This is a genomic window from Rhodococcus sp. G6(2025) (assembly GCF_058628105.1).
Genome location: NZ_CP179752.1, coordinates 57672 through 115342 on the forward strand (window position 1 = coordinate 57672; position 57671 = coordinate 115342).

Here is a 57671-nt window from a genome sequence, read left to right on the forward strand (position 1 = left end):
CCGCCGTCGGTGACCAGCCCGAAACTGCCCGTCGTGAACCGGCAGGATAGCGCCGCCCGTTTGCTTTTGAAGCGGGGGAATCCGGTGGCGCCTTTGCGTTTCCCGGACCGGGCATCGGACCAGTTCGACAGGGCGACAGCGCAGTTCGCGATCCCGGAACTGTATGCCTCTTTCGAGTTCTCCGGCCACCACGGCTGCCCGGACTCGGGGTTGACGGCGACGGCGTTCTTGACGGTGTTCCAGAGTTTGCGCAGGCTGTACGCGGACCACGACATCGGCGGGGTCAGCTCCGCCTCGGGAACATCGTAGGACCATTCCGCAGCGCGTTGGTCGAGGTTCGCCTTGACCTGCGACAGCGCCCAGTTGTAGGCGAAGCGCTGCGCCCCGCAATGCGACCGTAACGCCTCGACCTGTACCGGGGTGGGGTCGAGGACGTACACGAACGCCCGGATCACCGTCCGAGACGGATCCGGTGCAGCGATGTCGGCAGTCCGGTCCGCGAGTACCGCAGTGGCCGTCGATGGGCGGTCCGTCGCGGCGGTATCGGCAGCGGCAACACGGCGACGGGCACTGCGCTGCGCGTACCGGCGGGCCCACTGCGATGTCATCACGTCGGTAATCTCCCTCACAGATCATCAGCCACCTTGCCGTCGTTGAAACATCAGCAGGGTACGACAGGGCACCGACAACACCGCCTCCCTAAACCGAACCTGAACCTGGCCAACCGTTCCGATGCCCAGCACGATCGTCGTCGCGTTCGGATCGGCACACAGCTCACGAAGTTTGGTGCTTTTCCCGTTCAAGCCGGAATCCGACCTCGGTGACTGTCCTCGACACACTCAGACCACGTTTACCGCACCCGGTCACCATCCCCGACCCGCCTACCGCTTCAAGCCGGACTTCCCGAGCAAAGGCGCAGCCAACTGGTCGAGGACTTCCTCACCCCCGACATCGGAAGCGACGACGAGGTGAGCCGGTCGCTGGCCGAGCTGTTCCTGGACTACGGCGAAGGCTACATCGGCGCCGGACCGCTGTGCTGGAGCCCGGGCGAGGTGATGCTCCTGCTTACAGGTTTGCTTTCCCGCAAAGCAGTCCTCGACGCCGACCAACGCAACGCACTGCCATTCGTGTTGCGCCGATGGCTGACCTTCGCGTTGACCCAACAGTGGATCGACCGCCAGTGGATCAGTCTCGTCGTTGATGCTGTCGACACCTTTTTACTCGGAGCTCCATGACGCGTTCGGCGATGAAACTGCGTGGGGCCCCGGAAAACAGTTGGTCGCAGCGCTTTCCGAGCGAGGCGTCGACCTCACCGACCGCCACGCCGTCGACGACGCGATTCGGCAACTCAACGCCGAACAACTCGCCCACCGATTACGGCGATGAACCGTCAGCTGTGAGCACACCCGATTCACACGTCCTGGGGAATGTTTTCCTGCGACGCGCTGCCCAGCGAATGTGCGCTCGTTGAGAAGGCGACGTAACCCCACGGTGCGATGCTAGTCGGGCTATCTATCGGTGCTAGAGAAACTAGGTAGCAAAGTAACACTATTCCAGCTATCTCGACTCGCTATGCGAGAGTTGATTGCTCGCTCACCTACGGCTGCTAGGAGTGAAGGCGTAGCTAGCGGTTAAGTGACCGTTGCGCTAACGCCCCAGCGGAAGTAGCACTTCTCCCGCACCGAGATAGGTACGCTAGGCTAGCTAGCGTAGTGCGGCTAGCCGAAAATGGTGCTTGGTTGATGCGGGGCCAGATCCGCTCGGGCGGCATGTCGAGCTGTGAAGACTCGAAGCCGGCCTGCTCCGTTTCGCTGGGTTCCGCCGCGCCCAGGTAGATGCGATCTGGTCGAGGGATGCGTTTCGCGTGACGGTGCCTCGCGCATCGTCGTGGTGACAACCCCCTGACCTGCTGAAATATCTAAGCTAGCTCCGATAGCATCGACGGGATCTACTTTGGTAGCAGGAAGGGAAGCGCAACTATCCAGGCTATCTGGAGTAGCAACTCCAGCCTTCATAGCGCGGATAGTTCTGCTACCGAGACGATCGCAGCTAATCGTTGTAGTGCAGCAGGTCTCGCAATCGGCGCTATCCGAGAGATGTCAGCAACGATATTTACCTGAGCTAGACGTCGTATGAGCGCTACAGTAGCGCCGCGTTCTATAGACGCTTGCACGTCTATGATGGCTCGCCTGTCTATCCTGCCCATCCTTACTAGGATGGCTACGCAGTCTAGGGGTCGTAGGGTCGCTTGCAGAGTTATGAGTGCGAACAGAACTACGAGCGCGATGCTTGCTAGAGAAGTGCAACTATAGATCGTTGCTGCCATCGCTATACCCGCAGTCGTATCTAACGTCGATATGAAACCTAGTGCAGCAACTGTTGCGAACAAAGCGATTACAGAGACCGTAGATAGGATCGCAACTATAGAGGCCATAGCTATGTCTGCGTCAGCAGCGCCGATCGCTACGAAAGCCAAGCTAGAGAAATTATTTAAGCTATGCACGCTAGATCACCTAGCAAAGAGCGCTAGCGTTGCTCGGCGTGTCGAGCTAGCTCAGAAGCCAAGCCTGGCTATGCTCCCTACGCGAGCGTGCGGAGTTGCACTAACGCTCATCGCGCGCATCTGGAAGTCTCCTGGCCTCGACGGAACGGAAACCAAGTCATGACACGCAAATGCGCGATCTGCAATCAGAAGGGGGGAGTGGGCAAGACTGCCACGACCCTCGGTCTCGCGAGCGCAATAAGCAACGCCGGCGGACACGTCCTCATTGTCGACGTCGACCCCCAGGGCAACGCCACCAACGGCGTGGGCGTCAGCATCACCGACGAGATGCTGACAACCTACGACCTGATGAGCCGAACCGAGTCGGGCACGGCGATCGACGCGGTCATTGCCACCCCATGGGACGGCGTCGATCTGATCCCGGCCGACCAGACGCTCGCGAACATCGAGTCGGATGGGGCCAACGACCTCATCTTCCGCCTCGACATCGCCTTCGAGGGCCTCGACCTCTCCGCCTACGACGCAGTCCTCTTCGACTGCCCACCGTCGCTCGGCAAACTCCTCTTCGCCGTCTTCTGTGCAGTGGACGGGGTCATCGCAGTGACCGAGCCCACCATCGACAGCGTTCAAGGCGTCACCAAGCTCTTCGAAACCGTCGAGAACGTCCAGCGACGCCCCAACCCGAACCTGGCGATCGACAAGATCGTCCTCAGCCGACAGCGGGGGACAGGCGAACACCGATTCCGGGAGAGCGAACTGCGCGAGGTCTACGGCGACCTCGTCGCGCGCACCACCATCCCGGAATACGCCACGCGGCAGGACGCACACAGCGCGCGTACCCCGATCCACAAGTTCACGGGCGGGAAATCGCTGTCATTGCAGCTTGCCTACACCGACCTTCTCAACGAACTACCCATCAAGACCGCAGGAGCGACCGTATGAGCGTCCAACGTGAACCCGCTATCCGCAGGCCGGCGCATCCCGCTGCAGATCTTCCTGAGCGCCCTCGGGTCGTCAAAGACCCCACCCCGGCCACCGTCGATGAGCAGCCGACGCAACTTCCGGCCGAATCGACCATCAGGTCTGTCGCCGACGTGCCCATCTCGCCGGTCTTGTCTCCTGCGCCCGAGGCGGCATCGCCTGTTGAGAAGCTCAGCGAACAACATAACGTGCGGTTGCGGCCCTCGACCAAGGCGCGCCTGACGCGCGGTGTGGACAAGCTGCGCTACGAGACCGGGGATCGGAGCATCACCATCTCGTCGGTCACCGACGCCGCGCTCATCGAATACCTGACCAAAAACGGCTGCTAGCACCGATAGCGACACTAGCTAGCAGGGTTAGGTGGGCGCTCGTGGTAGGCCCACCGCAACGCACTGGCCGCACCAACATAAGGAGGCCCCCGCCGATTGCGCCGGCGGGGGCCTCGTGGACCGGGACCCCGTGGAAGGAAACCCCGATCATGAACGACCTTAGTATCCGAGCAGCACGAATCCAGCTCCGCGCCCTGATTGCCGCCCTAATCGTTGCGATCGCTATTGCGGTCGGCATCACCACCGGAGCGTTCGTACTCTCATTCGCCGTGCAACGCGACCTCGCATTGCAGGCCGGAATACCGCACTACCTCACCTGGATCTTCCCCGCCATCGTTGACGGCGCAATCCTCGGCGCAACGATCGCCATCGTTGCGCTAAGCAAAATCAACGGCAGCGCAACGGGGAAGCATTTCTTCCTCTGGCTCGCGGTGGTCGTCGTCTTCATCAGCGTCTTCGGCAACGCCTACCACGCCTACCGCGCCGGGGAAGCAGCTGCGCGCAGAGTTGCAGCGGGCATCGACCTGGGATACACCCCACTGACTCCAACCGGCGCCTCCCTCATTGCAGTCATTCCGCCACTTTTGGTCTTGGCTTTCACCCACGGCGTCGGAATCCTCATCAAAGCCATCGGCACCGCCCACACCGAGTACACCGCGGTCGTCCGAGACACCCGCGACCGCGAACAGCGGGACGGTGAGGACATCACGACCGATTACCCGACGATGGCGGCTGAGTCGATGCCGGCATCCGAACGGAACGTCGGCCATATTGCGGCCCTCGTTGCCCCGAGCATTGCGCCGGATCCCGATGTTGCACGCGACTTCGACGTTGCACAGGACCCGAACGTTGCGTCGCGCATTGCTCAGGCCGTTGCGCAGGACGGCAACGTTGCGCAGGACCGCAACGTTGCACAGGACCCGAACGTTGCGTCGCGCATTGCTCAGGCCGTTGCGCAGTTCGCCGACGCTGCAACGGCAGACGACTCCTCGGCACCCGACGACAGCCGTGAAGCCGCCGCGCCCGGACCCGAGAATCACACTGGCGTTGCGGATGCCGCGCAACCAACCGAGGCGAACCCAGATGACGTCACCGACGTTGCGACCCTCACCGAGGAGCACGTTGCGCCCAGCGCACTGGACAAGCGCAATGCCGATGCCCTGATGGTCGGCAATGCGCAGGAGGACTCGCAAGAGCCATTCGTGTTGCCGGACGAGGCCCAGACCATCGAGAACCTCCTCGACTTCATCGACACGTGCGCCGACTTCGAGCCTGTAGTGAAAGAGACGGCCCGACTGCGAATCATCGAACAGCACAGTTACGCGGAAATCGCCACGCTCACGCGGGCCAAGGCCGCAAGCACCGCAATGCGCCGATTCGACAAGGTTGCGCAACGCGCGGTCGACGCCGGGTTTCGGACGCCCCCGTTGCCGGAGCTCGAGGAGATGGCGGACGGACGCAATGCGGCAACGCTCGATCCGCAGTACACATTGGTCGGGGCACCGTGATCACCCGCCCTGGCAACGCGGCGACGGCCAGTTCGTACTCTCCTCGGCTCGACCGGGGAGACGACCCGACCAACAGAACGAGGCGTGCCCCACCCAGCAAATTCCGAACCTCCGCAACAGCCAGCGCCTCTGACCGCAACACAGCCCGACGTTGCAGACCTACCAGATGAGGTTGGCAACGCAACGCCTGGTTGCGGAAACGCAACGCCGACAGTGTGAGGTTTGCAACGCGGGCGCCCGATTCGGATGCAACAGGCAATCGGGCGTGTGGACCGCAATGCGGATGCAACACCATCATCACAACGCAGGCGATCATCTGCGCATTGCAGGTGGGCGGGCGCTGCGTTGCATTCTGGAGGCCGGTGACCCATACAGTTCACTCGAGAAGAGTGGATGAGGGAGCGGTTGTGGAGTGGTTCGTGTCGTTTTTGGATCTGGAGACGCAGCGGACATCGGTGCGCGCAGGGGAAGCGTCCGATCGCGATGACGCCATGGCTCAGGTCATCGCCGCTGGGCGCGACCTGGCTTGCCGTGTCGACGGATCGGTGGTCAATAAGTCTGCCCACATCCGCATCGGAACCGAGCTGGCGGTGGTGACCGGGTTCGACAATCCACGCCTGGACGACGAAAACCTGCGCTGCCGTGTCGAGACTGCCATCGCCGCGAAGGAACAACACCCCCGCGCGATGCAGCAACGTGTATCCGGCGAGCTGCAGCCCGCCGCAGGCGCACATACCCCGCTACTCGATCCCGAAGCGGGCGAGTAGATGGGTGGTGATCGATCCCGACGGGTAACCGCGATCGATCGCGCCGCGAAAGTCGAGTGCGGGTCCCGCCAAATGCCATCGCGGCGGCTCAAGTCGTTCGACGGTGCCGCGGGGCACATCAAGTGCGGGTATCGACGCGGGTGCGTTCCGTGGCTGAACGGTTGGCGAACCCATATCGTGCGTCTCTTCCGGCAGGGGAGAGCAGGCACAATTTCATGACGGTGACGTAACTGCCCGAGCCTGGTCGGTTGTCCACTTTTCGCCGGCGACCAGATGGCCAGCCGCGGATCGCCATCATGTGCGGTGGTGGCTGCGCACAGGGCTCAGATCGGACCGGTGCGGCACTATCGATCGTGCGCCGAAAAGGCCGCGACCGTAGCCGCACGGCGACGATAGCTAACGTCGCTATGCTAGCTAGCGTCATAGTTGGGGTGCGTGTTGTGCAACGCACGGCACACCGCTGATCTCTCAGATTGTGCGTGGGACCCTGACCGGCGGGGTCGACAACTACGGAACGGCGTCCGTCATCGACCTGGGCGCCGACCCGGCGAGATGGGCCACGCTGCGCTCGAGCAACGGGCGCGGGTGAAGCTTGCTATCGCCGAGGCGGCCGGTGTGGATCCGCACGTCGCCTGGGTCTGAACGCCGTGGGTCACCACCGACGAGGTAGATCGGAGCGGTCGTTGCGGCCGCCTGCGACGGGGAGTCGGCACCGATGCGCAGCGGCTGGGCTGTCAGCAGCGTGCGACCTGGTGGCCCGGAAGCCGGAATCAGGCGCCCGGCGACCCAACGTGCACAACACTGCACAAGGGAGCTAGGATGTGCATATGAGGTCGGTGGAGAGGGTGGATTCGCTCGACGCGCTGCTGGCCAAGCATCACGTCGACCTCTCCGCCCGTGAGATGCTTCGCGAACTCGACGCTGCACTCACCGCGGTACCCGCCGCGTCGGAGACGTTGTCGGCCGGAGAGATCGAGTTCCTCCGCGCGCACGCCGGCGAGGGCGTCGGCGAAGTCCTCGACCAGTGGTCGCCGGTGGCCGAGATCCGCGCTCGCGCGGTGGAGATCGCGCGGCACACCGTGACGGCGCTCGCGGATTCGCTGGACGTCAAGGAGGCAGCGGCGCTGCTCGGCATCGACAGGTCGGTGGTGTCCCGGCGGCTCACCGCGCGCACGCTGTGGGCGTTCGATCTGCACGGGCACCGCCGCATCCCACGATGGCAGTTCGTCGGTGACGATGTCTTGCCGGGACTCAGCGCTGTCGTGGCGGCCATCCCCTCGACCGCCAACCCCGTGTCGGTCGCCGCGCTCATGCACACCCCGCAACCCGACCTCGGCGACCGGACCCCGCTCGAGCATCTCGCTGCCGCGGCGGACCCCGCACCGGTGGCCGCGCTCCTGGAATCCCTCGACACCTGGTGAGCGGTCGGCACCCGAAGACTCCGCGGGCACCGCGGACGCCGCTCACCGTGAATCCGGAGGACATCCTGGCCTACGACGATGTGCTGTGGCGGATCCACCGCACCACCGGTCCACACGTGGTGTCCTGGCGGACTCTGCGCACCTACGGGCCGATCGCGTCCATGCGCTACGACCCGCACCCCGGCCCCGCCGCGGCAGCGACCACCATCGGAGTCCTTTACGCCGCCTGCGATGTCGCCACCGCGCTGGCCGAGGTGTACCAGGCGACACGAACGATCGACACCACGATCGGGGCGCCTGCCCTGACAGGGTGGCGCCCGACCCGTCCCCTGAATTTGCTGAATCTCACCGAAACCTGGCTGGTACGTCACCAAGCCTCGTACGCACTGCTGCACGGACCGCGTACCGTGTGCCGCACCTGGGCACACGACATCCACCTGGCATGGCCGCATCACGACGGTCTGTACGTATCGTCCACCATGACCGGCCGTCCGAACGTCGTCCTGTGGAACCCCGCCGCCGACTCGTTTCCCGCCGACCCCGAGTTCACTCGACCACTCGATCACCCGCGCGTGCGGCCGATCCTCCGCACCGCCGCACGCACCATCGGATACGCATCCACGGTCTAACTCTGTTGCGCCGTCCTCGGATTACCCGTTGTGCAGTCCGCAACCAGTGGTCCACGCAAATATGCATGCAAACTTGCAAAGCGAAGATACGTGCAAGAAGGCATGTAGTGGGTAGTGTGACCTCCGCGGAACTTCACGGGCGGCACTCGGAACAATAAGTGGGTGGGTATGGCGAAGGTGGGGAGTTCCGGCGGCGGTGCCCGCCGACCGACCGGGAGCGGACGCGGACGTGCCGCGGGGGCGGGGAAGCGCGGTCCTGGTGCCGGAGACCTCGGTGGCACGGGAACGCCGAGTCCGGAGTTAACGGCGAAGTTGGAACCGCGAAAGGGACCGACGAAGGTTCCGCTCAACACCCGGGTACTGGCCTCGACGGAGGCCCGGTTGACCTGGCTGGTGAACAATCGCCAATCCACGGTGACCAACGTCGTGGACGTGGCCCTGCAGGAGTTCTTCGATCGCTACAGCGTCCCTCCTGCAGATCATGACGGCCGGATCGCCGAGCAGCAGTCATGAGCGGTCCGTGGGAGCAGATTCCTCTGTTCGGACTGCCCGAGGTGACCCTGACGGCGTCTCCCGCTTCCCCCGATGACGTTGTCCCCGACGACGACTCTGCCTCGGTCGATGCTGGTGACTTCGTCGCAGCCGATCAGGCGGGCTCGGAGCCAGCCGTTGCTGAACACCCTGAATCGTCCGAGCAGTCGGATGTCGCCGAAGCCGACAACGCCCCGACCCCGCCGTCTCCCGAGGTGGACAGCGAAGAGGTGGCCGACGACGCGGTGGACGGCGATGACGAGCCCACCGAAATCGCACCGGCGGAAACAGCTACGTCAGAAGCCGCCACGGCGGAACCTACGACGCCCACTGATGCCCTGGATCTCCCCGCATCGGAGATCGAGCCGACGGCAACAGCCCGTACACCGGTGTGGGAGGGGTTGCCCGCCAGTGAGGAGGCCGATGGTCATGCGTTGATCGTGACCGCGGACGGGACGTACACGCCGTCCGGGCGGGAGTTGCCCGGCCCGGTCGACTCGGTCGAGAAGCTGGACAAACTGATCCGCTGGGCCGCGCTGACACCATTGGGAGCCCCCGCACAGATCTGGATCGTCGGACAGGGTGCGTGCGAGCTGCTCGGGTGGATCATCGACCCGGGCAGCGAAGACGACGTCGACGACATGGAAGCCCTCCGCAACCGCGCCGCCCAAGAACTGACCGCCGTCCTCCACGCCACCCTCACCCCACTGCTGAACGCCGGCTGGGAACTCCGCGGCGACCCCGGGCACGTGGTGCACCTGTCCCGCTCGATCGGGAACTTCACCTCCATGGTCGATGTAGTGATCGAACCATACGTGTGGACCTACTGGAACAAGGACTTCGGTTGGCACAACCGGGTCGGCGACATGGGCATCCTCGGCTCACCCACGGCCGGAACGTATCTCCCGGACGACGACCTCCCGGCAGCACGGGAACTCGGCCGCCGGCTGGCCTGGTGCGCCCAGCACCTGGGGGTGCTCCCGGGACCGACGCCGGCGCGGACCGGCGCCGCCCTCGTCGACAAGATCAAGCGTGAACGCACCCGCAGCGGCAAAGGCATCGTCGTCACCACACCCGGCTCGGTCCCACCCCTCGACGGCCCGCCGCGGGGAGATCTCGAACCTGCGGTCGGCTGGACACGCGTCCCCGACGCGCAGGATCTCGACGGGACGAGCCGGTTGGTCTCGATCGACCAACGCGCCGCCTACCTCGCCTCCGCGGGCATGCTCGAATTCGGCTACGGGCAACCCACCCACCTGACCGGGGACGCGGCGGCCACTGCGGCGGTGGGGGACAAGGGTGCACCGTTCGGGCTGTGGCGAATCACCCTGCCCGCTGGACAGACACTGTCGCTGCCCGAGAAGCTACCTCTGCCGCACCCCCACATGCTCGCGGACCAACCGGTGCAGACCTGGGTGACCACGGTCAGCCTCGACGGGCTGTGCTCACCCGTGGCAGACGGAGGAATCGGCGCCGAACTCGACGACCTCGACATCACCGAGGCCTGGGTCTACCCACAGCAGGGCCGGGCGCTGGACAAGTGGGCGAAGATCCTGCGCGAGGCCCGCAAGGCCGCGGTGGACACCGACGATGACGCGACGAAACGGTTCCTCGGCACCTGCTACAAGGGCTACATCGGGCGAATGGTCAACCCGGACATGTGGACTGCGAAGCAGATGCAACATCACCACCAACCGCTCTGGCGCGCGGCGATCATCGCGCACTGCCGGTGGCGCGGCCGCCGCGTCGCGATGCGGATCGCCCGCGAACACAATCGTTGGCCGGTCCGCACCGTCACCGACTCCTGGGTGTACCTCCTCGCTGACGGTGAGGACATCGCCGACGCAAGCGAGGCGCTGGGGAAGATGTCGGTCGAAAAGGACGTCGTCCTCACCGACACCCTCCTGTCCGCCTTCACCTCGGTGGAGGACGTTCACGACGTGAACCTCGCGATCAAGGCGGCGTTCGCCGAGGAAGAAGACGACTGATGGCCCTGCATCTCCCGAAGCCGCGCACCAAGAAGCCGGCACAGGAGGCGGTCGGCCTCGACGGCCTCAAGGTCTCCGTCGCCACCGCCGCCACCAGTGGTGTGGAGAAGTCGAAGCAGGTCAAGAGCGGGGGGCTGGCAGGGCTGACCAGCAAGGTCTCGGTCAAACAGCTGCGCACGGAGCTCGGCAACGAGGGCCTGCGTCAGGCGGCGATCGATGCCGGCCGCACACCGCCGTCGGCTCGTACGTTGCGCCGGTGGGCGCAGCAGGGCCGGATCCCACACCCGGATGTTCTCGAGCGTGCGCAGCGGCGTGCGGCGATCGAACGCCTCGGCGGCGTCGACGCCGTGGCCGCCAAGATCGGCCGGTCCCGCTCCGCGGTCTCCCGGTACCGGTCCGGGGAAACGAACGAGTTGCGTGCCGACGCCAGCAAGAAACTCCGCAACGTCAAGGCGCAGGACATCATGAAACGCGCCGGAGTGTTGCGCCCGGACGGAACCCCGAAAAGAGCGGTCATCCGGGTCAAGGGTGGCGTCATGGTCCGCAACGGTGCCGACGAGGGCTACGACTACCGGGTCCGCACCCTGGATTTCGCGAACTCGGACACCCCGTTCACAAGTGAAGAGTCCCGTGAACTGGCCGCCGCGCTGGCGAATGACGATCACGCCCGCGTCGTCGCGTTGCTCGAGCGGCACGCCACCCTCGACTACCCGGAGAACAAGGGCTTCGACAAGTACAGCGACCAGTTCGGATTCCACTTCGACCACATCGACTCCGTCCACATCGACTGGATCTAAAACGCTGGGAACCCCCCACCAGCCCGCCGCGGCACGGGTCGGGTGGCCCTTGTCGCATCGCACGTGAAAACCCCCCACTCCGACCCATTCTCGCCGGTCAGCGCCCTAAAAGGGAGCGGGGGCACCCCGACACCCCGTTGAGGGGAAACACCGAAATGGGTGAATGTAGGCATCAGTGTCCCTTCCGGTAATCGAGGTACCAATGCCCGCCAGACGTTCGAGAACCCGTCGCACGGTCGCACTGATCGCCACTGCGACCGTCGTCGTCGGCGTCGCTCTTACCGCACCCGAGATCGCCAACGCCGCCCCGACCAACTGTGCGGCGACCTTCAACCTGCTCATCCCCGGCACGTGGGAGACCAACGAGAACGCAGACCCGAACCAACCCGTAGGCATGCTCGCCCCGGTCGCGGCGGCAATCGAGGCACAGAATGGCGCCCGCGCACAGATATATACGCTGCCATACATGGCGCGCGCGTTCGACAACGGCCACACCTACGCCGACAGCAAGACCGACGCGGTCAGCAAGGCCACCGCCGTGTTGAAGTCCTACGCCGACAAGTGTCGGGGCGCGAAGATCACGATCACCGGATACTCCCAGGGTGCAGACGCTGCAGGCGATCTCGCGTCGGCGATCGGAAACGATCAGGGGCCGGTCGATGCGGACCAGGTCCTCGGTGTGGCGCTGATCGCCGATCCCGGTGCCGGCACGAAGGGCGCCGCGACGGTGGGGCCGACGACCTCCGGGGAGGGGATCGCCGGTCCCCGGTCGCAGGGCATGGGCACGCTGTCGGGGCGGGTCGCCTCGATCTGCGATCCGAACGACCTGTACTGCTCGATCCGCAAGGGCGCCAACCCGTTCCTCGGATCGCTCGGGTCGATCCTGTCGAAGACCCCCGGCGACACCGGTGCCAGTACCGGTGGAGGTGACGCGGCGGTCGCCACCGCGCTGACCTCGGATTTCACCGACGCAGACCTGCCCGGTCTCGGATCGACTGTCGACGCGCTCGGAAGGCAACTGTCCGGCAGCGACACCGGCGGCTCGATCGATGTAAACCAGATCGCCGACACCGCGACCTCGCTGAGCAAGACACTCAGCCCACTGGCCGACCTGCTGCAGTCCGGCGCCGCGAACACCGCCGCCACCGCGCGGCTGGCCGCAGCCCCAGTGGGCACACCGGAAAACGCGGCCGCACAGGTCCTCACCACAGCCAGCCACGCGGACCTGGCCGGTGCACTCGACTCGGTGGCCACGATCGCGAACACCGCAGCCAAACTCGCCAATAATGGCGCCACCACCCTGCCCGCCACCGCTGCCGAAATCTCTCAACTCGCGGGCACCGCCGCATCACTCGGTAGCCAAATCGCACCCGTCGCCGCCACCCCGGCAGATGCCCTCTCCTCCGCGTCGAGCGTGCTGTCGGTCCTCAAACCGAAGGTCGTCGTCGACCAGGCACTGAACGTCGTCACCGGCGTCACTGCCCTCGATATTCCGAAGATCCTGCACAACCTGATCGTGCTCCCGCAGAAGATCGCCGCCGGCGATGTCCGCGCCGCCCGCGATACCGCCCGAGAGCTGAACGTGCAGTTCGAGCCGCTGGTGAAGATGGTCGCCGGTGTCGACTTGAAGTGGGTCTCCCAGATCCTCGCGATCATCCCGGACCCGTCCGGGTACACCCAGATCGCAGCGTTGGTCACCAGCATTCTCGGCAACGTCGACGTGATCAAGCTGGCCAACATCGCCGGTCAAGCCCAGGAAATTGCGTGGGCCGCCGCGGACAAGCTCTTTCCCCCGCCCGGGGTACTGCCCGACCCGGTCGGTGCTGCGGCGCAGACCACGGCGTTGATCCCACTCGGCCTCGACCTCGCCTCGGTGGCCGCGAACATGCTCACCGGCACAGCCAGCAAGACCGACCCCGCGCTGCTCGGCAAGCAGACCGATCCCGTGGGGAACGCGATCACCACGCAGGCGCAGACCCTCGACCTCGCAGGACTCGCCGGGTCGGTGTCGACGATGGCGCAGTCGCAGGGGGCCGAGGATCTCGCCGCGGTCGTCGGGGAGGGCCTGACCGCGGCCAGCTTCTTCGCCTCCGGTGCACACCAGAGCTACCAGAACCTGGTCGTCGACAACGCCGGCCGCACCGCCATCCAGTGGGTCTCGGATTGGCTGAACCTGCAGATCGACCGCGCCGTCTGACGATCCGACCGCGTCCGAAGTCGAAGAGGAGCACCGGAAAATTGGCCGCTCGAGTACACCGCCCCACCTCCTGTTGGGTGACCTGCCCGCACTGCGACAAACGCACCTACTTCACACGCAGGGATGCCCGCGCAGCACGCACCCATCACGAAAAGCGTCAGGGCCTGTCGATCTACCCCTGCCCACACCAAGAAGGGGGCGGCGACCGCTTCCACGTCGGACTCCGGCCAGAGAGGTTGGGCCGCGGCGCCATCGACCGCGACACGCTCGCCGACAATCAGCGGACGGCACTCTCCGAAGGCAGGTTCGCAGCCGGAGGTGCGCGGTGACCCTGATGAACGCCAAGGGATCACCCACCACCCCGATCCCACTCGACCCCGGCGCCCGCATCCGCTTCGGCATCGAACCCCGCCGCCCCTACACCGTCCGCGCACTCTCGGAGCACTTCGTCCTCTGCACCCGCCAACGCGACTTCGCCACCACAGGTGAGCTCGTCTACACGGTCATCGACTGGCGGAACGGAATCCGCGGCCCGGTCAACGGGCAAAGCGCGGACGTGAGCACCGATGAGCAATGCCGCGACCTCCTTCACGACCTCGAAACCGACCGGTGGGAAATCAGCCACCACAACCGCGTCCAACTCGACATCCTCGATGCAGGCAAGCCCTGACCGAGCTCACACGAGAGAACTTATCGCGCCACGGATCTGGTCCCGGTCCTCCGGCCCCTGCCCGACGGTCACCGTGAGGCAATAATGCGCAACGTCATTGGGGCGCCCACGGTCAGATGTTCCGTAACACCGCGCTGATGGTGGCTACCGCCGGTTCGGTGCGCTGTCGCGGCAGGAGCTGGAGCGGGTCTGCTACGCCGAGTCAGGGGCTTGGCCGGCGACGTCCGGTTTCGCGGTCGAGCACCGCGCGTATCCGACTTTCAGGTCTTCTGGCGTCGGGAATCGGTGCCGGTTTCGCAGTATTTTCGGATGGACCGACATCTCACGTCGTTCATTATCCAGCGCGTCATACCGGAATTTTCAACCGAACATCTATACCGAACGGGTCGCGGCCGATTCACCAGCCACAGGTTCGCCGTGGAGCGCTGTCCTCGGGTGTTCCGGTACAGCGAAGGCCAAAACGGACCCTGGTAACCGCAGAACGGCACTCAGGGCGTTCCCTTCTCCTCAACATGGTCTGGATCGAATGACAGCGAGGTTGGCGAGTCGATCGAACATTTCGAGTCCGCCTGCCTCAGCTTCGCTGCAGGGCGCCGATCTCCGGTATGCCGGTATCGGCCGGCAGCCGAACACTCAGAAGGGTGTACAGGTGGTTTTAGGTTTGAGGTAGTCGGCCAGCTAAAGCGTTATTGCTGGTAGTTGGGGTGTGGAGCCTGGTTGCCGCCAGCGTCCGAGCCGCAGCGGCGCCTGCAGGTGAGTCCACTCAAGTGGTCAATATCGGTCTTCTCCCGAGACCATGACTTCACACAACGGTAGCCGCCGATGCTCCTCCACCCAGTTGGTTGTGGGTGGCACTGTAGCGGGGCTGTCAATTTCGATCACGATGGAGAGCATCTCTTTTCGTTGCGCTGCCTCCGCCGTAACGACCTGCAGAACTTGCCGTTGTTCCGTGCTGAGTTTGTCAATGAGGGGGTTTACCGAGGTCGCCAGATGGCTTTCGCGGTCGTGCAGGACCCAGTCGATCGAGCCGTCAGGCAGTGCCACGACGACCAGTAGAGCACGGTCCGGATTAGGTGGTTCATCGAGCCCTCGGCTCCGCTCAATTTCCCGGGACAAGGCAGCGCGCCACCTAACGAAGCGGGTCATCCACGCCTGTGGCGGTTCAGTTTCCATCACCCTCTTGGCCCCGACAGTAATGCGTCCTTCCTTCTCAAGCACAGGAACGCCTATGGCAGCCAGCGCCGTGTGCGGATATTTGTTGATCTTGCGGCGCAGCTGCTTGAAGGCGAACTTTTGGAGATCGTTCACGGCATCGATGGCGGACTTGGCCTCCGCGATAGTTGGAAGATATCCGGCATGAATTACCCGATCTCGGACACGGGCTACCCGCTCCTGCCATTCTTTGACGGGCCCATCTTTGTCTTTTTGCCACAGCCCGCCTAGCCGATCTGCCGTGTACCGAGCAGCTCTAGGCTGAGCAGTCGCCCGGACATCCGAAAAGACCTGCGTAGCCGCGTCCTCCGGACGCATCCCATCCTCCCAGAGGAGGTGGCGCAACAAGTCGTCGAGCAGCACCTCTGCGGCGGTCGCCGAAGCGAGTAGCGATGATCGGGCGTCGCCACGGTAGAGCAACGCGGTTTCCGCATCATGGTGCGACTCAAGGAAGCCTGAGAACACTCCGTCATCACGGTCCAGCATCATCGCCACCGAGTCAGTCCCGCCCTGGTCTAATACGGGGGAGGGAAGCAATGGGCGGAAATTGTGAAAGATCGTATAGGGTGCCAGCCCGGCATTGAGAACTGGCTTTTCACCACCGATTCGCCCCCGTCCAAAAGGAACGGTCGCCGGTAGCGTTTCGATCGTCAGGAGTCGGAGCGGCCACTGTGATACGAAACTGTATGCGAGCTGTAAGCGACGGATCTGTCTCACTGCATCCTCAAGGATGCAAGCGAATTGGGTGTCGGGTTGCTGTTGGTGGTCGTAGGTGATGTAACCGACCTCCGCGACCGTAAACGTACGTGCGTGGCTGGCGCCTGGAGACTCATTGACCAGATCTTGCTCCCCGTCGGGGAAGGCGCGCCTCGCCGCAGCGAATGCCGCGTCCTGCGGGGAGTGAACCGCATCGGACTCCTCGATTTGCCAAATGAAAAGCGATAGAACACTTTGCAAGTGCTGGAGCTGGGGTGCCGCGCTTACGAGATCCCTATTGGCAGCGGCGAAGGCATGTTGCTCAAGAGGCGACCGCAGGGTGGGGAACTTGTAGACGCTGCCATGAGGAACTCCCATGTGGTCTTCGAGCGGCAAGAACCAATACACGGCAGGAAAGGTCGGCTCGTCGCTGCCTATCTCTGGAGTCACAGGGGTCAGCCTCTCATGTTGTATTTGCACACACGAGTCGGCGATAGCGTGATGGCATTACCGCAGCCGATACGACCTCGAAATGGTGCAGCCCTCTGTTGATCAACTCGTCTCAGAAGAGCGCTGCACATCCGAGGACCAACCTGCTCACGGTGCACTCGACTCTCGAAACTGACAGGTTCGCCGTGGATGATGCCGGTCTCCGGTGTGCCGGTATAGCGAAGGCCAAACGGACCCGATTACCGCAGAACGGCGCTCAGCCCGTTTCGCCTGCATCGGCCCCGGTCGTGCCCGGTATAGCGATGGCCAAAACGAACCTCGAAAGCTGAGAACGGCGTACAGCCGGGTTTCTGCTAGATGGCGCCTGCTTACTTAGCGCAATGACACACTGATTGGTGACCCACAAGTGCGACTGCCAGCTCTGAACGCGGAGGAGTCAGCGATGCTGGAGGTAGTCGAACGGGGGTACTCGCAATGGGAGTGGCCCATCGTTGCTCTTCGTGCACGGCACGTGGCATGCAGCATGGTGTGGGATGAGCACTTCCTCGACTTCTTCGCTAGCAAGGGCCACCACGCCCTCGCGGTGAGCCTGCGCGGCCACGGCGGAAGTCCCAGCCCGAAGCCGCTTCGCTGGGTGACGATCGCAGACTACGTCGACGACGTGGCCGCGGTCGCCAATGAACTTCCATCGAGACCGGTGGTCATCGGCCACTCCATGGGTGGGTTCATCGTGCAGAAGTACTTGGAATCCCACAGTGCTCCGGCCGGCGTACTGCTGGGGTCCGCTCCTTCGGGCGGGATTTGGCGGTCGACGCTCAGAACGCTGCGGCGGCACCCACGCGCACTCCTCGCAGAATCACTCACACTCAGTCCGTACCGTCTCGTTGACACCCTGGAACTGGCTCGCGACCACATGTTTTCAGCACAGATGCCCGATGCCGATGTGGAGCGATACTTTGCCCTATTGCAGGAGGACAGTCACCGGGCAATGCTCGACATGCTGGTCCTCAATCTGCCAGAACCGAAGCGTGTGACAGCACCGATGCTCGTGCTCGGCGCCGATCAGGACCATGCCTTCTCGCTCAAGGAGGTGCGAGCAACAGCGCGCGCTTACGGCACCAAGGCTGAGATCTTTCCGAACATGCCGCACCACATGCTTCTCGAGCCGGGGTGGGAGAGGGTCGCCGAACGGATCGATGGCTGGCTCCGCCAGTTGCAGTCTGGGGCCCCGAAATCTCCCGAGTGAAACGAGCGGGTGACTCTCAAGGCCGGTCCAACCGTCCCGATCCGAACCTTGCGGAAGGTGGTGTGTGATGAGCCTCTATTACATGTTCCCGTGGGTCCAGCACTTCGACCCGATCTTTCGCTGGCTCATAGAAATGGGTCTGTGGTGACCGACATACAGGTGGACCTGGACACCGCCACCCGTGACGAACTGGTTGTCAGTTTCAGAAGTCGGCTGCACGTGATCGGCGCCGTGCGCTCGGCTGTCGAGAGTGGGCTCTGGTTGGTCGGGGTGGGCTTGCCGCCGCATGGAGGCCACGCTCGGTCCCATCTCTGGGTGTGTGGTGGTCAGGGTGTCGACGATCCGGAGTTGGATCGGGCGCCATGAAGGATCGGCGATGTCGACGAGTTGTGCGGCATCGGAGGCGGTCAGTGCATCGGCCTCGAGGCGGCGGCCGAGTTCGGTGGCGATCTCGTTGCGAAGCGGTCCGGCGGCTGCGGATTTGAGCACCTTGTGGAAGGTCCGGGCATCGAGAGCGGTGAGATCGCGTGCGGCCTCTTGGGCCACGATGCGTTGGTCGGTGTGTTTGAAACGGTTCTTCTTCGCCTCCCGCGCCTGTCGGGTGCGCCGGTTCAGGTCGGCGCCGAGGGCAGTGAGCTGCTCGCCGGTGTAGGGGGTGGGGGAGTGGTCGAGGTGGGCGAAGATGATCCGCTGGTTGATCAGGTCGGCCACCCGCCGCAGTGGTGAGGTGACGTGGGTGTAGGCGCTCAACCGTAATCCGTAATGGCCGTGCACCGTCCGGTCGTAGGTCGCGGCCCGCAGCGTGGACAGCAGGCGCCCACGCAGTTTCGCGAACAGGTCCGGGTCCCCGGCCGCGGCGGCGATCTCATGCATCAGCTCGTCGGTGCTGCCGGCGACCGGGTTGGGCCGGTGATTGCGGAACAGGATCGGCAACCCCTGCTCCACACACCAGAGGGCGACCGCCTCGTTGGTCGTGATCATCAGCTCTTGGACGATGACGTAGGCGACGGTCCGCAGTTCGGCGGCGATCGCCACGATGGCCCCGTCCTCGTTGCTCGCCCATCCACGGGTGAGGTCGTAGAACGCGAGGGCACCGCCGTCGCGGCGGGCGGTCAGCAGGACCTGCGCGGCCGCATCCGCCGCGGCCAACTGGGGGTGCAGCGGATGTGCCGCGTCGGTCAGGATGCCGGGCACCTCGGCGTGATCGACCGCCACACACCGGCCCGACGGAATCTCCCCGCGGCCGACGGTGACGTCGACGAACCGGCCGTCGGTGGTGATAGTGCCGGTGATCCGCAAGCTGGTCCGCTGGGAATCGGCGGTCAGGGTGGCAGCCTGCTCGGCAGTGTCGCCGAGCATCGGAATGGTGCGGCTGCGCAAATACCGCGTCTCTGCGCGCAGGAACGCCTGCTCGTCAGCGACCGACCCCAGTTCCACGACATCGGCGACACCGGCGATATGAACCTCGACCGCCCACCCGCGACCGCCGGCGAGGGGGATGACGGAGAAGGCGTCGTCCCGGTCCTCCGCTGACGCCGAGTCGATCATCAGCAGCGTCGACACGTCGGTGACTGTCGAAGATCTCATGGTCGCCGCACCCCCTTTGGTTCTACAGGCCACCGACGATAACCAATTTCACCAGGCCGCGTCAGCGACGCGCCCCCTGGAACAAAACCTGCGGGTCATTAAAACCGGCTTAAGGTACGGTCTGTTCGCCGCGGTGAACAGCCGACAAAACAGACATGTCTCGATGCCGCGGGCCCACGTATTTGACCCATCCGGGTGGCGTGCCGCCTCGAATCGCACGGTGTGCGTCCTGCGGCAAGTGCTGCGGCTCGAGAAGGTGAGATCGCTATGACTTCGGTTCCTGCCCCCACGCCCGACCCTGCGTAGTGAATCGAAGACTGTTGCCGCATCCGACCTGGGAATCAGTCTGGGCACGATCAACACCCACCTGATCCGGATCCGAGCGAAGTGCGCTGCCGCCGGCCGCCCCGTCGCCGACAAGTCCGGCTTGTCGATCCGGGCGCTGCAGGACGGACTGGTGTCCCTCGCTGAACTCTGACGCGGTTGGGCCCTGCATGCCCCAACGGGGCAGAGCGCTACAGAGGAACGACTTGTCGACCCTGGTTCACACTGTGGGGCCTTGGCCGGGCACTCTCAGCAGGGCTCCGGCGGCCGCGTCGCGACGACCGCGGACGGCGGGCGGCGGACAACAACGTTTCACCTGTTCGTCGTGCGGATTGGCTGGCGTGCGCGTGGTGTTAGCAGGCTCTCGGGTTCTCAGGGTGTCTTGGATTGCCGAGGCACAGGCTGGTCGCTGAGCCGTGCTGCCCGGGCATTCTCGTGGGCGACTATCGCTTCTTGCCAGTCATGATCGGTCAGAGCGGCGTGGTCGCGGGCGACTGGGGGTAGGACGCCGAGCTGCGCGGCGATCTGCGCCCACGACATGCCCGCCGCAAGGGCCTCGGTCACCGCCCTGGCGAGGAGGTCGTCGGTCCGATCGCCGCTGGCGGCAGCCTGGCTGTCAAAGTCCACCGGAAGGTCCAGCCTGGCCCGCTGGATGGGCGCGCATTGTTTGATCCATCCCCGTGACTGTATCGGCGTCCAGAAATCGATGACCAGGTCACCGATCGGTGGTCGGTCGTGTTCCGCGTGCTCACCCGCCTCTACGCTCGGAGTATGGCGCACAGAGGTGTGTTCGATCCGACTGACCGCGAGGTGTTCAACGAGCAGCGTCAACGCTTCGACTGGAGCCTTCTGCAGAACGGCAACGTGCACCGGTATGACACCGCGTTCCAACTTGACAGCGCTTGCGCCCGCCTCACCGATCTCGGCTACCTCGTACACCGCATCGACGCCCATCCATGGACCACCGTCGCGAACATGCACACCGCTTTCGCGAAGGCGATGTCCTTTCCCGCTTACTACGGCCGCAACCTCGACGCGTTCAACGACGTGCTCTCCGACGTCGCCAGGTTCGACTACGGCAGCGATCCCGCAAGCTCTGGGACCGTCCTCGCCATCGCCGGATACGACACTCTCGCAGGAATGGACCGGCGCACCGCCGGCATAGTTCTCGACATCTTCGCGGTCCAAGCGCGTTTAGCCGCTCTCTACGCGCACCCGATGCTATGTCTGGTCGAATCCACGGTCACCGACTATCCCGCGGTCGGTGGCCGCCCGGTCTACTTCGGCAGCGTCTGGGATCTCGGGCCGGATCCGCCTGCGCCGTTTCACGACGGGGATCTTGTCGAAAACGTGTTACAGATCTATGCGGACGAAGCCACCGCCTCCAAGTACGTCGCCGCACTGCACCCAGTCCTTGCCGACACCCTCGCAGCCTTCGGCCACTGGCAGATCCCTAATCCTGTGCTGGCCTCCGAGCGCACCGCAGCGTTTCACGCCAAGCATCGACCGAAACCACCTCCGCCGGGAACTCGACTGTGGGAGATCTTCATCGGTCTCCGAGGCGCCGGGGACCACACCATTCTCGGCGACCAACTCGTGCACGTCCTCTCGGACGCCGGAATGCATTTCGATCAGCTGATAACCAGGTTCTACACGGCCGGAACCGAGGAACGAAGGCAAGCTCTGAGTCGCTATCCCGACCTCCGACATCCAGACGATCCGATAGATGAACGCTGATCGGCCACGTTCCGGAAGCGGCGCCATTACCGGAAGCTGCTGACCTGCCCTTGTCCAGGACCTGGACTGTTCGGCCTAGAACGGTGATCGCAATCCCAGGGCGAACAGTCCGGTGTCGGTGGCGGTCTCGCCTCCTGCGCATCGGCCGGGTCCGCCCTCGCCCTTCGCCCGGGATGTGGTTTCGCTGCGCTCGCTACCCGAGAGCCAGTCACGGCGCGCTCGCGAGACATGCGGGTGGCCGGTCTTTAGAACACCAGGTCATGTGGGTCGTCGAGGAAGGTGACACGACAGAAGTCGATCAGTGCGCGAGCACGTCTGGTCAGCGTGTCCGACAGCCAGGCGAGGACGACTTCACGTTCAGCGGTGGGGTCCTCGATGGGGCGTGCCGCAACCGGCCGCCCCTCGTAGCTGACGTCGATCGGCCACTGCTGAACCCGGATCGAGTAACCGATGCCTCGGGCGACGAGGCTGCGGACGACCTCGATCTTGGAGCTGAAGTGGCGGATCCGGGCTGTGAGCCCCACCGATTCGAGTAGCTGGGCGGCGTTGCGCGCACTGGGAACGTCGAACATGATCGAGGGCTCGTCCGCTAAGTCGGCGAGTTTGATCTCACGCTGCACGGGCGAGCGGATGGTCCTCGGCGAGAATACGGCTTGCTCGTGGGGCGTCAGACGAACGACTGCGGGCGTCTTTGTGCAGGTCGGTGGAGATTGTCGGGTGGGCGTGTCATCCTTCGCGGCATGCCGAATGGACGCAATGCCGACCCTGACGTTGTCGCTGAGAAGATGACGCGTATTCGTGACCCACATGTGAGGCCGCTGAATGCCCTGGCGGATCGGGTCGCCGACTCCGCCGGACTTCCGCATGGGCACATCCCTTATGTCGACCCCGACCAGGGCGGTATCAAAGCCCGGGTGTTGGTATTGCTCGACAACCCGTCCACTAAGGCTGAGGCGGGAACTGGGTCTGGTCTGTTGAGCCTGGACAACAACGATCGCACTGCCCGAAATTGCCGAGAGGCATACGCGCGCCACGGTGTTGCCTGGTCCCAGGTGGTGCACTGGAACGTTGTTCCCTTCCCCGTGGCAGGAGTCAAGAACGGTGGATCGACTGCAGCGGAGAGGGCCAAGGCGGTTCCATGGACCCGCGAGTTCGTCGAACTATGCCCAGACCTCGAGATGGTGTTGCTGCTGGGTGCGGCAGCACGGGATGGCTGGGAACGTGCAGGAATTGGACGAGACGTATACGTCTTCCCGGGCAATATCCCACATTGTTCGGACCGCGGCTTGAACTCAGCCGGAGGAAGGGAGCGGTTCGAAGCAGCGATCCTGAATGTTGCCCGTTCGCTCGCTGGCTGAGCGCGCGACTCACAACCGCCGGGGCCGGTACGGCGAGGCTCCACCGGGCGCGAAGAGTGATGAAGCACCGCGCCTTCCCAACCTTTCGGACCGACGAGCGGCTTAATCGACGGTGGGCGAAGTGCGCCGGTCCTCCGAATGGAGGTCGCCGAGCGCTGTCTCCACCGCCATCTGTGTGGCCTTGGTGATGCCCTTGGCCATGAGCAGATTGCCGCTGGCGCCGATCGCCATTCCGATGCCGAACGGAGCCGCCTTCCCTATGACCAGGAGCCCTTGTCGGGTTCCCCATTTGGTGACGAAGTTGACCCCTAGGACGCGATTCACGGAACGGATGGTGGTTAGAGGGACCGACTTAGTGAGCAGCTTTCCGAGGTGGGCGCCTGTGCGCCCTGCTGCTTTGCCCATAAAGGTCGAGCCCCCGCCGCCTGCAAGGACGGTCAGGACGACTGCCTTTTGGTGTTCGAGGTCAGTGATCTCGATTCCGTGGACGCGTAGCACCGACAGCACATGCGCCGCGGCTGCCGTCATGAACCAGGAGGTGTCAACGCCCACAGACGCCACGACTGCGACAGTGCCGACACCGGGGACCGCGGCAGCCCCACCGGTGGCCGCTCCTGATGCAGTCACGCTGGAAAGGAAGCTGGTCTCCAGTTTTTTGACCAATTGCATGTCAGTTGCGTTCGGGTGCCGGTCTCGAAGCCTGAGGACGCGGCTCTCCACCAACTTGCCCGCCGAGACGAGAGATGAGTCGAAGAGCTTCATCACCCCCGTTGTCTCTTCCTCGGGCCGAGACTCAGTTCCTTCCGAGTCGGGGGTGGACTCCGCAACCATGGTCCCTCGTTCCTTCTTGCTCATTTCGATCCGGGCGACTGAGCGCATTTTCGCAGCATAAGCGGTGTGACTGACAGTCTGAGCGGCGACACTGTACCGCCGTTTGGCATCACCTTCGAATGTCATTCATTCAAACGACATTCGATTGAATGACAGTGAACTGGGCAGCCCGAGGCTGCGATTCAGCAATTCGAGGTGTGATTGATTTGCGGCGACCCCATGCCCGATGTCGTGGCGTACATCCGAACCTGCCAATGTCACAATGATCGCCATGCCGAACAGTCGAGCAACCCCCCGGCTACAGAACTTTCGCCTTGTGCGCGGGTCCTGATGGCCGAGTTCTCACCCGGGTGGTCTCGACTGGTTCCACGGCAGGACGGTCGAGGCGAACCAGAGGGACGAGCGATGGCAGAAGAGAGTGGTGTCGGGGCACGTTCACGGTTGGTCGCCGCGGCGATTGAGCAGTGGCGCAAGGACTTGATCGACGTCGGCAAACGCAACACACTGCTGTATTACCGGGACCTTAAGGCCGGAACACTGGATCTCGGCGATGCCCGTCCCGAGCCACTGACGGCGTTGTTGGCCGGGCGCGCGGTACAGATGTCAGCGTTGTACCCGGACGAGACCAGGCGACTGGAGGTCCTGAAGCGCCTGCGGACGATCCACAAAAAGATCAGGGAGCTCCACGAAGAACGTGGCATCAACGCCGGCTACCTCACCTCGGGCATGGCGACCTGGCACGAGCCGGAAACGCAGCGCGGAGCTGCAAAACCAGCGGCGCCTGTGATTCTGCGGCAGATCGTGATCAAGCCTCGGTCTGCAACCGAGGACGACTTCGAGCTGACGCTCAATGACGAGGTCGAGATCAACCCGGTGTTGTTGCATCGACTGTCCGACGAGTTCGGTATCGACATCGACGGTCAGGATCTGGTCGAGTTGATCCAACCGTCGGCACCTCTTGACACGCAACCGGTATTCGAGCGGCTGTGCAAGCAGGCCGGCCAGATGGCGGGCTTCGCGATCGAGAACCAGATGGTCATCGGGACGTTCACCTACGCCAAGCTTCCGATGGTGAACGACCTGCAAAAAGGTGTGGACCTGCTCGAGGCGCACGACGTTGTTGCCGCGCTGGCTGGCGACCGGGTCGCACAGCAGGCGATCCGTGGTGACGGCGGGGCAGGGATGGACGAGTCTCTGCCCGATCACACGCCGCCGCAGGATGAGTTCCTTGTCGCCGATGCCGACTCGTCCCAGAACTACGCCATCAACGCGGTCGTCGCCGGGAAGAACCTTGTCATCAAAGGACCGCCGGGCACCGGCAAGAGCCAGACCATTACTAACCTGGTGGCGACGCTCATCGCACGTGGATACCGGGTGCTGTTCGTTGCTGAGAAGCGGGCGGCGATCGACGCCGTACTGTCGCGGCTGCAGCGGGTCGACCTCGGCGGTCTGGTGATGGACCTGCACGATGGATCTCCGAACCGCCGCAAGGTCGCCCAGGATCTGGCTGCAACGCTCGACCGTGCAAGCCAGACGCCGCCGACCAACCTCGCTGACCAGCACCGCGATCTGGCAACGAACCGCGAGCGGGTGCTCGCACACACCCGCTGCCTGCATCAACGCCGGGCGCCGTGGGATATCAGCGTTTTCGACCTACAGGCGAGGTTGCTCGGTCTGCCGCGCCAGAACATCGACTTCCGGTTCCGCGGCGCGGATTTGCAGCGAGCAACTGAGACGTTCATCGGCACCGCTAGGGATGAGGTCGTCGAGTACGCCGAGCTCGGCGGACTGACGCGGTCGGAAAGTCCGTGGAACGGCGCGCCGATCACCACGCCCGAGCAGGTGCGCGTGGCCCTCGACTGTGTCACCCAGCTCCGCGGCCACACCCTCCCTCGTGCCGCGAACACGCTGACCGCGATAGTCGGTGAGACCGGTCTTGCGGAACCCCAGACTGTGAGCAACTGGCCCGATCTCTTACGGCTGCTCGACGGTGTGGCCGACATTCTCAAGTCCTTCACCCCCGAGGTGTTCGAACAGGATCTTTCCCCGCTCATCGCCGCCACCGCAAGCCGCGGGTGGCGCAAGCAACACGCGGTCACTCTCGGCTGGGGTGAGCGCCGTCGGCTCCGCAAGCAGGCACGCATCTACTGGCACGCGGGAACTCCCACGACCGCCGATCTGCACACGAAGCTGGTGGCCGTCCAAATGGTCGTTGTGCAGTGGCGTGAGGCCTGCAGAGACGGGCGCGGTCCGCGATTGCCTGCCGATCTTCCCGCAGTACATGGCGCGTTCGAGCAGCTCACAAACAATCTGGCGGCGTTGACGTCCCACCTCAACCAGCCCGTCGACCTCGAGACGCTGAGCATGGTGCAGCTGTCACGTCTGGTCGACGACCTCATCGCGGATCAGGCCACACTGCACCGGCTGCCACGCCGCCACCACCTCGAAACCCGGCTGCACGGCGCGGGCCTGGGCTCATTCCTCGACGAGTGCCGCCGCCTCCGCATCAATGCCGATCACGTCGCTGAGTTACTCGACAGCGCTTGGTTGCAGTCGATCCTCGATGAAATTTCCTTCACAGATCCCACCTATGGCGCCTTCCAGGGCTCGACCATGACTCGCACGGTGACGGCGTTCCAGCAGGCGGATACCCGGCATATCCGCACGACCTCCGCTCGGGTGCAACGCGCCTGCTCCGAGACACTGTTCCGGGTGCTCGATGCGTATCCTGACCAAACGACACTGCTGCGGGCCGAGGCGGGAAAGAAGACTCGGCACCGGTCGATGCGTGAGCTACTTGCCGGAGCCCCCGATGTGCTCATGGCCCTCAAACCCTGCTGGGCGATGTCACCGCTCGTCGTCAGCCAAGTGCTGCCCCTGCAGCAACTCTTCGACGTGGTGATCTTCGATGAGGCAAGCCAGATCCCGCCCGCCGACGCCATTCCCGCCATCGTTCGGGGCAAACGAATCGCTGTCGCCGGAGACGAGCGACAGCTTCCCCCCACCAACTTCTTCGGGGCTGCGTCCACCGACGACGATCAGCCAGAAACTGATTCCGACACCGTCGCCCTCACGTCCGGTTACGAGTCGGTCCTCGACGCGTTGACCGCGATCGTGCCGTTCCGAGGCCTTGCCTGGCACTACCGCAGCCAGGACGAACGTCTCATCGCCTTCAGCAACGCCCACATCTATGACAGGTCGTTGACGACGTTCCCCGGCTCACACACCGAGGGTGTTCTGCAACACGTCCAGGTGCCCTTCAGCGCGGATCCTGTCGCTACGGAGGAGTCCACCGCCGCCGAGGTTGACACGGTCGTCGCGCTGGTTCTCCAGCACGCGCAGGACCGGCCCGACGAATCGTTGGGTGTAATCACGATGGGCCTCAAGCACGCCGACCGCATCGAAGCGGCCCTGCGTGCCAAGCTCGGCGGAAGACCCGAGCTGAACGAGTTCTTCCTCGAAAGCCGGGATGAACGATTCTTTGTCAAGAACCTCGAGCGGGTGCAGGGCGATGAACGAGACGCCATCATCCTGTCCATCGGCTACGGCAAGAGCGCCGACGGACGCATGGTCTACCGCTTTGGGCCGCTCAACAACGACGGCGGCGAGCGACGACTCAATGTCGCCGTCAGCCGTGCCAAACGGCGGATGACGCTGGTCAGTTCGTTCGGTTCGACGGACCTGGACCCGAACCGGTTGCATGCCCGTGGAGCCCAGCTTCTCCGCGAGTACCTCGCCTTCATGGAATCCGGCGGCAAAGATCTCGGCTCCTCGACCCCGGTTCCCCCCGCTCTGAACCCCTTCGAGATCGACGTCCGTGACCGCCTCACCCGCGCCGGCATCCCGTTGACGGCCCAGTATGGGGTGGGCGGCTACCGCATCGACTTCGCCGCCCAACACCCCGAGCAGCGCGGGCGGATGGTGCTGGCCATCGAGGCCGACGGCGCCAGCTACCACTCATCGCACACCGCGCGCGACCGTGACCGTCTGCGGCAAGAACACCTAGAACGGCTGGGTTGGCGCTTCCACCGAATCTGGTCCACGGACTGGTTCCGTGATCCCGACACCGAAGTCGCCAAAGCCCTGACCGCTTACCAGATAGCAGTCAAGGACAGCGACTCCCATCAGCGCCCGCGCCACACCCCGGAACCGGCAACCCCCGAGTCCGAGTCGATGCCCGATCCTTTCCTTAGCGCCAGCAGAACCGGAATCAAACCCGCCATCTACCCAGGCGTCCCGATCACCGAGTACACCCAAAGCGACCTGGTCGCACTCATTAAATGGATCAAGAGCGACGGACTGCTACGCACCGAGGACGCGCTGGTACGCACTGCCATGGAGGAACTGGGATACCGGAGGAAAGGCGGACGCATTACCGTCGCACTCGAGAACGCAATCCGGTCTGCCCGCGACGGATAGATCGTTTCGAGTGGACGCTCACGTCACGTCGTCGAGGTGGACACAGGCGCTGACCTTGGGGGGCGCCACCGGTGTGGCGGTATGCGACAGTGACCCGCTGAAACTGCATTACAGCTGGTGCTTGGCAGCAGTGGGTGCGGAACCGGTCACGCGATTCGAGCACGAATTCGCCGCTGTCCGGCAGATGTTCGCCCAGCGTCGTCTCGGATTCGCTGATGTAGTGCTGCTGTCGATCCCCGATCCGCAGCAACTGGTGATGCAACGCAATGGCGACCGCACTCGCCGGCGCGGTCATTTCGATCTGCATGCCCGACTCTCCGATCCGCTGGCCGAGTGGTACGCAGTCCTAGATCGACTCGACCAGGGCCGCGTCGTCGCCGGCTACCCGTCTGAGCTCGGCATAGCGTCGCTCGCCCCACCTCGGCCAGACCGCCACGACATCGAGTTGCTGGAGAGTTTGGTCGCCGAGCTGCCTGCACTGTGACGCAAGACGTTACTCGGTCGCGAGTTTCTCTTTGTTCGCCGCATAGTCCCCCAGAGATGCGGTTATTGCTTGAGTAACCCCCCTATAGGGACTCGGTGTTGGTGACAGCATGGTCTCGACATACGCGTGCCCGCGGGAAGCGCCGCAGATGAACAGATTTTGCGGACTTACAGCTTCAAAGCAGAACCCGTCTACCGTTTGACCTGGCGGTTCGTACTCCCCGTACGCAGTTTCCCAACGGTCGAGTTGCGCGTTTCCTCTGGCAGTGGCTGCCTCAACGGTGGGGTAAACCTCAACTGATGCGTATACAGATAATTTGCCAGTAGGGTCCTCCATTGGCACTCGGACAGCGGCAAGTTTTTGGACCGCAGATGGATCTTTAATCCCGATGTCGTGTATCTCGCCGGCCTGTAGGGACGCAGGAAGTTTCTGGTCGAAGGGTCCAGTCGCGACGTAGGTTGCCAATTCTCGTGTGTCGACTTGTGGCTCGGGCGGACCTTTCTGGGGATTCACGAGAAAGACCGAGAGTGCAGAGGCCGCGGCAATGAAGACTGCGGTAGGAGGACCCAAGCGCTTGCGCCAATGTGTAGGCAAGACAAGCACTACCGCGGCAGCCATCAGACAGGCGCACGCGAAGAATAGGATCCGCAGTTTGTCGTCTGCTACCGCGAGGGCCAGCACTACCATCACAGCGATTGTCCCGGCGCTTAGGAGTATGGCTAGCAAGATTCGTGGCCACGTCCGCCTAGTGCTCTCAATCGGCAACTGCGTGTTGTAGCTGTTCGACGGTCCATCCTGTGTGTATTCCGGCGGCGAGCCCTCGCGCGGGGCTTGCGCGTAGTTTTGCGGTGGTGTCTCGCGCTGCTGGGATCCAGCTCTTGAGTAGCTCTGACGAGGTGGCTGTTGGTGTGACTGCGAAGGATGAGCTTGGGCCTGAACTGACGGGGAGACGAACTGCACGTCTGTCACCTGCCCACCGGGATCGCGGATGAGGACTTCACCGCCTCCCGCTTGCGCGACCTCGCCGCGTGCGACCTCAATGGCCTCTGAACAGCTGTTGTGCAATGAAGTCGGCAAAACTTGGGGTCGTACACGGACCGCCCATTTTCCGCGACCGACCGGATCGACTATTCGGTTTACTGACATATCGAGTCACATTCATCAGTCCATGCAGGGAGCGACCGGTCTGTTTAGTTTGCTCCAATGCTGGATGCCTGTCATTGATCGTTTGAAAGGGAAAAGAACCCACTCTGTGCAATGGACGGCAGCGACGGTAGCCCGTCCATGACGCAGCGTGGGCCACCGAAACATCACGTGGACTACGTGAAAGACAGCAGCGGAGCGACTAAAGATATCGGCCGTTACTGGGACACCAACTGGTGAGACACCGGAAGGGGATGGTGTCGTCGACGCTAGCGGAGGCCGCTCGGGATGTCGTCGTGCCGTGCATAGAGGCACTGAACTGCGGTGTCTCCGACGCCGACCCTTCCTCCTGGGCCCGAGCCGGATCGCCCGGCAAACTTCGTTCGACGATCACCTACTACAACCCTCGGGAATTGCATCAGACGGCATCGCGCAGAAGAGCCTGCCGGGATTCGCGATCACCGTGAGATTGGGAGAAATTGACCCTGGGGTGCGGTTCATCAGCCCTAGGGTTGGTGCTCGTCCCCGCAGATGCGGACAAGGGTTGTCGACATCCACGAGGGTGTTCCGCCAACCGAAGGGGTGCCCCGGACGATCAAAGAAGAATCCCATGTCCGATCCAGGAATACCCTGGGCAACAATCATCGAGAAACTGCGGTGGGGGCAGATGACCGTGGCCGAAGCGGCCGCAGCGGCGAACACCACCGTCGCGACCGTCGAGGCGGAGCTTGAGACAGCGGCATTCCTCGGAAAGCACGGCCCCGAAGCTGCGCAGATGGCCGAGAAATTCATCGAGATGCGCAAGTTCGTAGACGCTAAGAACGCCGCCCAGGCCGCCAAGAGCGTCCAGAAACTCAGTCAGGGCGCCCGGGCCGTCAATAGAGCCGCCCAGGCGGCCCGACCCTTCGGTGCTGTGAAGAGAGCTCGGGAGGCCCGGCTGCTTCTCGGCCTCAGTGGGCCCGCTCTGGTCCTCCTCGTAGTCGGCATCGCCGCGATCGGCCTGATCGGTGCCGTCTACGTGAACTACGGGAACACCCCGGTCCAGCCCGGCCCGAAGATGTTGAACCGCCCGGCCACCACCCAGGTCGAGGAACCTGCGTCGGGGGATGAGGGCATCGCTCCCGTCGAGCCCGCACCCGACCCGGGGGACCCCGGGCTCGTTCCGGCCGAGCCCGCACCCGACCCGGGGGACCCCGGGCTCGTTCCGGCCGAGCCCGTGTCCGATCCGGCGACGCCCGAACCGGTTCCGGCTCCGGCGCCGCCCGCTCCACCCGCTCTGGCTCCCGCGGATCCGGCTCCCGGGGATCCCGCTCCGGCCGACCCGGCTCCCGCTGATCCCGTACCTGTGGGCGCTCCCGCTCCGGCGGCGCCTGCACCCGCCGCGGCGGACCCCGTAGAGTCAGCCCACGCCCCGGCCATGCCTGCTCCGCCGGTAGAGCCAGCGTCGCCGCCGTCGATACCCGACGCCCATGACGGAAATGCACCCGCGCAATCCGCACCGGCAATGCCCGCACCCCAGGTCGAGGCTGCACCGGCGCCCCAAGCCCCTCCGATCGAAGCTGCGCCCGTGGCCCCGATGCCCGATTCTTCACATAGCGCTCCGCCTGACATCGGCGGATACGGGGCGGATCCCGGAACCTACACGGACCCGGGGGCGACGTACACCGATCCGGGGGCGACGTACACCGATCCGGGGACGACGTACACGGACCCGGGGGCGACGTACACCGATCCGGGGGCGACGTACACCGATCCGGGGGCGACGTACACGGACCCGGGGACGACGTACACCGATCCGGGGGCGACGTACACCGATCCGGGGGCGACGTACACGGACCCGGGGGCGACGTACACGGACCCGGGGACGACGTACACCGATCCGGGGACCTACACCGGAACCGACCAAGGCACATACAGATTGCCGCAAAACTGGTCGGCTGAAGACACTCCATGCGGCGCTTCGGAGTGCGCACCGGAGTACGGAGATAACCCAAAGGCAGCACAGAATTAGCTCTGCAACAGGCCCGATGTGCATATCTACCGGCCCCGCTCGGAGGGGCCGGTAGATTAGTTTCTGGTTCAGTCTGCGACAGCGCTCCTCTGCCTGCCTCCGCGAATGGTGATACCTCCTCTGCGGATCTGGTCGTACTGTGCGAGCATGGCACCCTCGAATTCCAGGACTGCTGCAATCTTCGAAGGTGATCGTCAGGGGATTGGGCACGCCGACCTCCGCGGTGATCGGACCCATCCGCTCCGCGCGGCAAACTTCTCGAAGCTCCTTGGACTCCCACACGTCGGTGACGCGGACACCGCCGCCGGTGTTGGTGACCCAATGGTCCGCCGAGTGGCTGTCGTTGGTAGAGGAACGAGCCCCTGGATAGTTATGCGCTGCTTTGGGTTGTCTCTCATCCGACCGCTACTGAGGCGCTGCTGCGTGAGACAGTGCTGCGCTAGTTCGCGTCTGATTAGGTACAGAAAACGCGACTGCTAGAGAGATCAGCCCGGGCACCACGATTCCTGAGAGCAGAGCGAGACCGACTACAAGCGAATTAGATGACACCGCTGTGCGAGTCAGAATGCCTGCGAAGACCGGACCAAATATCGCAAACCCAATAATTCCTCTCGTCGCCCATCGCATTGACTTGAGGGGGAGGGCAACGTTATCTGTTGGTATCGAGTCCACCATTTGTTTCGTTCTACGAATTGCCACACCGGCGCTCGTTGTGGTTAGCGTCAGGCCCACGACAATGACGAATATTACGACAGTCAAGTGCGGGCGTCCGTCAAACATAACGTCGAGGTAGTCGAGCGTCGTTGCAACAAGTAGAAGCGTCGTTGTTGTGATGGTCGCGATTGTCATCAGGCCACCCAGGAATCGCAGGTTCTTGTCCGCTGTAGCGGACGATATCGTGACATGGGACGAGAGAAGCCAGCCGATCCCGCCGACCAGCGCGGTTCCCCCAACGGCGAGCATTCCACTGGCTGGCATGCCCTGTGTCCACACTCGCATACATGCTTCCGTCACGACTTCGCCATCGCCAGTCTCCGGCCGGCTTCCCGTTATTAGACTGAACAAGTAGCTGTCTAGCCCTAATGCCAGGAGGGCAGCCGAGAACAGGCTGATTGTTTGGGAGTCTTCGATCTCAGGGCTGGGGCGGCCGAATAGCATCACGATGCCGGTGAACAAGAAACCTGCTAGCACCCCTGCCAGGGTCGAGTTGGTGGAGGCGGAGGCAACAATACTCCAGTGAAAGTCATCAGCGCCGCAGGTTTCGTCAAACATAGTTCAGGCTCCGTCTAATCATCTCGGCAATGTCTTTGAGTATTCGGTGGACCGGGTTTTCGCTGGAGATGTTTGACATGGCGAGAGTCCTTCTCTTAAGAGGCACCTCGGTAACAGAGAGACCGGTCGGTTCCTAATTTGATCGTGCTCCTCGCGACTGCGCGTGTCACTGCTGATTCGCGCTACTAACGACTGCGCTTGTTTGGTCGTTGTCACTGCAGTCGCTACAACGGATGAACAAGGGGGTGCTACTAGTAGGGGCACCTCCCGGTGACGAGCGAATCCGGAGGCTGTCTCGGTATCGGCCGTAGAGTTGCCTCATCGCACAAGCTTCGATTACGGCAGCGGCGTTGAAGCGGCAACCGGCTCTGCCCCCGATGCTGGAACGCGCTGAACTGAACCGGGTCCCGATAGCGCTGTCGAGTGAAGAAGCCTGACTCAGGCGAATAACGGGGCCTCGGCTGTTCTGCCTTGGATGGTTATGCGCTACTTCGGGTTGTCTCTCATTCGGTCCCTTCTGAGGCGCTGATTCGTGAGACAACTTCTGTTGGTAGGCGAGCGTCTACGGATAGAAGGACATGCGGATATACGGATTTACGGATCTTGCCCCGACGGGGTGGTCGTCTTGGTGCACTCTGGCGAGCTATCTCTATGTCCGTCGAATCCGGAACTGTCTCGGTACCGACCGTTATCGAGAGCCCGCCTCATGAGACACCGCAAGGGAAGCGCCGCCGATTCGGGATCGTAGGGTCCCTGGATAGGTAGGGTGTGCCGGTGATTGTCGCTGTCGAAGGGCCCAGTGCCGCCGGAAAAACCACGTGGTGCCGCGCAATCGGTGGTCAGTTCGTCGCCGAATACAGCCCGACAGGGCAGGAACCGGACGGATCCGATCTGGCAGAGCAGGCGACCTACTGGGCGCAGGTCTGCCCTGGATAGTTATGCGCTGTTTCGGGTTGTCTCTCATTCGGCCATTTCCAAGACGCGACGGGGCGGAAGACGCCACATCCATGCCAACGTCCGCCGAGAGTGTCGTCGTGGTGGGACACCGCCCCAGTCCCTCGCGCCGCGGTCACGGCTTGACAGAGGGGCCCGAGAGGCAGATCGCTGCGAATATGCCGAGCGGGAACAAGTATCCAAATAGCAGTATAATTCCCCAAGATGGTTGCAGTAGTGATAAAGACTGGGTCGTTGAAATCGCTGCCAATAATGAGGATGCAAACGCTAAAATTAGAATCGACAACACGGTCGGTTTCATGCGTCCGGCGTGCACGTCCTTGGGTTTTCTAAAATCAAATTTCTTCTTGAACCGTTTTGTTCGCACCCAAAGAGTGCTACCGCAGGCAGCGATTGTCATCGCTCCGGCGGCGACTAATCCTGGCCATCGCACCCACCCGGGTGGAGCACGATTTCCCCCCATCAACGATAAATAGTTGAAATAGTCATCTATCCTTTTTCCTAGCAAAATGGTAGCCGTCACTAGTGTTACCCCAATTATGCAGGCGCCCACTTCGACCAGAGACTTACCCGTTGCAGTTAATCTTCTTGGATAGGAAGATCCAACTTTTTTGGATTGTTTGCTAGTGGCGAAAGTAGCAAGAAGCCACCCAATTCCGGCAGCAAGGGCGGTACCCCCGACGGCCAACATTCCGCTCGCATATAGGCCTTGAGCCCAAATTTTCTGACAGACTTCCCTCTTCTGCTCTGCGAGGACGCGAAGCTGCTCGATTATTTGAGGATCGACATTCTCGACATTCTCGACATTCTCGATAATCGAGACATTCCCTATATTCTCTATAGCTTCGTCGAACGTGTTCAGTTGCGAACCGGTAATCATGCTGAATAGGTAGCTATCTAGTCCGAGAATAACAACCCCAGCAGCAAATAGGGCAATTGACTGCCCAACTAGTTCTGATCGACCCTTTGTCAGAAACAGAACGGTGATCGCAGTAATCATAAAGCCGCCCAGAACTCCGGCAAGGGTCGAATTTGTACCCGCAGAGGTAATAATGCTCCATGGGATTTTGGTCGTGGCGCACTGATCGTTTGGAACTGTACCGATAATTTCTGATATCGAGGAGTCAGCTAGCAGCGAGAGCAAGATCGTTCCCTCCTAAACTTGTTTCATTCAGGGCGAGTGCTCGCTAGTTTCTACAACCCGTTTCGTTAGCCACGCTCACTGAGATCGTGCAAATCTGGGAACCCTAATCGTCCGCTGCAGGTCAACGGAAGGTCAAGACTGGTTGGTCCTTTTTTGAGGACGGTTTGGAGAGCATAGGTGCCAGGCTTTTGCATAGTTATGCCTCAGATGCTTGGGGGGTGGTGGCAATCTCTTCCTGGATGGCAATACAGCCACCGGTGAGGTCGTTCTCAAGAGCGCCTCGTAGAGGGCGGAGTCAGGCGACCCGTTCGCTACGCGATCCCTCGTCGAGGACGTCACGCGTCATTGGAGATCGAGCAGCGGCGTCGTCGTCCCCGACGGCAAGGTCGGGGTGCGGCGCGGTGCCTCAGTAATGGCCGTTACTGAGACGGTCAGAGTTGAGACACCGGCCGGAATCGGGTGGTGCCGGCCGAGCATCGTCCTGGACGAGCCCGACGGCTGCTCGACAGACGTTCTGGTGCTGAATCGGCCGTTGGCGTTATCAAACTGTGACGTGTCTCAGAAACCCGTCTCACCCTCTCATCTGCCCACTGGAGGGTGTCAGACGTTTCTGGGACAGTCATCGCCTGTGAGCGCCGTATTCGGGTATCTGAGGGTAAGTGGCACCGATCAGGTGCTGGATTTGCAGAGGGACGCTCTGGCGGCCGCCGGGTGTTCGAGAGTCTGGGAGGAAGTGGCGAGCGGTGCCAAGAAGGACCGCCCCGAACTGCTGGACCTACTCGGGCATCTTCGCGCCGGCGACACCCTCGTAGTGTGGCGCCTGGACAGGCTCGGGCGATCGTTGAGCCATCTGATCGAGACGGTCGAAGGCCTCCAGGAACGCGGGGTGGCATTCAAATCGCTCACGGAGACGATCGACACTTCGTCTCCCGGGGGGATGCTTATCTTTCAAATCTTCGGCGCGCTAGCACAATTCGAAAGAGCGTTGATTCAGGAGCGGACGGTCGCCGGACTCGCTGCAGCACGGGCCAGGGGGAGGGTCGGTGGGCAGCCCAAGGCAATCGACGCAGCGAAGGCGCGTCATATTCGACAGATGATCGAGGCCGGGACCCCGAAGAGCGAAATCGCCTCAGTTCTGGGGATCGGCCGCGCGACGCTGTACCGGCATCTCTCGGCCACGTCGCCATGAGGCGCTGCCCCATGGCGACAGATGTTTGTGCACAGCACTTCTGACCACTGGGGATATCAGAAGCCCCTGACGGGGGAGCGTCAGTCGTTGGGATTACCCCCGCGTTCGCGGGGAGCACCTGATCACGGACGCGACGAACGGTTCAGTGCTGGAATCACCCCCGCGTTCGCGGGGAGCACGCGAGGACGCCAGCCACAGCCGCGTCGATCTTGGGATCACCCCCGCGTTCGCGGGGAGCACGGACAATCCACTCTCGCCGGCTGCGCTCGCTCGGGATCACCCCCGCGTTCGCGGGGAGCACGGGCGTGGATGGTTGTTCCATGCCGGCGATGCGGGATCACCCCCGCGTTCGCGGGGAGCGTCGACGTACGTGTAGCCGAGATCCTCCGCAATAGGATCACCCCCGCGTTCGCGGGGAGCACGCGCCCCGTAACGCGCTGGTCTCGTTCCACTACGGATCACCCCCGCGTTCGCGGGGAGCACCGCGCGATATTGCGCGCTGTTGTTGTTCGCGTTGGGATCATCCCCGCGTTCGCGGGGAGCACTGAACATGGCCGCGGACTTGCCGTGAGGCTCGTGTGCGCAGCAGAGAGCGCTTGGTTGACCGGCGAGCCTCCCGCGAAGTTTGTCGGGTCGTAATCACGCTTGGCCCATTCGACCCCGGTCCGGTTTGCCTGCGCGCGGTAGATCTTGCGGACCCGCGCACCCTCTCGCCCCCGAAGTTGTTGCATCGTCAGCCCGCCGACCTCCTCGCCCGGGAACCGCATCGCATACATCTCACGTGCCACCCGCAAGCGAGAGCGCGTGTTCGAGACCAACGCCGCCTGCGCCTCGAGCAACCGCGAGGACCGAGCCAGGGATCGCCCGTGGGCGTAATACCGCACGCCCTGCTCACCCACCCACACGGCGGTCGATCCGCTCTCGGCGAGCAGGACCATTGCTTGCTGGCTCACCGTGGTGCCTGGGCCGAGCAGTAACGCGCCCAACGTCGCTGCAGGTATGTGCACCGTCCCTCGCGCATCTCTGGCCGTGATGGCATTCGCATCGCGATGAATGATGCAGTGTTCGAGGTAGAGGAAGGTCAGACGGTCCTGTGCCCGCACCAACTGGGGAAGCGGCACTGGCGGTGCACCGGGGATCTTGGCCATCTAGCTCACCTTGGCCAAGGTCAATAACCCGCAGCCGTAACCTTTGGCGGGTCCGAGTCCGTGGGTGAGGACGTGCCGGAATGTGTCGGCGTCGACAACTTCGAGTTGACCGTCGAGCACGGCGGTACTGAGGGTGACCGTTCTGCCCTGACGGTTGAATCGGACGACCTCACGGCGGCGCACCTCGAGGGCAGGCTCACCGCTACCACCGGTGGGGATGGTGAATCCGTTCTTCTCGCAGCGCCCCAGCAACCAGTCCTGTTGTTGTCTGGCGGTCAGATGCCCGAATCGCTGCGTCTGCTCGGCGTCGGCGTCCTTGCGACCGCTGCGGGTGGGGTTGGCGGTCAGTCGGAACGCCCACCGGTCCCCGGCGCGCAGCGAGTCCAACAGGGGTTGGTAATCGCGGGTTTCCCACTCGGGACGGGTGGGCCATCCGGCCTGTTCGGCAAGGTGCGTCAGGTCCGGCCGGTTCCGGCTGACCACGAAGAGCAGGGCACGGTGCGCATCCTGGTCCACCCGCCAGAGCAGGCGCCCTTTCTCGTCGGGTTGCTCGGTGCCGCTGGGAAATCCGGCGAGCACCGCCGCATGCATCGCCTGCGGGGAGGACAACAACGTGCGGGTCCCGCGCCGGGCCGGGTTGATCTCGAATCGGGTCAGAAACATTCAGCGCCCCTCGAACGCGGTAAACGGGTCGTGGTCCTGTGCCGGTGCGGGTGGGATGGATGTGTTTGTCGCACCACGGTGGGACGGGTTGGGCACGGTGACGTGTCCGTGTTTGACCGATCGCCAGCCGTATTCGCGGCGGCGCGGGTCGAAGCTCAGCGGCTCGTCCCGCACGACGTCGCTGCCCGGCTCGCCGGGTGGGCAATCGATGATCGTGTCCAGGGTGACCTCGGGACCGCGCTGGCGGCGTTGTATCCAGGTTGATGCCCGCCATGGCTCGGACCGGAGCACCTCGGCCGCGTGGTCCTCGCGAACGCCGATGGCCATCGGGCCGGCGGGGGGACAGGATCGGCGGCCCAGGTACAGCGGAAAGGCCGGCTTGCGCAGGGCTTCGTGTATGCCGGTGATGAGTTCCGTCTGGCCCTCCACCGCGACGAGAAACACCGCGTCCGCCAGGTAGAACCGGTAGGACAGCGGCATCGAGTGCTGGCCGTCGCGGGTGCGGGCGGTCTGGAAGTCTCGCTCGATGCGGCCGGCTTGCTCGATGCGGACGCCGACGCGCAGCTCCAGCAGGTCGTCGAGGGGGTCCGTTCGGCGCCGCCCGTCGGCTGCGGCGAGTAGACCGATCACTCCGCTCTTGCTCGGTGCGCGGTCGGTGTTGCGGCGAGCGAAGCGGCTGGTGGTGCCCCAGGACTGCAGCGGGCCGGCGAGACGCAGTAGCAGCGTGGCCATCACGCGCCCCCTGATCGCTCGGCCACCAGCACCCCGAGCTGTTCCACCACGGTCGCGAGGTCGCTGCGCGGGCCGAGCCCGGTCAGCGGCGCCGCCCGCTCGCCCACCCCGATGGACCAGGACGCGACCGGGGTTTCCCCGAAGGCCTCGTGAACCTCGTTGCCGTAGTCCGCGAGACGGCGGCACGAGGCCGCGATGCGGCCACCGTCCGCGCCGTCGGCCACGGCGTCCTCGAAGGCCCCGACGAAGTTGATCGGCTGGGTGTCGCGCACGGTCACCACCACACCGTCCGGCAGGGTCCGGTTCGCGAAGGTGTTCTGTTTGCCGGTGGGCATGCTGCTGACGAATGATCGGACGAAGGCCTCGACGGCACGCCGGGTGGCGTCGGTATCGCCCAGGTTGTCGTGCAGCCGATCCACATCGATGGTGGCGTACCGGTAGAGCGTCGAGGAATTGAACTCGACGGTGCCGATCATCGCCGCGCCGGCGTCCTCGTCGCTGTCGGCTCGCTTGTGATCATCGACGGCGGTGAAGTAGTCATATTCGTTGTCCACCGCATGCACGCTCAGGGCGTGAGCCACCTGCGCGGCCGCGTCGACGTTGAGGTCGGTGACCTCGGCGACCATCCGACCGAACAGCGAAATGTCGATCGAGTGGTCACGGTTCGCCCGCTTCTTCGCCTCCGGCTTGTCGATGGTCACCGCCGCGTCCCCGGCCTCGGATGCCGCCGACACCGCGAGTTCGGCGAGGTTCTCGATCTGCCGCCGGCTGAGGAAGAGGAGGTAGCCGGACTCCGCCGGAACCGCGGCATCCTTCTTAGCTTTGCGGGGCGCCGTTGTTTTGATTCCCGCCGCCTTGAGGACTTCTTCCGCGAGGCCGTGCGATCGATCGGCGAGGGCCGGTTCTCGAGCGGCGATGGCGGCGCCGAGGAGTTCGACGACTCGTTTGGTGCGCACGCCGAGGTCGGCGCGGTCGAGTGTTGCGTCGAAGTCGACCCGGGTTGCGCGCTTCCATGCCTGGCTTGAGACGCGGGCGCGGCGCTTGCCCCCGTACACCGCGGTTTTTGGGCTGCCGGTGTCGTCACGGTTGAGGTTGCTCGGGGGGACGGTCTGGATGATGTGAATATCGACGATGGTGCGGGGCATGACGGTCTCCTCAGGTGTGCAGGGGTCAGGTGGTGGGGGTGGAACCTTGCTCGCGCGCCGCGTCGTCGCGAGCGTCGACCCGGTAGAAGTCGCGACCCCATTGCAGCCGGACACGACCGGCACCGGCCTCGGTTTGCCAGCTCGACAGCTGATCGGCGAACAGCCCGTAATCCAGTGGGATCGCGGCTGAGCGGAACTGCTGGACGAGGCCTCGCGCGTGGTGCACCACTTCTTCGAGTGAGTCGGCCGTGCCGATCGCCTGGAACCGTCGGCGCACCGGGTCCGTCTCGGCGTCCGGGGCCTTGAGTTGTTTGCGGAGCAAACGGGCGGAACGTCCGAGTCCGTACCCGCGTTGGTGCATGCGACCCTTCGCCGACTGCTGGTGCACCGCATACAGTGTCATCGCGATATGCGCTGCGGTCTCGGCCGCGGTCGGTGAATCTCCCGAGCCCGCGGGAACGAACTCATCCGCGAGCGTCACCTGCCAGATATCGGGGATGCTGCCGGGCTGCTTCCCGACCCCGCGGCGCAGTCGCGCGAGCGTGGCCACGCTCGCCGAGGTGTTTGCCAGCAACCCCTCCTGCAGCACGCGCAGCCTGGAGTCGACCACCGAACCGACGGTGCCCAGCGGTGCCCACCGCCCCTGGGAGGTATCCGCCGCTGCGCCTGCCGGCATGTCATCGGTTGTTGTGCTCATGCTGTCGCCTCACTGGGGTTCTCACTGGTGGACTCGAGATAGGCCAAGGGGAAGGTCTTGCGAAGATCTGACCGGAACCACATGTCGGCGTGGGCGGTGGTGACCAATCGGCCGCGCACGGTGCGGCCGACCCAGGCCGCCGGGCCGGCGTCGGCCAGCAAACCGGTGCCGATGGTGCGAATGATCTTCTCGGCCCGCTGATGCCACTCGATCTGCACGTCGGTGGGGTCGCGGTCGCCGGTCAGCGACGCCACCCAGTGCCGGAACGGGCCATCGAGTTCGGCGTATCCCAGCTCGGCGGCACGAGACTTCGCACCTTCCGGATCACCCCCGGCCGCGTCGACGAGGTTGCCGGCCAGGGACCACAGCGCACGCGCACCGCCCTCGGCGGTCTTGGCGGTTTCGGTCGCGATCTGGGCGAGAGCGGGGTCGTCCTGGCGCAGTAGGGCGACGCTGATCGACATCGCGTCGTCGATGATCTCGTCGGTAACTGAACTTTGGACTCCGTAAATTGCCCCGATGGTGCGCAGCCGTATCGAGTAGCCGGGGGCAAGGAGCTGCTCGATTCGGAGGTGACCGATCCACTCGAGCACCAGCGGTGCGAGGGCCGCGGCACCGTCCGCGTGTTGGCTGCTGCCGGCCGCACCCGGCAGCAGCGACTGCAACCCCCGCCAGATGCTGCGTTCGGCATCGTGCTCACGGGGCATGTAGACCAGCGCTTCGCCGCGATTCTTTTCCTGCGCCGGGCTCCGCCGCCACGCCGTATGCGGCTCGAGTTTGTGGCAGTTCTGCGGGGTGAGCTTGTCTCCATTGCAAATGAGCACCGCGTCGACCCGACCCTCGCTGTGCTGCACACGGATTCGGCGGCTCTGCCAGGTGAACAGATCAAGGGGCCCGCGCGGGGCCTGGCCACCTGGCTGTTCTTCACCGGGGCCGTGCGGATCCCGCTCCCACACCGGGCTGTCCGTCGTTCGCCATTGCGCGTAGCTCCCGTAGTCCGCGCTGATCAGGTTCAGGAGCAGGGTTTCGCGCAGCGTCCGGCCTTCGGCGAGTACCCCTCCCAGATAGCCGGACCATCCGGTCCCGATGGGGTAGCCCTTCCCGCCCTTGACACGCGGATCCCCGACCGCCCCGGACTTGATTCCGGAGGGGTCGAACGCCTGGCAATGCACCACCCACCGGGCCGCCTCGGCCAGTGATATCGAGGACGTCCCGGATCCGAGCCGGGTCGTGAAGAAGGGATCGCCGTTGGGTACGTCGGCGATCAGCTTCGCCAGGCTCGACATCTCACCCTTGGCGGTGTGCAGGCCCGCGACCTGAAAGAACGGGGCCGCAGGGTGCAGCAGGTCGAATCGGGTCCGGTAGTGGTCCAGGTAGGCCCCGATCCGGGCCAGCGGCAGTTCCGGGGCCGTCCAGAGTTCTTCCCAGTGGTCGTCGTCGCGGGGGCCGTCCACGGCGCGGTGCAGCACGGCCAGAAGCAGCCGGGTGAGCGCGAAGGTTTGCGTCGCCACCTCTCCCACCACGCCGGTGAGATCGTTCGCCTGACCGAACACGTCGAGGAGGGACAGCTGCGCCACCGTGCCGTCGACCCGTTGCGCGAGGATCCAGGGCTCGTCGATGAGGTCGAAGCTCGGCAGGTCAGAGTCGCTCATGGATCAATCCTCGTCGTGGGTCGTAGGTGAGCTGAAAGTTCGCCCTGCCATGGCGGAGGGTGGCGGTGCGGTGCTCGTCGAGAACGAGCACCAACTCGCCCTTGAGCAGCGCAGACTGATGAAAGCTCATGATGTGGTCGGTCTCGAGGGCGGCGATCACGTCGTCGATCACCGTCGGATAACACAACGCCGGAGGCAGCCTCAGCGAGCAGGCCGCCACGATTCTGGCCTGCCATCCTTCGACCGGCAGGTCGGTCGGCAGCTGAACCCGGGAACCTTTCTCGATCCACGACGGGGTATGCAATCCCCCCTCGGCATCACGTTGGACCACCAGCACTTCCAGGCTGTCACCCCCATCGCGCACCTGCGCCGTGCCGCGGGGGCTGTCATCGACGTCGCCCACTCCCGCCCGGACCCAGTTGATCAGGGACTTGCCCGGGCGGAGTTCGTCGAGCCGGAATGAGTCCGCTCGTTCGGCGCGCACAGCGCTGTCTCGTCTCGACTTCTCCCGTGCCCTGGTCATCGCGGGCCGCCAGTCCGCCGGCCCGACCTCGTCGTCGCCGTACGCGGTCTGCACCAAAGGCGAAATATCTTCCGGCAAAACCACTTCGGTTCGAACTGAGGGGCCCAGCAGGGCGGCGCTACGCAACAGTGCGTAGTCGTCGTAGACCCGCCGTGACCCCGCCGTCGCGACCACCGGTACTGCGGCCCAATCCTCGACCCCCACCAGCGCGCACCGGGCCTGTTGCAGACCCGCCGGGCGGCCGCGCTCGCTCACACCTCGCCGGTGACGGTGCACACGGCCCATCCGCTGCAGGACCAGATCGACCGGGGCCAGGTCAGTGATCATCAGGTCGAAGTCCACATCCAGCGACTGCTCCACCACCTGGGAGGCGACAACAATGTGGGTGCGCGGCCTGTCGACGCCGTCGCCCGGAGGACCGAACCGCGCGAGCAGCGCGCGGTCGATGCGAGCGCGGTCGCAGCTGAGGAATCGGGCATGAGCGACGGTCACCGTGTCCTCGCCGAACACCCCCTCGAGCAGCAGCGCGGTCTCCTGCACGCGGGTGACCGTATTGCGGATTACCACCGCGCAGCCGCCGCCGGCGAGATGCTCACGCAGGTACGCCACCAGCGCCTCGGGGTCGTCCGACAGGTGATCGAGATGTATCGAGGTGGAGCGGGCGGAGGCCTCGACGCCGCGCACCGTGCGCGTGCAGGAACCCTCGGTCCCCAGCACCACCGGATACCCGCAGTGTTCCGACTGCGGGGCGGATGTTCCCGCGACGCCTCGGCCGCTGTCATAGGCGTCGAGCATCTGACTGCGGCGACCCGACGGCAGCGTTGCCGAGAGCAGCACCACCGGAACCCCGTAGCTGCCCAGCCAATGCAGGACCCGGTCGAGGTACTGCGACATGTAGATGTCGTAGGCGTGCACCTCGTCGATGATGACGACCTTGCCCGCCAGTGCGAGGTGTCGAAGAGCCAGGTGCCTGCTCTTCAACCCGGCGAAGAGCACCTGGTCGATGGTGCCCACCACGAACGACGCGAGCACACCCCTCTTGCGGCCGCTGAGCCACTGATGTGCAATGACCGATCCCGACTTCCGGTCACGGCCCGTCGTCTCGTCATCGCCCACCGAGATGAAACGGCCCGCCCGCACCAGACCGGCGAAGTCGTCGTTCAAGGTGGCCTTGCCGTGCGCCAGATTCACCGTCCGCGTGGCAGTCCCCGCATCATCGGGCAGCGCCCGCAGCCAGGTGAGAACCCGATCGAACATCGCGTTGGACGTCGCCTGCGTGGGCAGTGCGACGAAGATGCCTCCCGCACCGGATTTGTGGGCGAGTATCTCCGCGGCCAGCAACGCGGCTTCCGTCTTCCCCTCACCCATGGGTGCTTCGACGATCAGCATGCCTGGATGCGACTGCCCCCGCGCCACCTCGACCGCCGCCCGCTGAACCGGCCGCGCACATGCCCCGGAAATGCCAAATCTCTGTGCGACCAGATCGTCAAGATCCGATCCGACCGGCCGCGCAGACCAACCGGGCGGCAGCGCCAACTTCGACCACGCATCGTGGACACGCTCTCGGGTGATTCGCGCAGCCTGCTCCTCGTCGAGTTCGCCGACAGCGATCCTCGCCGTCTCGATGGATTCAACCGGGAACAGTTCCGTGTTGGAAGCAATCCAGTCCGCGACAATCACGATCGCGGTCAGGAGAACCTGGGAAGGCTGGCTGATCCGTGCGTCCCGATAAATCGCCAGCGATTCTCTGCCGCCCACCCGCTCCGCGGCCCGCTCGAGGAACTGTCGCCGCGTCTGCTGCCAGCGCCCGGTACCCCTGAGATCCCCCCGATCCTGGGTGACGATCAGCTGTCCGTCTTCCGGTGGAACCCCATGGTGACCGCCGACCACTACCGCCCACTGGTTTGCGCCCCTACGTGCCGTGAATCCGAGCTCGTCGACCAACCAGTCCCGGACCGCGAGGTGGCCCACGAGGGCATGCGAAACCGCGCTTCGCGCGGGGTCTTTCGCCAAACTCTGCTTGCTGACCAAACCCTGGTCCCGCATTCGGTCGGCGAGGGTGGGCACCTGGACCGCAAAGGCGGGGCTCGCCTTACCGACGTCGTGCACACCCGCCAGCCAACGGGCAAGCCGCCGCGCCCCGATCGGGCCATCGGGTAAGTCTTCCCCGATACGGGAGATCACCTGGTGTGGAAGCCAATGATCAAACAACATTCCCGCGACGGCCTCGGTGTCGTCGAGGTGTTGGTGCAGGGGCAACCAATGCGTTATCTGCCCGGTGGCGTCCGGGATCGACTTGGCCCACACCGACCGTGACGCCGAACTGAGCATTGCATTCCTCGTCCCGGAACCATCGACGTTCGATTGGAACGGACGCTACCCTGCGGCCGTTCTTCTTGGAAGCCCTTTACAAATCCAACTCATTCACCCTTAATGTTATTTGTCCTCGCCGGTGGCTGCGAGGGTGATCCCGGCGATTGAGTCGGATTGACCGTGATCCCTGCGTATGCAGGGAGCAAACTGCCCTATCCGTGCTGCTCGGGTGGCACTGATGTCGTCGAAATCGGTCACCCTGGGACTGGTACGGCGGTCGTTGAAACGACGGTCCAGAGGGGCAACTGAATGCGTTCTGGCATCGGCTAACCTAAAGCCGCTGATCAGCAAGAGTGCTCCCCGCGAACGCGGGGATGATCCCCGGAAAGGCTCATCATGAGCACCAACATTCTTGTGCTCCCCAGCGAACGGGGGGTGATCCCAACCAGTGGGCGACCGCCGCCAAAAAGTGGCTGTGCTCCCCGCGAACGCGGGGGTGATCCCTTCGTGTCGAATCCGTGAACGTCGACCAGCTCGTGCTCCCCGCGAACGCGGGGGTGATCCCATCCACCAGAACATCTCCTCGGGGTCGTCGAGGTGCTCCCCGCGAAGGCGGGGGTGATCCCCGCCGCAAAGTGGCCAAGCCGGGGCAGAAGTAGTGCTCCCCGCGAACGCGGGGGTGATCCCATCCACCAGAACATCTCCTCGGGGTCGTCGAGGTGCTCCCCGCGAAGGCGGGGGTGATCCCCGCCGCAAGGTGGCCAAGCCGGGGCAGAAGTAGTGCTCCCCGCGAACGCGGGGGTGATCCCGGTGGTAACGCCAAGTTCCTCGAGCGGCCCGCCGTGCTCCCCGCGAACGCGGGGTGATCCCTCTTTCTGGTATCCGCTCCTGATGGAGAATGGGTACTCCCCGCGAACGCGGGGGTGATCCCAACCTGGTCGCCATCCGTGTCGAGGCCGAGTTGTGCTCCCCGCGAACGCGGGGGTGATCCCATGAATAGCTACGCCGACGCCGGCGACATCAAGTGCTCCCGCCGAACGCGGGGGTGTGTGATCCCGGCACTCTCAAGGTCGGGAAAGATATCGAACCGTGCTCCCCGCGAATGCGGGGGTGATCCCGCCTCGAAGACCTATCTCAACTACGACACTTGCGTGCCACAGATTCTTTTCCGGTATGGACCGGATGACAGTACTGGCGGCATCCAGCGCTACGACACGCCCGACGTTCTGTCGTCTTTGTTAGGCTCAGCGATGCCGTACGGCATCGCTGCTGGTCAAGGCAGGCAAAAGCCTTCTCCGGGACTCTCGAGGTTTGGCTACCGTTCGCGGCCATGACGAACTTTCTCGCTCCCTTGGCATGGCACTGATGATTCTCGGTGCGATCGCCGCCGCAATCGGGTACGTCTCGACCACAGGTGTCATCGGCCGGATGAAGGTAAGCACTGAATTCCCGGTGCTGTTCGGCGGCCTGGGAGTCTTCCTCATAGGGTTCATGACCTTGCTGGCCTAGCGCTCCCATAGCGACTTAGGTTGCGTCGACGGCAATTCCGCGCAATTGATACAAGAGAGTATCTCTACCCATCGAGACCCAAGGGGGGGTATGCGTCTCAAAGATGAGCACCCAGAACTGTTTCGGCAACTACATCGGGCCCGCAATGCCGGGGTCGATCTCGATTCGACCACGGCCTCCTCGCACGAGATGCTGTGGTGGCGATGCCCCGTTGGTCACGAGTGGCGAGAAACGCCGCTGCAGCGCCGGTCACACGCGATGTGGAAGAACGGGGACGTCCACGCATGCCTGTACTGCGTAGCCCCGGGCTGTCTTGTCTACAGCTGCGGTCATCGCAGGTTTCGGCGCAGTGAAACCACCTTTCGTGTGCTGGCCCACCCGTGCGACAAGTGTGAGAGCACCGAGCACGCACAGCTGATTCTCGACGCGCTGGACGATTCGGCCGCGGCCGCGGTCCGCCTTCTCGATGAGAGTCCGTTTTACGCTCTGTTCTGCGGCAAGGCGGCCGAGACAGTCGAGTGGTGGGAAGAGATCTTCCCGCTGGTGGAGGCATATTTCGTTCGAATGGTCAGCGTGTACGTCGCTATCGCGAGCGTCGAGCATCGTCCCGCTTTGAGCGAGCCGACATCGACCGTGCTCGGCGCGTGCATGCTGCGCATCCTCGATGTGCTGCCGCAGGACTGTCGGGAGGAGATGCACTCGGCCGTGCCGGAAGACGCCGGACACATGCATTCCACGTATCTTCCCGGCCGGCACACTGTCGGGGTCGGATGGGCGTTGAAGAAGCTCGGCTTCGACATCCTCGACACACCCCTGCCGGACGATCTCGAGCGGCGCGTGCAGTTCTGCGAGCGACAACGCTTCTCCGCGACCGGTGAGCTGCCGCCGGTCAAACTCGCAGGTAGGCACTATCCCGCCTTCATCCACCTTCCTCGGGACCGCGAGAACGGGGCAGAGACCGAACTACAGCGATTCCGCCCGAAGCAGCTCCCACCACGGACTACGGCCCTACGGGTCAGGCTCGACGAATCCTCACCTGCCAATACCGGCGACCCACTCGGCCGAACGCACGTCGGCTACTCCCCGGATCTCACGCCGCAAGAACTGTGGGAGCGGGGACGCGGAGTGTGGAAGTTCCGTGCCGATCACGTCGCCGCATCGACGATCGTCCTCATGGTTCACGACAAGACTGTTGTCCTGGTGGGATCGATCACCGGACTGACCCTGCACCGCGGCGGCCTGGCGATTCTCGGTGAGCCGCTTACCGATCATCCCCTAATCGGCAAGCCTGACCCGCTGTACACACCGAATCCCCTTGCTTACGGCGTCATCAATTTCTGATCGATCGCCCCGTGAGAGTTGGCCGGCGCGTCGGAATACCACCCGCTCCGCCGCTGTTGAAAAGGCTGACGGTGGCGCTCATACCCCGGGTACCACACCAGAAAAGTCGCTACGAGCGACCACTTGCCGAGAGGCGATATGGCGTCACTGTCACCCCCGAGCCGGGTAAGACCTACATTGCGTAGCGTTCTCGACGTCGGGGATGAGGAGCCGCTGACGCCGGGGAAGGTGTCGGCGGCTTTCCTCTGGCCGGTCTACAGATCCTCCACACGAACCGATTGAAAATTGACGTCGAAGCGCCGGCCTTTCAGTGAGGGGTGCCTGAGCCCACCCGCCGTGTGAGCCCTGTAGGCGACGTCCACGACCAGCCGAGGATTCAGCCACTTGAACCCCAGGGAAGGTCTCCGCGGCCGCTGACGGGTCCGTGAGAGGGCTGCTAGGGCGTTCCAGCGGCCGGAAGTCCTCTCGGAGCTGTTGGCGCATCGGCACCGTGAGTCCGGCAGAAACGGAACCCACCTGGACCAGACGGTTCTCAGCGTCGTACGCTCCGAGGATCAGCGCCGCGACAGATCGGCTCGAGCCGACGAAGCCGATGACCAAAATCGAACTGCGAGTGCGGATTGCGTGTTTGATCCAGGATCGGTTCCGCTGGCCCGGAAGGTAGATCGATGTCGATCTTTTGGCCAGAATCCCCTCCATTCCAGCACTTTTCGCCGCATTCAGCATGATTTTGCTGCTCTGATTTTCCCAGTGCGGAGGGGCAGTGATGGGCAAACCTCCGACGCCCTGGATGATCGAATCCAGCTCAGCCAGCTCCGCCCGCCGATCCAGGTACGACGAGCTCATGAGGTCCACGTCGTCGAGCACCAGGACGTCAAAGGGTAAGAAAGTCACGGGTATTCGCCGTTGCAGCGGCTTCGTCGCATGGGCAACGCCCATGCGCCGCTGGAGCAGTCCGAACGAGGGCTTGCCCTTATCCAGTACGACGACTTCCCCGTCGAGAACGATGCGCCCGCGGCCGCCGAACGCCGCCGTCAAGGCCTCGGCGACCTCGGGATACGAGGGTGTCACCACGTTCATGGCGCGGGTCCACAGCACCGGCTCGCGGCCGCCGCCCACCGAGGCCAGCATCCGGCACCCGTCGTACTTCATCTCGAAACGCCACGGACGTTCCGCCGTGTCGTCCGGGAGTGCGCCGGCCGTGGCCAGCATGGGCGCGATCAGCCGCATACGCCCGATTGTGCCCGTGACCTGGGAGCTACGCAGGTAGAAGGCTCAGGACAGCGCGTCGCCGGCGGCGGGCGATAGGTACTGGGTCAGTGCCAGGAGTTCCACCAGAGAACGATGGGCGCCAGCCAGGGTGTCCACACCATCCAGCTGCCACCCAACCCGTACGGGGGGATCGGAATCACCGTTATCACCTCCGGGGTTAGTTGAATGGAAGCGAATGCCACCACATTGATATGGCCACGAGGGCATTGGTGAACTCAGGGAAGGCAGAGAAAAATCCCAGGTCTAACATGACGAACTCCTTGATCGGAAACGGGCTCAGTTGAATGGAAGCGCACCCCTCCTGCGCTGTGTATCGACCGCCGGAGGCGGATCGGTACAGCTACCCAATCGAGTGGGCCCGTAGGTGCAGGCCGAATGATGGCGGATTCACCCCAGATCGCAAAGAGAAACAGGCCGCCACGCACCTGCCAATCCGCGGAACACCGCAGATCAGGACCGTGATCAGATCACCGGTCTGGGCAGTGAGTGGCGACCTGTTGCTCGTCGCGGTTGTCAGAGTAGATCGTCACTCCGACAGCGAATCAGGACTGCGCCGGGACGAGAAACTTCACCGCGACGCTGAAGGCGTATTTTCCTGGGCTGTCCAGTAAGGACTCGATGAGTGCATGGCCATCCTCATCGATACTGAGGATTTTGAACTTCGAGACCCCTTGAGGGTGGAGCATCACCGTGTCGCCAGTTGTGAAAAGCGTGCGAGTTCCGCGATTCCCGGTCACACGCCATGATGAACTCGTACGGGTTCGGTGTGCAAGCCGCAGATATTCGCCGGGTTCGATCGATCGTGCTCCGACTGCCGCATCAGGGCGCCACAGCGCTGTGCCGATAGCCGATGGTTTTGCGGGACCGCACGCGGACGCCTCGAATGGTGTGGTCTGGGCTGATGCGGACTGTTCGTTCTCGCAAAGATCCGAGGTGAGGTCGCCGAGCGGATGGGCGGCTTCCGCGGAATGGACCTCGACTGGTGTTCCGAAGGGGCTGGGGTGTTTCAGCCGGATGTGGGGCCGGGCTGATCCGACTTGGGGCGGTGGGTGTGCTGGAGTTCAGCGTTGATGCGTCGGGCCTCGGCGAGTTGGTCTTCGAGGATGATGATGCGGCACGCGGAATCGAGCGCGGTGCCCTGGTCGATCAGTTCGCGGGCTCGGGCGGCGAGACGCAGCTGGTATCGGGAGTAGCGGCGGTGGCCGCCCTCCGAGCGCCCGGGGGTGAGCAGCTTCGCGGCGTCGAGGCTGCGCAGGAATGCCTGTGTCACGCCGAGGATCTCGGCGGCGTGACCCATGCTGTATGCCGGGTAGTCCTCGTCGTCGAGCTTCCCGGCCGCGCGTCGGTCGGGCGAATCTTCCGAAATGGGGTGACACCTTTCAAACGGACAGGGCCCCCGGCGCCGTGAGGCACCGGGGGCCGGAGCGGGTTTCACTTCCTTATTCACTGCACTTCATCCGGCTGTCAGGCCTTCGTGCCACCCGACCGCCGCCGGATATGCCGGGGCCTTACACACTCACATCAACCCTTGCCCGGCACATCCTGGTCTTGCGTTACTTCTCTGCGGGCAGTTCATTCCCTCCCGCACCTCGTGAACTCTTTCCTTGCGACGAGAGGAACTCTACAACGACAACCCCGCAATGTCTACAGTCACCACTACAGAAATTCTGGACGGTTGACGAGCGATTTCACACCCGGCAGCCGACTTTTCTGTCCACGGCGGCGGCTGATCGCTCGACGGACCGGCTCACGTTGATCGATGACCGGTCAGCGATCGCGAACGGGACGCGGTCGTGAGTCCGGTCTGGTGAACTACCGAAGTGACTTCACGCGGCCGATCGGTAGGCAACTCGCGCTTGATCTGGGCGTTGGCCAGCTATGGCGCCTTCTTGGGTGTGCTTGCGTCGTTGGCGTGGAGGTGGATCGGCCCGCCGACATTCGGGCCGCCGGGCCCGATACGTGCGATTGCCAGATTCTCCGCCGAGCCACCGGTCCCATCCTGGACGCCGACGTGGCCCTGGATGGCCGCCGCACTGGTCGTGCCCACAGCCGCAATTCTCGCGGCTGTGGGGTATGTGCTGGCCGGTTCTCGATGGTCCTGGGTGCGTGATGAGCGTGGCAGCCCACGCCCGCTGATCACGCTGCTGATGGTGCTTGGATTCGGCGCGGGTGCTTTCGCGGCGCTCACCATAGTGGTTGTTCCGCAGGGCGTTGCGATCAAGCATGTCGGTGGCCGACTGTCGAAGCTGACTCGGATGACACTGTCCGACGCCGACCTGATGTGGTGGTTGATCGCACCAGTCGGCGCCCTCTTCGGAGCAACCGTCGGGATGGTCATGACCACGTACGACTGGAGACTCCGGCGTGAGTGGATGCCGGGCAGGTGACCGGTTTCGGCAGGTTTCAGTGACGGATCGGTGAGCGGTCACGGCGTTCGTTCTACGACCCCGCTATGTCGATAGCAAGCCGCGGCGGATCCGACAGCGTGGTGACGGTGAACGGTGGCCTCTCGACCTGCATTCCGATAAACGACTGCGTGATCCCCGAGGAGCTCGGTGTGAAGTACACCGTGGACACGACGTCGGCGCCCGATTCGATCAGTGGACTCGTTGGCTGGAACGCGACGACGGTGTCGTCGGGAGTGTCCTCGGTGCCGGAAAAGTCGGCTTGCAGAATCGAACGAGCCGGGAGTTTGATGATGTCGCTGGTTCCGTACTGGACCGCTTCGGCGACGTACTCGATCTTCCAGGTCGCGATCCCATGGCCACCAAACGCATAAATCACCCGGTCAAACTTGTCGTGCTTCTCAACATGTACGTCAGTCACCACGGCGCTTCCCGACGATGCTGGCGGCGGCGGTGGGTATTCCGGGGGAAGCTGCAAGCTCGAGGGCAGTGGTGTTAGTGCGATCGTCGGGTCAACTGTGGGAGGCCGGTCAGAGGAGGGTGCCGGCGGAGCCGGTGTGGGATCGACAGCAATTGCCCCGGTCTTCGCAGCAGGATCATCAAACGGTGGTTCGAGAGCGACCCTCGATGAGGTGGGATCGCCACCCCCGGCTCCTGCGGTCTCCGTTTCGTTGCTGCCGCTGCAACCGCTCAGAGCCACCATGCACAGGAGGGTCACGACCAATGACCTCAGCATTTCCCGACGCTAACACCGAGTCCGTTGCGCAGGTGGCGAACGCGCTCTTCGCCAGACGATTGGGACTGCGACGTTGCAAAACAAGATTTGCAGACGCACCGCCAGCCGGCGACGTGTTGACCGGTCAGCGATCGCTATACGATACCGCCAGCAGGTCGAACCAAATCTCCCGTGAACCGGTCCCGGTACTGGATGAGTCTCCGCGGAGCAGGGGCCTGCGGCCAGATCTGGAGTTGGAGGTGTACCAGTGGCTGCTCAGATTTGGGCGGGTACGAGTCCCAATATTCAGTGCGGCCACGGGCGAGCACGCGGATCCGGTAGCTGCCCGGTCCAGCAGTATCCATCGGACCGATGATGCTCCCAGTCAGGCCGTCGCAGCAGATCTCGTCATCCTCGGTGGTGAACGACGCCTCACCGATGTCCTCCCACTCATCGAGCAACGAGTCCGTGATAGGAGGAGCCAACGAGATGCGGGCGAGCGACGCTCCCGTATGGGTCGTGGGTGGCGGAAAGACCGCGATGGATGCCGCTGACACTGATCACGGAATACCCCGGTCGCGAAGTGAACCTTGTCGCAGGTTCAGGAACATTCTTTTCGAACCGCGACCGTCTATTCCCTGTCGGCGGCCGACGATGGTGGGGCGGCGCAATGGTCACCGGCATTTTCATAGAACTGGGTCGGCGCTTCGACGGGACAAACGAGACCGATGTCGCGACCTGGTTACGCGATACCTACGGCACCTGGTTGACCCCTACTACAGGAAACTACCTGCTGGGCTTGCTATCCGAGTCGGAGAACAAGACGATCGCCACCGGCCTGAACGAGGTGATCATGGATCACGTCGTGGATGCCGTCGACCGCAACGGCGAGACCGACTTGGTATTCGGCAGCGGATCAGCGAAGACGATCCAACCGGGCAGCTGGATGGTGAACTGCACCGGATACATGCTGCGCGGCGACCACCCCTACGAGCCCTACGTGTTCGACACCGGTGCGGTCGTCACGGTGCAGCCGCGCTCTGCCACACTCCATCTGACCTCATACATGGGTTACTTCTTGACCCACCTACTGTTCTTGGACAAGCTCAGGGACATCCCGCTGTATGAACTCGACGCGCCGGATCTACGGAAGAAGCCGAATGCGGTATTTCCGTACACGCTCGGATCGCTCGCCATGCACAATCTCAGCAGCGGTGCTCCGGTGCGCGTACCAGGCCCTCGAACCCGGAGCGGGAGCGGCCATCACCCGGTCCGCCAGGCGTTCGAGCAGCATTCCGCCTTCTGCTCAGCAGTTCCGCCGCATGGGCAATCGCCGAACTCTGTCACCACCCGGCCCAGCAGAAAGGTCCACCCATGGCAGTGGCAGCACTCATTGCAATCCGGGCGCTACTGATCTGGGCATTCGGATCTCCCGGCCCGCCTCGTCGGCGCCCCAGCATCTTCGAAGGATTGCTCCGCATCGGATTCACCGGCGCCGGCCCCCTCCCGGTCGCGATCCTCGCTACCGGAATCGCCGCATGGCTCCTCGGACAGTGACTCTGGGCATACAAACACAAAACCTGGCGCACCCGACTCGCCCTCACCGCCTACAGCCTCCCAGGACTCCACCACCTCGCACCCATCGGAACCAACCGCGCCCCGCACTCCACCGTCAAGTCGCCATCCCAGCGATGACCGTCCAGGTCGCACGCCCACGAACACGGAGCGGATCTAGGGAGGGCAGGGGTCGAACTTCCACTTGTCGCCCTCATGGATCATTCTTTCGGGGGCCGGACCAGATGATTCAGTCGCCGAAGCGGTCCACAGGACCGTAGCGGCAATTCCGCCAAGACCGGTTTCCAGGGCCCCCACCGTGTATTTCGGCGCATCAGAGTCTAATTCGCCGACACGTGCGGCCACGTCGTCGATCCACTTCGGGAGGCCATCCCACTGAGCACATCTGGCAGAGAGGGCTAGCCTGGCAGCCCCTTCTCTATCGCCGTTCTCAAGGTGGTCGACAACACTCTGCACGTCCCTCTCAAGGGTCTTACGCGTGGGGCAACTTCTATCTCGTGCGGGTGGTGGGGTGAAACCGAGTGGCCACACCGTGGTGTCGTCGTAGCAGATGTCAGTGAGATTGGTGCCGTCTAGGTTTGCGTCGGGTAAGAACAAATGGCTCAGTCTGGTGCGGTCGAATGCCGTGCTTCCTAGGATTGCACCGTTCAGACGGGCGCCAGTAAGGTCCGCGCCGGACAAGTCGGCGCCTCTGAGATCGGCGTTCCACAGAGTCGCACCGCGCAGATCGACGCACCAGGTGTGGACCGGATTCTCCCAATTACTCGGGTTCGATTCCTCTTCGCAATCAAATTGCGCCTCTTGAGCATTCACCGATCCCAATTTTGTCTCACGCATGTTTGCTCCGCCGAGGTCAGCGCCGATAAGTGTTGCTTTCCACATGTCGGCGCCCTGGAAGCTTGCGCGGTGAAGGTCCGCACCGATCAGCTTCGTCAGCCTTAACTTCGTGTCAGTGTCTTTATCGCACTCGCGATCCCCGTGGTGGGCATCATCTACCGGTAGAGGGCAACCCAGCTCCGCTTTCGTGAGGTCCACACCATTGAGCGAGGCTCCGTCGAGCGTTGCGCCAATCAGGGTGGATCCCTGCATCTGCGCACCATCGAGATCAGCCAACGTGAGATCCGCTCCGCTCAGGACCGCGTTTCGAAGAATGGCGTTACCAAGATCCGACTCGATCAGAATCGCGCCAGGAAGTGCAATCCCTGCCAGGTTCATACCCTGCATCGCAGTGTAAGACCGGTCAAAAGGTGGAGCTGGCGGTGCCATGTCGGATCCAGCAGGTGCCGATCCTGATTGGCTTTCTTTGGTGGCTTCTCGAAATGATTGTTCCGCCTCTACGCGGTTACTCGCCCTCTCCCGGCCGTCGTTGACATAGCTTTGGAACGAAAAAATCAGCAATCCCACTATGACGACGAATACACCATCTTTGAACCACCAAGCGGGCGGCGGGCCCACCTGCTTCGGCACCCACGTGGATGGCTTCCGCCATGAGAACACCCTCGGCGGAACCGCAAGAGGTGCCGCCGAAGGTTCCTGATCCGCGCCCGACGGCGGTCCCGTCATAGAACTCATGATCCTCGCTCGGATGGACCGTTCGTTGGCATTCGGCAAAATAACAGGACCGGCCGGTTTCAAGTCAGGATCGTGGGGTAGGCCGTGCGTAAGTAGCCCAAGGTTTGGATCGCCATGCCAGCTCAGCCGCCTCAACAGCCACATGAACCAGTCCCACCCCCGGGAGGTCAGTATCCGCAGGGTGGGCCGCCGCCGGGGTACTCGGGTGGGCCGCCGCCGGGGTACTCGGGTGGGCCGCCGCCGGGGTGGTATCCGCAGGGTGGCTATCAGGGCGATGACGAGCAGCGACCAAAAAAAGAAAAGCGAAAATTATGGTTGAGGCCACTATTTTGGATGGCGGGAATCATTGTCACGGCATTGGGCGTAGTAATCACGGGAATTTTCGTTCGTATTTTCGAAGGACTTCCACCGGAGATGGGCGACCCAGTAGACATCCTAAACGTCGAAACTTATTGGTCTCCGAAAACTGGTCATTCCGTTGCCTTGCCTGACCAGCCGCAGCTTACAAACACGCAGATCGCGCAGCTCAACGAAATTAATGGGGAAGAGGCGAAAGCGGACTGGTTGGTTGAGCATGGGGGCGCAGCATTGGAGACTGTATACATTCGTCTCACGGTCGCCGGGAACCGTGAGAACGCAGTGCGAATCCTTGATATTCGACCGATCTCAGACTGTGATTCCTCCTACGATGGAGCTCTATTCCTGCAACCCCCATCGGGTGCGGAGCGATCGACCTTGCTCAACTTCAACTTGGATGATCAACCCGACCCCGAGGCGACGTATCGGAACGAATCAAATGATGTAGTCGCCTTCTTTCCCGAAAATACAGTCTCTCTCACGGCGGATGAGCAGCATGTTTTCAACGTTTCTGCGACGACCAGAAAATTCGCATGTGATTTTGATTTGGAATTTACGATATTGGAGGGGGACAGGGTATTCGAGAAGACGGTATCGGATGGCGAGAAACCATTTCAGGTAACTGCACGAACGAACTATTCGCTCTATCGCGATGTATACCCTGGAGGGGTGATCTGCGGGAAGTTCGTTCGCGCGCCTGAGTCGTATTCAGTCGGCGATTCGTGTCCCCGGTAAAAGGTATCCGACTCCGAGCGAGTCTCAGGGATCGTTAGGTCATCGGCGGCGCAGCCCGGTCGGATCGTTGTCGATCGCTCAGCCCCTTGGCAGCGCCTCGCATGAGGTTTCGTCGACGAGGTGTTTATGATCCAAACGGGTAGCCGAGCGGAAGGCGCAGACCGATGCCCGAGAAGAAGGATCACAGTCCGAAACCCGAACCCGGTCCACTCGGCGCGGGCGCGCGGGTACTGGTGCGCCGGCCGTCCGAACCGGCGCAGACCGGTCGGATCATCGAGGACTACGCCGAGCTGACCGACACGGAGGAGCGCGGGCACGCCTGGGCGCCGGTGCACCGGTGGGCTGTCGCCCTCGACGACGGGCGCCTGGTCTTCGCCGACACCGACGACCTCACCGCCGACCTGAGCACGTAAGGATCCGACGGGTAGACCGACCCGGCCGATGGAAGTACCAGCCAGAGACCGTGCCCCCGGGGACCGACTGAATTGGGTTACTTCACCGCCACGCTGCCGGTGAAGAAGAACGGCGCCGTGCCGCCGAAGCAGAAGACGGTCGCGTTTCCCTTCGCGAAAACGCTGAGCTTTTCCGCAACCCCGGGCCCGAAGGCACCGGTCTTGACGTTGAAGCCCGAGTCGAATCCGAAGCAGGTCCAGCTCTCACCGGCGGGGCCCTCACCGTCACTTCCCCGGTCCCCGGCGCTCAGCGCCGGTACCGCGGCGGCGGTACCGCCCGCGAAGACCATCGCAGGGGCGATGACCGCCGACGCGATGGCGGTGCGTACCGCGATCTTCTACTTCACGATGCTCACCTCGTTCTGAGAGTCCCCGACTCTTGCAGCGAACGGGTGGCGAAACAGCCCCACAGCATTTGGGTGCCGATTCGGGCACCTGTTCTTGTGAACGCGTCAGCATTGCCCCGATAAACAGCAGGTGAAATGAC

Annotated in this window: 45 protein-coding genes, 2 pseudogenes and 1 CRISPR repeat array (1 of these 48 only partly in view); of the genes and pseudogenes, 26 read left to right on the forward strand and 21 right to left on the reverse strand. The window is 63.6% G+C overall.

Annotated features, from left to right (window positions below):
- Positions 1-608: the 5' portion of an IS607 family element RNA-guided endonuclease TnpB gene (tnpB, locus tag ACLIVD_RS41450; protein ID WP_491933831.1), read on the reverse strand. Its footprint begins 979 nt before the window's first position; the window shows 608 of its 1587 coding nt (coding positions 1-608); its start codon is at positions 606-608; the stop codon falls past the left edge of the window.
- A gap of 360 nt (positions 609-968) precedes the next feature.
- Here tnpB and ACLIVD_RS41455 point away from each other — a divergent pair, with 360 nt between their 5' ends.
- From ACLIVD_RS41455 to ACLIVD_RS41510, 12 genes are all read left to right on the forward strand, one after another.
- Positions 969-1235 carry a hypothetical protein gene (locus ACLIVD_RS41455; RefSeq protein WP_491933578.1) on the forward strand — a complete coding sequence of 89 codons (267 nt, stop codon included), beginning with the start codon at positions 969-971 and terminating at the stop codon, positions 1233-1235.
- A gap of 1427 nt (positions 1236-2662) precedes the next feature.
- A complete protein-coding gene (locus ACLIVD_RS41460; RefSeq protein ID WP_491933579.1) occupies positions 2663-3445 on the forward strand; it encodes a ParA family protein in 783 nt (260 codons plus the stop codon).
- Entirely contained in the window at positions 3442-3813 is a 372-nt protein-coding gene (locus tag ACLIVD_RS41465) for a hypothetical protein (RefSeq protein ID WP_491933580.1), read from the forward strand. The genes ACLIVD_RS41460 and ACLIVD_RS41465 overlap by 4 nt, the downstream gene beginning before the upstream one ends.
- A 149-nt stretch (positions 3814-3962) precedes the next feature.
- The gene (locus tag ACLIVD_RS41470; RefSeq protein WP_491933581.1) at positions 3963-5321 is read left to right on the forward strand and encodes a DUF2637 domain-containing protein; all 1359 of its coding nucleotides are present in this window, start codon (positions 3963-3965) and stop codon (positions 5319-5321) included.
- A gap of 407 nt (positions 5322-5728) precedes the next feature.
- Entirely contained in the window at positions 5729-6088 is a 360-nt protein-coding gene (locus tag ACLIVD_RS41475; RefSeq protein ID WP_491933582.1) for a hypothetical protein, read from the forward strand.
- 827 nt (positions 6089-6915) lie between these two features.
- The gene (locus ACLIVD_RS41480; RefSeq protein ID WP_491933583.1) at positions 6916-7509 is read left to right on the forward strand and encodes a helix-turn-helix domain-containing protein; all 594 of its coding nucleotides are present in this window, start codon (positions 6916-6918) and stop codon (positions 7507-7509) included.
- The gene (locus ACLIVD_RS41485; protein ID WP_491933584.1) at positions 7506-8138 is read left to right on the forward strand and encodes an RES family NAD+ phosphorylase; all 633 of its coding nucleotides are present in this window, start codon (positions 7506-7508) and stop codon (positions 8136-8138) included. The genes ACLIVD_RS41480 and ACLIVD_RS41485 overlap by 4 nt, the downstream gene beginning before the upstream one ends.
- 381 nt (positions 8139-8519) lie before the next feature.
- Positions 8520-8651 (forward strand): hypothetical protein, encoded by a 132-nt coding sequence (locus ACLIVD_RS41490; RefSeq protein ID WP_491933585.1) that lies wholly within the window; start codon positions 8520-8522, stop codon positions 8649-8651.
- Complete coding sequence (locus tag ACLIVD_RS41495) at positions 8648-10657, forward strand: hypothetical protein (RefSeq protein ID WP_491933586.1); 2010 nt, start codon at positions 8648-8650, stop codon at positions 10655-10657. The genes ACLIVD_RS41490 and ACLIVD_RS41495 overlap by 4 nt, the downstream gene beginning before the upstream one ends.
- A complete protein-coding gene (locus ACLIVD_RS41500) occupies positions 10657-11454 on the forward strand; it encodes a hypothetical protein (RefSeq protein WP_491933587.1) in 798 nt (265 codons plus the stop codon). The genes ACLIVD_RS41495 and ACLIVD_RS41500 overlap by 1 nt, the downstream gene beginning before the upstream one ends.
- 202 nt (positions 11455-11656) lie before the next feature.
- Positions 11657-13651 (forward strand): cutinase family protein, encoded by a 1995-nt coding sequence (locus ACLIVD_RS41505; RefSeq protein WP_491933588.1) that lies wholly within the window; start codon positions 11657-11659, stop codon positions 13649-13651.
- Positions 13652-13985: 334 nt separating this feature from the next.
- Complete coding sequence (locus ACLIVD_RS41510; protein ID WP_491933589.1) at positions 13986-14321, forward strand: hypothetical protein; 336 nt, start codon at positions 13986-13988, stop codon at positions 14319-14321.
- 771 nt (positions 14322-15092) lie between these two features.
- Here ACLIVD_RS41510 and ACLIVD_RS41515 read toward each other — a convergent pair.
- A complete protein-coding gene (locus tag ACLIVD_RS41515) occupies positions 15093-16679 on the reverse strand; it encodes a hypothetical protein (RefSeq protein ID WP_491933590.1) in 1587 nt (528 codons plus the stop codon).
- A gap of 442 nt (positions 16680-17121) precedes the next feature.
- Here ACLIVD_RS41515 and ACLIVD_RS41520 point away from each other — a divergent pair, with 442 nt between their 5' ends.
- Complete coding sequence (locus ACLIVD_RS41520; RefSeq protein WP_491933591.1) at positions 17122-17925, forward strand: alpha/beta hydrolase; 804 nt, start codon at positions 17122-17124, stop codon at positions 17923-17925.
- A gap of 219 nt (positions 17926-18144) precedes the next feature.
- Here ACLIVD_RS41520 and ACLIVD_RS41525 read toward each other — a convergent pair.
- Both ACLIVD_RS41525 and ACLIVD_RS41530 read right to left on the reverse strand, forming a co-directional pair.
- A pseudogene (locus ACLIVD_RS41525) lies at positions 18145-19512 on the reverse strand (RNB domain-containing ribonuclease); the annotation flags it as partial.
- Between the two features lie 696 nt (positions 19513-20208).
- Positions 20209-20463, reverse strand: a complete 255-nt coding sequence (locus ACLIVD_RS41530) for a hypothetical protein (RefSeq protein WP_491933592.1) — start codon at positions 20461-20463, stop codon at positions 20209-20211.
- A 159-nt stretch (positions 20464-20622) separates the two neighbouring features.
- Between ACLIVD_RS41530 and ACLIVD_RS41535 the strand changes: the two genes are divergently transcribed.
- Complete coding sequence (locus ACLIVD_RS41535; protein WP_491933593.1) at positions 20623-21573, forward strand: barstar family protein; 951 nt, start codon at positions 20623-20625, stop codon at positions 21571-21573.
- Positions 21574-21818: 245 nt separating this feature from the next.
- On the opposite strand, the gene ACLIVD_RS41540 is transcribed toward ACLIVD_RS41535, so the two are convergent.
- Entirely contained in the window at positions 21819-22382 is a 564-nt protein-coding gene (locus ACLIVD_RS41540) for a LysR substrate-binding domain-containing protein (RefSeq protein ID WP_491933594.1), read from the reverse strand.
- Here ACLIVD_RS41540 and ACLIVD_RS41545 point away from each other — a divergent pair.
- Positions 22314-22931 (forward strand): uracil-DNA glycosylase, encoded by a 618-nt coding sequence (locus ACLIVD_RS41545; protein ID WP_491933595.1) that lies wholly within the window; start codon positions 22314-22316, stop codon positions 22929-22931. The genes ACLIVD_RS41540 and ACLIVD_RS41545 overlap by 69 nt on opposite strands.
- A 102-nt stretch (positions 22932-23033) precedes the next feature.
- On the opposite strand, the gene ACLIVD_RS41550 is transcribed toward ACLIVD_RS41545, so the two are convergent.
- The gene (locus ACLIVD_RS41550; protein WP_491933596.1) at positions 23034-23786 is read right to left on the reverse strand and encodes a hypothetical protein; all 753 of its coding nucleotides are present in this window, start codon (positions 23784-23786) and stop codon (positions 23034-23036) included.
- A 381-nt stretch (positions 23787-24167) separates the two neighbouring features.
- Between ACLIVD_RS41550 and ACLIVD_RS41555 the strand changes: the two genes are divergently transcribed.
- Both ACLIVD_RS41555 and ACLIVD_RS41560 read left to right on the forward strand, forming a co-directional pair.
- The gene (locus ACLIVD_RS41555; protein WP_491933597.1) at positions 24168-28181 is read left to right on the forward strand and encodes an AAA domain-containing protein; all 4014 of its coding nucleotides are present in this window, start codon (positions 24168-24170) and stop codon (positions 28179-28181) included.
- A gap of 10 nt (positions 28182-28191) precedes the next feature.
- Positions 28192-28665 carry a hypothetical protein gene (locus tag ACLIVD_RS41560; RefSeq protein ID WP_491933598.1) on the forward strand — a complete coding sequence of 158 codons (474 nt, stop codon included), beginning with the start codon at positions 28192-28194 and terminating at the stop codon, positions 28663-28665.
- 9 nt (positions 28666-28674) lie between these two features.
- Here the strand turns inward: ACLIVD_RS41560 and ACLIVD_RS41565 are convergent, their stop codons facing one another.
- The gene (locus ACLIVD_RS41565) at positions 28675-29811 is read right to left on the reverse strand and encodes a DUF2188 domain-containing protein (protein ID WP_491933599.1); all 1137 of its coding nucleotides are present in this window, start codon (positions 29809-29811) and stop codon (positions 28675-28677) included.
- 607 nt (positions 29812-30418) lie between these two features.
- Between ACLIVD_RS41565 and ACLIVD_RS41570 the strand changes: the two genes are divergently transcribed.
- Positions 30419-31819 (forward strand): hypothetical protein, encoded by a 1401-nt coding sequence (locus ACLIVD_RS41570; protein WP_491933600.1) that lies wholly within the window; start codon positions 30419-30421, stop codon positions 31817-31819.
- 405 nt (positions 31820-32224) lie between these two features.
- Here ACLIVD_RS41570 and ACLIVD_RS41575 read toward each other — a convergent pair whose 3' ends face one another.
- Positions 32225-33091: a hypothetical protein gene (locus ACLIVD_RS41575; RefSeq protein ID WP_491933601.1), complete on the reverse strand. Its 867-nt coding sequence runs from the start codon at positions 33089-33091 to the stop codon at positions 32225-32227.
- Between the two features lie 1069 nt (positions 33092-34160).
- Positions 34161-35189, reverse strand: coding sequence for a hypothetical protein (locus tag ACLIVD_RS41580; protein ID WP_491933602.1), 1029 nt, complete (start codon positions 35187-35189; stop codon positions 34161-34163).
- A gap of 628 nt (positions 35190-35817) precedes the next feature.
- Here ACLIVD_RS41580 and ACLIVD_RS41585 point away from each other — a divergent pair.
- Positions 35818-36378, forward strand: a complete 561-nt coding sequence (locus tag ACLIVD_RS41585; RefSeq protein ID WP_491933833.1) for a recombinase family protein — start codon at positions 35818-35820, stop codon at positions 36376-36378.
- A 95-nt stretch (positions 36379-36473) separates the two neighbouring features.
- Positions 36474-36923: a CRISPR direct-repeat array (repeat unit 23 nt; unit sequence ACCCCCGCGTTCGCGGGGAGCAC).
- 24 nt (positions 36924-36947) lie between these two features.
- Here ACLIVD_RS41585 and cas1e read toward each other — a convergent pair.
- The 7 genes and pseudogenes from cas1e to cas3 all read right to left on the reverse strand — a co-directional run.
- Positions 36948-37526 (reverse strand): annotated as a pseudogene (gene cas1e, locus ACLIVD_RS41590) (type I-E CRISPR-associated endonuclease Cas1e); the annotation flags it as partial.
- Positions 37527-38189: a type I-E CRISPR-associated protein Cas6/Cse3/CasE gene (gene cas6e / locus ACLIVD_RS41595; RefSeq protein ID WP_491933603.1), complete on the reverse strand. Its 663-nt coding sequence runs from the start codon at positions 38187-38189 to the stop codon at positions 37527-37529.
- Positions 38190-38921 (reverse strand): type I-E CRISPR-associated protein Cas5/CasD, encoded by a 732-nt coding sequence (gene cas5e / locus ACLIVD_RS41600; protein WP_491933604.1) that lies wholly within the window; start codon positions 38919-38921, stop codon positions 38190-38192.
- Positions 38921-40066, reverse strand: coding sequence for a type I-E CRISPR-associated protein Cas7/Cse4/CasC (cas7e, locus tag ACLIVD_RS41605; RefSeq protein ID WP_491933605.1), 1146 nt, complete (start codon positions 40064-40066; stop codon positions 38921-38923). The genes cas5e and cas7e overlap by 1 nt, the downstream gene beginning before the upstream one ends.
- Before the next feature lie 25 nt (positions 40067-40091).
- Positions 40092-40763, reverse strand: a complete 672-nt coding sequence (gene casB / locus ACLIVD_RS41610; RefSeq protein WP_491933606.1) for a type I-E CRISPR-associated protein Cse2/CasB — start codon at positions 40761-40763, stop codon at positions 40092-40094.
- Positions 40760-42415, reverse strand: a complete 1656-nt coding sequence (casA, locus tag ACLIVD_RS41615; protein ID WP_491933607.1) for a type I-E CRISPR-associated protein Cse1/CasA — start codon at positions 42413-42415, stop codon at positions 40760-40762. Before casA ends, casB begins: the two co-directional genes overlap by 4 nt.
- Entirely contained in the window at positions 42402-45269 is a 2868-nt protein-coding gene (cas3, locus tag ACLIVD_RS41620) for a CRISPR-associated helicase Cas3' (protein ID WP_491933608.1), read from the reverse strand. The genes casA and cas3 overlap by 14 nt, the downstream gene beginning before the upstream one ends.
- Positions 45270-46607: 1338 nt before the next feature.
- Here cas3 and ACLIVD_RS41625 point away from each other — a divergent pair.
- Together ACLIVD_RS41625 and ACLIVD_RS41630 are read left to right on the forward strand one after the other, a co-directional pair.
- Positions 46608-46760, forward strand: a complete 153-nt coding sequence (locus tag ACLIVD_RS41625) for a hypothetical protein (RefSeq protein ID WP_491933609.1) — start codon at positions 46608-46610, stop codon at positions 46758-46760.
- Between the two features lie 90 nt (positions 46761-46850).
- Positions 46851-48101: a zinc-ribbon domain-containing protein gene (locus ACLIVD_RS41630; protein ID WP_491933610.1), complete on the forward strand. Its 1251-nt coding sequence runs from the start codon at positions 46851-46853 to the stop codon at positions 48099-48101.
- Positions 48102-48251: 150 nt separating this feature from the next.
- Here ACLIVD_RS41630 and ACLIVD_RS41635 read toward each other — a convergent pair whose 3' ends face one another.
- Positions 48252-49331 carry an ATP-dependent DNA ligase gene (locus tag ACLIVD_RS41635; protein ID WP_491933611.1) on the reverse strand — a complete coding sequence of 360 codons (1080 nt, stop codon included), beginning with the start codon at positions 49329-49331 and terminating at the stop codon, positions 48252-48254.
- Positions 49332-50379: 1048 nt separating this feature from the next.
- Positions 50380-50820 (reverse strand): MerR family transcriptional regulator, encoded by a 441-nt coding sequence (locus tag ACLIVD_RS41640; RefSeq protein ID WP_491933612.1) that lies wholly within the window; start codon positions 50818-50820, stop codon positions 50380-50382.
- A 574-nt stretch (positions 50821-51394) separates the two neighbouring features.
- On the opposite strand from ACLIVD_RS41640, the gene ACLIVD_RS41645 reads away from it, so the two are divergent.
- The gene (locus tag ACLIVD_RS41645; protein ID WP_491933613.1) at positions 51395-51760 is read left to right on the forward strand and encodes a hypothetical protein; all 366 of its coding nucleotides are present in this window, start codon (positions 51395-51397) and stop codon (positions 51758-51760) included.
- Positions 51761-51812: 52 nt separating this feature from the next.
- Here ACLIVD_RS41645 and ACLIVD_RS41650 read toward each other — a convergent pair whose 3' ends face one another.
- Complete coding sequence (locus ACLIVD_RS41650; protein ID WP_491933614.1) at positions 51813-52496, reverse strand: AMIN-like domain-containing (lipo)protein; 684 nt, start codon at positions 52494-52496, stop codon at positions 51813-51815.
- Between the two features lie 541 nt (positions 52497-53037).
- Between ACLIVD_RS41650 and ACLIVD_RS41655 the strand changes: the two genes are divergently transcribed.
- Positions 53038-53907 (forward strand): hypothetical protein, encoded by an 870-nt coding sequence (locus ACLIVD_RS41655; RefSeq protein ID WP_491933615.1) that lies wholly within the window; start codon positions 53038-53040, stop codon positions 53905-53907.
- Positions 53868-54050, forward strand: a complete 183-nt coding sequence (locus tag ACLIVD_RS41660; protein WP_491933616.1) for a hypothetical protein — start codon at positions 53868-53870, stop codon at positions 54048-54050. Before ACLIVD_RS41655 ends, ACLIVD_RS41660 begins: the two co-directional genes overlap by 40 nt.
- A 174-nt stretch (positions 54051-54224) precedes the next feature.
- On the opposite strand, the gene ACLIVD_RS41665 is transcribed toward ACLIVD_RS41660, so the two are convergent.
- Positions 54225-55535, reverse strand: coding sequence for a pentapeptide repeat-containing protein (locus ACLIVD_RS41665; protein ID WP_491933617.1), 1311 nt, complete (start codon positions 55533-55535; stop codon positions 54225-54227).
- Between the two features lie 438 nt (positions 55536-55973).
- On the opposite strand from ACLIVD_RS41665, the gene ACLIVD_RS41670 reads away from it, so the two are divergent.
- Together ACLIVD_RS41670 and ACLIVD_RS41675 are read left to right on the forward strand one after the other, a co-directional pair.
- Positions 55974-56732, forward strand: a complete 759-nt coding sequence (locus ACLIVD_RS41670; protein WP_491933618.1) for a hypothetical protein — start codon at positions 55974-55976, stop codon at positions 56730-56732.
- Positions 56733-56896: 164 nt separating this feature from the next.
- Positions 56897-57145 (forward strand): hypothetical protein, encoded by a 249-nt coding sequence (locus tag ACLIVD_RS41675; RefSeq protein ID WP_491933619.1) that lies wholly within the window; start codon positions 56897-56899, stop codon positions 57143-57145.
- Positions 57146-57222: 77 nt separating this feature from the next.
- Here the strand turns inward: ACLIVD_RS41675 and ACLIVD_RS41680 are convergent, their stop codons facing one another.
- On the reverse strand, positions 57223-57474 hold the full coding sequence (locus ACLIVD_RS41680; RefSeq protein ID WP_491933620.1) for a hypothetical protein: 252 nt from the start codon (positions 57472-57474) through the stop codon (positions 57223-57225).
- Positions 57475-57671 lie beyond the last annotated feature (197 nt).

Bases quoted from the DNA above. Each gene is read 5' to 3' on its own strand.
- ACLIVD_RS41660 (WP_491933616.1), top strand. From the start codon at position 53,868: ATGGCAGTGGCAGCACTCATTGCAATCCGGGCGCTACTGATCTGGGCA.
- ACLIVD_RS41495 (WP_491933586.1), top strand. From the start codon at position 8,648: ATGAGCGGTCCGTGGGAGCAGATTCCTCTGTTCGGACTGCCCGAGGTG.
- ACLIVD_RS41550 (WP_491933596.1), bottom strand. From the start codon at position 23,786: ATGAGCAAGAAGGAACGAGGGACCATGGTTGCGGAGTCCACCCCCGAC.
- ACLIVD_RS41680 (WP_491933620.1), bottom strand. From the start codon at position 57,474: ATGGTCTTCGCGGGCGGTACCGCCGCCGCGGTACCGGCGCTGAGCGCC.
- ACLIVD_RS41510 (WP_491933589.1), top strand. From the start codon at position 13,986: ATGAACGCCAAGGGATCACCCACCACCCCGATCCCACTCGACCCCGGC.
- cas7e (WP_491933605.1), bottom strand. From the start codon at position 40,066: ATGCCCCGCACCATCGTCGATATTCACATCATCCAGACCGTCCCCCCG.
- cas3 (WP_491933608.1), bottom strand. From the start codon at position 45,269: ATGCTCAGTTCGGCGTCACGGTCGGTGTGGGCCAAGTCGATCCCGGAC.
- ACLIVD_RS41630 (WP_491933610.1), top strand. From the start codon at position 46,851: ATGCGTCTCAAAGATGAGCACCCAGAACTGTTTCGGCAACTACATCGG.
- ACLIVD_RS41520 (WP_491933591.1), top strand. From the start codon at position 17,122: ATGCTGGAGGTAGTCGAACGGGGGTACTCGCAATGGGAGTGGCCCATC.
- ACLIVD_RS41465 (WP_491933580.1), top strand. From the start codon at position 3,442: ATGAGCGTCCAACGTGAACCCGCTATCCGCAGGCCGGCGCATCCCGCT.
- ACLIVD_RS41555 (WP_491933597.1), top strand. From the start codon at position 24,168: ATGGCAGAAGAGAGTGGTGTCGGGGCACGTTCACGGTTGGTCGCCGCG.
- ACLIVD_RS41635 (WP_491933611.1), bottom strand. From the start codon at position 49,331: ATGCGGCTGATCGCGCCCATGCTGGCCACGGCCGGCGCACTCCCGGAC.
- ACLIVD_RS41500 (WP_491933587.1), top strand. From the start codon at position 10,657: ATGGCCCTGCATCTCCCGAAGCCGCGCACCAAGAAGCCGGCACAGGAG.
- ACLIVD_RS41645 (WP_491933613.1), top strand. From the start codon at position 51,395: ATGGCCGCCGCACTGGTCGTGCCCACAGCCGCAATTCTCGCGGCTGTG.
- ACLIVD_RS41675 (WP_491933619.1), top strand. From the start codon at position 56,897: ATGCCCGAGAAGAAGGATCACAGTCCGAAACCCGAACCCGGTCCACTC.
- cas6e (WP_491933603.1), bottom strand. From the start codon at position 38,189: ATGTTTCTGACCCGATTCGAGATCAACCCGGCCCGGCGCGGGACCCGC.
- ACLIVD_RS41655 (WP_491933615.1), top strand. From the start codon at position 53,038: ATGCCGCTGACACTGATCACGGAATACCCCGGTCGCGAAGTGAACCTT.
- ACLIVD_RS41540 (WP_491933594.1), bottom strand. From the start codon at position 22,382: ATGTGGGTCACGAATACGCGTCATCTTCTCAGCGACAACGTCAGGGTC.
- ACLIVD_RS41575 (WP_491933601.1), bottom strand. From the start codon at position 33,091: ATGTTTGACGAAACCTGCGGCGCTGATGACTTTCACTGGAGTATTGTT.
- ACLIVD_RS41670 (WP_491933618.1), top strand. From the start codon at position 55,974: ATGGCGGGAATCATTGTCACGGCATTGGGCGTAGTAATCACGGGAATT.
- ACLIVD_RS41545 (WP_491933595.1), top strand. From the start codon at position 22,314: ATGCCGAATGGACGCAATGCCGACCCTGACGTTGTCGCTGAGAAGATG.
- ACLIVD_RS41565 (WP_491933599.1), bottom strand. From the start codon at position 29,811: ATGTCAGTAAACCGAATAGTCGATCCGGTCGGTCGCGGAAAATGGGCG.
- ACLIVD_RS41625 (WP_491933609.1), top strand. From the start codon at position 46,608: ATGGCACTGATGATTCTCGGTGCGATCGCCGCCGCAATCGGGTACGTC.
- ACLIVD_RS41505 (WP_491933588.1), top strand. From the start codon at position 11,657: ATGCCCGCCAGACGTTCGAGAACCCGTCGCACGGTCGCACTGATCGCC.
- ACLIVD_RS41480 (WP_491933583.1), top strand. From the start codon at position 6,916: ATGAGGTCGGTGGAGAGGGTGGATTCGCTCGACGCGCTGCTGGCCAAG.
- casA (WP_491933607.1), bottom strand. From the start codon at position 42,415: ATGAGCGACTCTGACCTGCCGAGCTTCGACCTCATCGACGAGCCCTGG.
- ACLIVD_RS41570 (WP_491933600.1), top strand. From the start codon at position 30,419: ATGTCCGATCCAGGAATACCCTGGGCAACAATCATCGAGAAACTGCGG.
- casB (WP_491933606.1), bottom strand. From the start codon at position 40,763: ATGAGCACAACAACCGATGACATGCCGGCAGGCGCAGCGGCGGATACC.
- cas5e (WP_491933604.1), bottom strand. From the start codon at position 38,921: ATGGCCACGCTGCTACTGCGTCTCGCCGGCCCGCTGCAGTCCTGGGGC.
- ACLIVD_RS41460 (WP_491933579.1), top strand. From the start codon at position 2,663: ATGACACGCAAATGCGCGATCTGCAATCAGAAGGGGGGAGTGGGCAAG.
- ACLIVD_RS41470 (WP_491933581.1), top strand. From the start codon at position 3,963: ATGAACGACCTTAGTATCCGAGCAGCACGAATCCAGCTCCGCGCCCTG.